Genomic DNA, 55,516 nt, shown 5'->3' with positions numbered 1-55,516 from the left:
CTGTCCATGGACGCAGACCCTATAGACGTGCCCGTCAGTCGCGCGGGCCCTTCGTCCCCGTGGCGCCGGCGGGCTCCGCCTCGACCCAGTACAGCTGCTTGTGGCCGCGCGCCTCGAACGCGGCCGCGAGCCGCTCCGCCGCCTCCCGCCCGACGCCCCCGACGACCAGGAAGCGGTTGCCGTTGTCGTCCTGGCGCATCACCCGGTAGGTGTCCATGGCGCCCAGGGTAGGGGCGGGGCGCTCAGACCCGTACCGCGCTGGCCTGCTCGCCCGTCGACAGCCCCAGCTCGCGCCGGATGTCCACCGCGAGCTTGCTGCTCTTGACGGACAGCGCCTGCGCCTTGCCGACCTCGCGGGCGAGCGTGTCCGGGTCCGTGGACTTGGCGGCGGCGTCCCAGGCGTTGGCCGCGTCCAGCTTGATCGCACCCAGCTCGATGAGCTTGGCCTTGGCCCCGGCGGGCCAGTCGACCCCGTTGACCGAGAGGTCCGCGACCTCCTTGCGGGAGGCGGTGGCCATCGTCCTGGCCCAGGTGCGGTACTCCGCGGGCTCCTCGTCGACGTCGGCCTCCGGCTCGGCGCCGAGCGCGCCGTTGTAGGCGAGCACGGCGTCCAGGTAGGTGCGCTGGGCCTGGGTCAGCTTGGTCCGGTCGGTGCGGACGCTGCCCGCGTGCATCTTCGTCTCGTCCTGGAAGGTGCAGGTCACCCGGCGGTCGCCGGAGGCCCAGCCGGAGATGCTCGGGTAGTAGTAGGACCCGCCCATGCCGTCGGGGACGAGCCAGGAGTCGAGGGCGTAGTCGTCGCGCACCGGGCCGCAGAGCTGCGCGGCCTTGGCGCTGATCTCGCTCTGGCCGGGGTAGGAGCCGCCGCGGCCCGCGAGGTTGGTGAAGCCGGCCACCTCGCCGTGGTGCGGCGCGGTGCAGGGCACCACGTGCACCCAGTAGATGCTCGCGGACTCGGCGTCCTGACCGGGGCTGAACGGCGGCTGGTTGAAGCAGTCGCCGGTCACCAGGTCCTCGATGCTCACCGAGCCCTGCGGGCCCCGGCGGGCGTCCGCGTAGCGCTCCTCCTCGAAGCCGAGTGCGGCGAGGCCGATGAACGCGATCAGGGTGACGATCGCCCCGAGCACACCGGTCACCAGACCGGTGACCGCCAGGCCGCGGCCCTTCTCGTTGCGCTTGGGCATCTGGACCAGCGCGACGATCGCGAAGGCGAGCGCCAGCGGCCACAGGCAGAGCAGGCCGGTGACCAGTGCGGCGATCGCGAAGCCGTTGGTGGACGTCGGGGCGGGGAGGTAGGCGAAACCGGGCTGGAAGCCGGAGTGGGCGCCGGGGGTGACGGCGGCCCAGCCGGTGGCGTGCGGCTGCTCGGCGCCGGGGGGCGGCGGCGGCAGCAGGCCGACGGGGGTGGCCCACGGGTCGGCCGCGGGCGGCGCCGCGGGGGCGGTGCCGGCGGCCGCTCCGGGGGTGGGCGCGGCCCACGGGTCGGGCGCGGGCGGCGCCGCGGGGGCCGGCTCCGGGGCCGCCTCGGAAGCGGGGGCGGGGCCGGGCTCGGGCTCCGAAGCGGGGGCGGGCGCGGCCTCGGGGGCCGTCACCTCGGCCGCCGCCTCGGCCGCCGTCTCGGCCACCGTCTCCGCGGCGGGCTCGGGCCGGGGTCCGGGCTCGGCCACCGGCTTGGTCAGCGCGACCCGCTCGACCGGCTCGGGCACGGCGGCGTCGGACTCGGGCTTGGACACGTGCGATCTCCCCCGGCCCGCAGGAGGCGGGCGACAGCTCGGCAGGACGACGACCCGCGGATCCCGCGGGCGCATCGTCGCGGCGGGCCGTCAGGTACGGGAACAGGCGCGCGACTCTACCGGATCCGGTGGAACACCCGCTCGCCCTTTCGCTGCCCCACGAACCACCCCCTTCCCGCAAGGCCGGGCCCCGGCTCAGCGCCCGGCCAGCACCTCCCCGTGCAGCATCGCGAACCAGCCGTCCCCGGCGGCCGCCCACTCCCGCCACCCGGCCGCGATCCGGGCCAGTTCGGCCTCGTCGGCGAACCCCTCGGCCACCGCCGTCCGCGCGATGGCGGTGTCCGTGATCCGGTCGGCCCACAGCCCGCCCCACCACGCGCGCTGCTCGGGCGTCGCGTACGTCCAGGTGCTCGACGTGGCGGTGACGTCGGTGAAGCCGGCCGCCCTCGCCCAGGACAGCAGCCGCCGCCCGGCGTCCGGCTCGCCGCCGTTGTGCCGGGCGATCCTCCGGTACAGCTCCAGCCAGCGGTCCAGTTCGGGCACCTGCGGGTACCAGGCCATGGTCGCGAAGTCGACGTCCCGGACGGCGACCACGCCGCCCTCGGCGGTGACCCGGCGCAGCTCGCGCAGCGCGCCGACCGGGTCGGCCACGTGCTGCAGCACCTGGTGGGCGTGCACCACGTCGAACTCCCCGTCCGCGTACGGCAGCCGGTGCACGTCGGCGGTCTCGAACACCACGTTGGCCAGGCCCCGTCCGGCGATGTACCCGGCGGCCGCGGCCAGCACCTCGGCCGAGGTGTCGGCGGCCACCACCCGGCCCGCCGGGCCGACCAGTTCGGCCAGGTCGGCGGTGATCGTGCCGGGGCCGCAGCCGATGTCCAGCACGGACTGCCCGGGCCGCAGCCGGTCCCGCAGGTACGCGGCGGAGTTCTCGACCGTCCGGGAGCGGTGCGAACGCAGCACGGACTCCTGGTGGCCATGGGTGTAGGCGGCGGGCTTCGGTGCGGTCATGGTGACGTCCCCCTCGGGATCGGCGGTCTCCTCGACGCCTCCGACGCTACTCCCCGTCCCGCATTTTAAGAAGATTCGTCTCACATGGCGGCCACCGCCCGGGCCGCCCGAGCCCGGCCGCCCCGCCGGGAAGAGCGACGGCCCCCGCTCGGACGACGTGTCGTCCGCGCGGGGGCCGTCCGGCCTGCGGCGGTTACGGGGTGACGGTGAACCAGGTGGTGCGGGACTTCTTGAACTCCGGCTGGGTGAGGTCCTTCGCCGCGATGCCGTCGTTGTACAGCACGGCCGAGCCGTCGTCGGTGATCAGCTGCACCCGGGCGCCGGGGGCGGTGAGGTCCGGGACGTCCGGCACCGCCTCCCAGCCGCCCGCGTCGGCGGTCGGCAGGTCGAGCAGCTTGACCGGCTGCGAGCCCGGCTGACCGTCCCAGCGGTAGAGCGCGTACGGGTCGGAGTTGTCGTCCGCCGCCCAGGAGCCGGCCACGATCAGGTACTGGCCGAGCGCGTTGCGCCGCAGGTCGCGCACCGAGAGCCCGCCGAGGTCCAGCTCGATCGGCTCGCCGAAGGTGGCGTGCGAACCGCTGAACAGCGACGGGAAGTTCGTGACCGGCACGATCAGCGCCCGGCCGCCGGTGACGGCCGGCGTGAGCGGCGCGCGGAAGCCGACGTAGGCGGTGGTGGTGCTGCCCGGCGCGAACTCCAGGCCCTCGACGTTGAAGCCGTCGATCTGCTTGGGCACCTGCCCGGCCGCCGCACCGGCCGCGAAGCCGTAGCGGTCGCCGTGCGCGCGGTCCCAGGCGATCAGGTCGTCGCGCAGGACGCTGGAGGAACCGGCCAGGGAGAGCTGGGTGGTGGCGCCCGAGCCGGTCACGGTGGTGGCGAACACGATGTGCCGCGGCGTCTTGATCTCGCCGTCCTTGTTGTTGCCCAGCGAGCCCGTCCAGTAGACGGTGTTGCCGACCCGGGTGGCGCCCTCGATGTCGATCTCCTTGGTGACGCCGAGCGCCGAGGAGAAGTCCCAGGTGCGCACGGGCGCGCCGGAGGCGTTGCGGTCGTACAGCCGCAGCACGTTGGACTCGTCGTCGGCCACCACGATGTACCCGCCGCCCGCGTCCACCGCCGCCGAGGCGTCGCTGGAGCCCGTCAGGTAGCGGCTGTCCGCCGAGAACTGCACCGCCGCCGAGGCCGCGTAGTGCAGCGTCCTCGACGCGGTCTTGCCACCGAGCCCGGTGACCTTGACGGTGAGGTCGGTGTAGCCGACGCCCTGCGCGGCGACCGCGAGGGTGCGCGCGGAGCCGGTGCCGACGACCGTCACGTCGCCGGTCCGGGCCACCGCGGTCCGGGTGCTGGCGGTGGCGGCCACGGTGAGCGAGGAGACCGGGGCGCCGCTCTGGGCGACGGTGACGGTGACCGTCGGGTCGCCGGTGGCGCCGACCGCGCCGGACAGGTAGGCGGTGGAGAACGTGATCGTCGGGGTGCCGTAGCTCACGGCGGCGGCGGGACCGGCCGGCAGCGCCAGCAGCGGGAGGGCGGCGGTGGCGACCGCCAGCGACAGCAGGCGGCGGGAGGGACGGGACACGGTGACTGCCCTTCGACGTGGTGGGCGGTGCGAGGTCCGGACCAGGGTGGGGCCCGTCGGCGAACGCCGCCCCGACGGCAGCGGGCCGTCCGGCGAACACCAGCCCTCGCCCGCCCCCCTCCGCGGCCCGCGCCGTACCGTGGACGGGCAGCCGCCTCACAGAACGGTCCCACCATGCCCGCGCCGCGCCCCTTCGTCCTGCTGAGCGCCGCGATGTCGCTCGACGGGCACCTCGACGACGCCTCCCCCGAGCGGCTGCTGCTCTCCGGCCCGGACGACTTCGACCGGGTCGACGCCGAGCGGGCCGCCTGCGACGCGATCCTGGTCGGCGGCAACACCCTGCGCGCGGACAATCCCCGGCTGCTGGTCAACGACCCCGGACGGCGGGCCGCCCGGCGCGCGGCGGGCCGTCCGGAGCACCCGCTGAAGGTGACGCTCAGCGCGAGCGGGCGGCTGGACCGCTCGCTGCGGTTCTGGCACACCGGCGGCGAGCGGCTCGTCTACACCACGGACAGCGGGGCCGCCGTGCTGCGCCCGGCCCTGGACGGGCTGGCCGAGGTGGTGGCGCTCGGCGCGGCGGTGGAGCTGGGCGCGGTGCTGGACGACCTCGGCGCGCGCGGGGTGCGGCGGCTGATGGTCGAGGGCGGCAGCGGGGTGCACACCCAGTTCCTCGCCCAGGGGCTGGCGGACGAACTCCAGCTGGCGGTGGCGCCGCTGCTGGTCGGCCAGGCGCGGGCGCCGCGGTTCGTCGGCCCGGCGGACTTCCCCGGCGGCCCGGCCCGCCGGATGCGGCTGCTGGAGGCCCGTACGGTGGGCGATGTCGTCCTGCTCAGGTACGCCCCGAAGGAGCCCGCCCCGTGACCGACCCCCGCCCCTCGACCGGCCCCCGCCCCGCCGATCTGCCCTTCCTGCGCCGGGCCGTCGAGCTCTCCCGCCGCTGCCCGCCCTCGCGGACCGCGTTCTCGGTCGGCGCCGTGGTCGTGGCCGCCGACGGCACGGTGCTGGCCGAGGGGTTCAGCCGCGAGACGGACGGCCACGAGCACGCCGAGGAGGCGGCGCTCGGCAAGCTCCCGGCCGACGACCCGCGACTGCGCGGCGCGACCGTCTACAGCTCGCTGGAGCCCTGCGGGCAGCGCGCCTCGCGTCCGGTGCCGTGCGCCGAGCTGCTGATCGCGGCCGGCGTCCCCCGGGTGGTGGTGGCCTGGCGCGAGCCGTCCACCTTCGTCGCCGAGACCCGGGGCGCCGCACGGCTGGAGGCGGCGGGCGTCGAGCTGGTGGAGCTGCCCGAGCTGGCCGGGGAGGCCCGGGCGGTCAACGCGCACCTGCTGGGCTGAAGGGACTCGAAGCGGAGGGGGATCTTTTGTATCCTGATTAAACAATCCCTTCGCATTCCGCCCCGCACCCCTGGAGACGCCCGCATGCCCGCGACGACCTTCACCCCCCGCGCCGTGCTCCTCGACATGGACGGCACCCTGGTCAACTCCGACGCCGTGGTCGAACGCTGCTGGCTCCGCTGGGCCGAGGAGCACGGCCTCGACCCGGCCGAGGTGCTGCGCGTCGCCCACGGGCGCCAGGGCCAGGCCGCCATGGCCGCCCTGCTGCCCGACCGCCCGATGGACGTCAACCTCGCCGAGAACGACCTGATGCTCGCCCAGGAGAAGGCCGACACCGAGGGCGTCGTCCCGATCCCCGGCGCCCCCGCCTTCCTCGCCGCCCTGGCCGGCCTCCCGCACGCCCTGGTCACCTCCGCCGACGCCCCGCTCGCCCGGGTCCGGATGGCCGCCGCCGGCCTCCCCCTGCCGCCGGTCCTGGTCACCGCCGAGTCCGTCGGCGCCAGCAAGCCCGACCCCGAGGGCTTCCTCAAGGGCGCCGCCGCCCTCGGCTTCGCCCCCGCCGACTGCCTCGCCTTCGAGGACTCCGAGGCCGGCATCGCCGCCGCCCGCGCCGCCGGCGTCCCGGTCGTCGGCATCGGCCCCCGCGCCGCCGCCCACCGCCCCACCGCCCACGCGGCCACCCTCGAATCCCTCACCGTCGCCCCGGGCCCCGACGGCACCCTCACCGTCACCGTCGCCTGACCCCGCCCCACCGGGCCCGCCCGCGCGCTGCGCCCCCCGGCGACCTGTGCTTCTCTGGAAACAAGCCCCCAGGAAGCCCCGTCCGCCCGTCCGGGTGCGATCGCAAAGGAATTCCGATGGCGACAGAAACCCCTCCCACCCAACGCTGCAACTTCACGACCGCCCGGCCGACCCTCAAGCAGGGCTCGTCGGGAGACGCCGTCAAACAGGCGCAGTGCTACCTCAATTCCTCCCTGACCGGGGAACCACTCGTCGTGGACGGCCAGTTCGGCCCCGTCACGGACGCCGCGACCAGACGCTTCCAGGTGTGCGCCGACATCACCGTGGACGGCGTCATCGGCGCCCAGACCTGGTCGTTCCTGACGTTCTTCTCCAACTCCCCGGGGTTCGCCTGCTGAACACCCGGCCCCCTTCCCCGGAGACCCCCGGAAACGCCAGGAGGCCGCCCGACCGCGCTCCCGCGCGCGCCGGACGGCCTCCTGCCAGGACCGTCACACGTTGAAGCGGTACTGCCACAACACCGCTGCGACCCGCGGTAACGCGAACCCGCAGCTGATGATCAGTAGTGGTAGCGGGCAGCCAGGACGATGATCTCCCGGTCCGTGACCAGGTAGACGAGGCGGTGCTCGTCGTCGATCCGCCGCGACCAGGCCCCGGGCAAGTGGTACTTCAGCGGCTCGGGCTTGCCGATGCCGGTGAACGGGTCACGCAGGACGTCCTCGATGAGCCTGTTGATCCGGGCGAGCATCTTGCGGTCGTTCTTGAGCCAGGAGGTGTAGTCCTCCCAGCCGGCCTCCTCGAAGACGAGCCTCACGCGGCACCCTTCTCGCCATCCGCCGCGTCGGGGTCGATGAGCTCCCGCTCGGAAAGCCCAATGCCACCAAGGGCGTTCTCGTACGCCTTGAGCAAGCGGCGGGCGTTCACCGGCGAGCGCAACAGGTAGGAGCCTTCACGCAGGGCGGCGTAGTCCTCGGCCGAGACGAGTACGGCGTTCCCGTGCTTGGAGACGATCTCAATGGCCTCGTGATCGTCGTTGACCTTCTTGATCAACGGGAAGAGAGCCTTGCGCGCCTCGCTGGCAGTGATCGACATCGACTGAACTCCCTCCACAGCTGGTACCACATAACGTACCACTCAAGTGGATGCGACGAGCCGGAGAAGTCAGCACCAAGTCAGCACGGAGAAGGGATCGGGGCCCGCCTCAGGGGAGGCGGGCCCCGTCCGACCTGCGCATGTGACAGATCGATCTACCTCGAAGCAGTGAAACGGTCACACGTTGAAGCGGAACTCCACGACGTCGCCGTCCTGCATGACGTACTCCTTGCCCTCGATGCGGGCCTTGCCCTTGGAGCGGGCCTCGGGGAGGGAGCCGGTCTCGACGAGGTCGGTGAAGGAGATGACCTCCGCCTTGATGAAGCCCTTCTGGAAGTCGGTGTGGATCACACCGGCGGCCTCGGGGGCGGTGGCGCCCTTCTTGATGGTCCAGGCGCGGGCTTCCTTGGGGCCGGCGGTGAGGTAGGTCTGCAGGCCGAGGGTGTCGAAGCCGACGCGGGCGAGGGTGGCGAGGCCGGGCTCGTCCTGGCCCATCGACTGGAGGAGCTCCAGGGCCTCGGCGTCGTCCAGCTCGATCAGCTCGGACTCGATCTTGGCGTTGAGGAAGATCGCCTCGGCCGGGGCGACCAGCTCGCGCTGGGCCTCCTTGAAGGCCTCGTCGCCCAGCTCGTCCTCGTCCACGTTGAAGACGTAGAGGAAGGGCTTGGCGGTCAGCAGGTGCAGCTCGCGGATCGGGGCGGTGTCGAAGCCGGCCTCGAAGAGGGTCTTGCCGGTCTCCAGGATCGCCTGGGCGGCCTCGGCGGCGGCCAGGACGGGGGCGGTGTCCTTCTTGAGGCGCGCCTCCTTCTGGAGCCGGGGCAGGACCTTCTCGATGGTCTGGAGGTCGGCCAGGATCAGCTCGGTGTGGATGGTCTCGATGTCGTCCTTCGGGGACACCTTGCCGTCCACGTGGACCACGTCGGGGTCGGTGAAGGCGCGCACGACCTGGCAGATGGCGTCCGACTCGCGGATGTTCGCGAGGAACTTGTTGCCCAGGCCCTCGCCCTCGCTGGCGCCGCGCACGATGCCCGCGATGTCGACGAAGTCGACGGTGGCCGGGAGGATGCGCTGCGAGCCGAAGATCTCGGCGAGCTTGTTCAGCCGCTCGTCCGGGACGCCGACGACGCCGACGTTGGGCTCGATGGTGGCGAACGGGTAGTTGGCCGCCAGCACGTCGTTCTTGGTCAGGGCGTTGAACAGGGTCGACTTGCCGACGTTCGGCAGGCCGACGATTCCGATCGTGAGCGACATGAAGCGCAGTCCCGTGGGCTTGGAGGAGTTGGGCGGCCCGTCCACCGGACCGATCCCCCAGTCTACGGGCAGCCGCTCGGACGTCCGCCGCCCCCGGCGAGCGCGTCCGGGCCGTCGGGGCCGCCCACCGGGAAACCCGGACGGCCCCGGCGGGAGGCCGGCCCGGCGCGGCGGGGGCGTTCGAACGAGAAGCCGCTGGTCATCCCTTCCCTCCGGGCAGTTGAGCGACGGTCACACCAATACGCCGTCCGGGGACACGGACCAAGCCCCGACGGCCCATTACACAGTGTGGCGATGATCGGACCGTACGTTGGGTGGGTGGAGCAGAGCATCCGTACCCAGCCGCCAGGGCCCAGACGCCGACCGCCGAACGGCGCGGCCGGGGCCGCCGTCCCCGGGCCGGGCCGGGCCCGCGAGAGCGCGGGGGAACCGGCCGCCCCGGCCGGGAAGGCCCGGGGGAAGACCGCCGGGAAGGCCCCGGGACGGGGCGCCGGCCCCGGGTCCCGGCTACGCCCCGTGTCCGGGCCCCCGGACCGGCCCCGGATCGCCGGGCGGCTCTACGGGCGGCGGCGCACCGGCCGGCCCGCCCGGCTGACCGCGGTCGGCACCGGCGTGGCCGCCCTGGTGGCGACACTGGCGGTGGCGGGCCTGGACCGGCTGGCCTTCGGCGGGATCGGGATCCTGTTCGGCGTCGGCTACCTGCTGGTCTGCTTCCAGCTGGCGGTCCGGGTCCGGTACGCGGACCTGCTGGCCGCGCCGATCAGCGGGCCGATCGCCTTCGCCGCCGCGCTGCTGCTGTTCGGGCCGGTCACCTCCACCGGGGTGACGGCGCAGCTGGTGGCGCTGGCGACCAACCTGGCCACCCGTTCCGGCTGGCTGTTCACGGGCACCGGTCTTGCCGCCGCGATCGTGCTGGCCCGGTTCGTCGCCCAGCGCCGGATCCACCGCGCGCGCTGATCCTCCGCTCGCGCGGTGGATCCGGCGCGCGGCGGTGGGTCCGGCGCGCGCGGCGGACCGGGCGACCGGTTCAGCCGCCGGCGCGGGCCGCCGCCATGGCCGCGCCGACGATGCCGGCGTCGTTGCGCAGTTCCGCCGGGACGACCCGCGCCCCGCGCTCGCGCAGCAGCGGCAGGAACTTCTCGTGCTTGCGGCTCACCCCGCCGCCGATCACGATCAGCTGCGGCGAGAACAGCTTCTCCACCAGGTCCAGGTACTCGTCCACCCGTTCGGCCCACTGCGGCCAGCTCAGCCCGTGCCGCTCCCTGGCCGCCGAGGAGGCCCGCCGTTCGGCGTCCTTGCCGCGCAGCTCCAGGTGGCCCAGTTCGGTGTTGGGCACCAGCACGCCGTCCACGAACAGGGCGCTGCCGATGCCGGTGCCGAAGGTCAGGACCAGGACCACGCCCGCCTGACCGCTCCCGGCGCCGTGGGCGGTCTCGGCGAGGCCGGCCGCGTCGGCGTCGTTGAGCACCACGGCCGGCAGGTCCAGCGCCTCGCGGAACAGGCCGGCGGCGTCCAGGCCGACCCAGCCCTTGTCGACGTTGGCGGCGGTCGTGGTGCGCCCGTCGACGACCACGCCGGGGAAGGTCAGGCCCACCGGGCCCCGGTGGCCGAAGTGGCGGACCACCTCGCGGACGGCGGCGACCACCGCCTCCGGGGCGGAGGGCTGCGGGGTGAGGACCTTGTGCCGCTCCTGGGCGAGCACGCCCCGGGCGAGGTCGACGGGGGCCCCCTTGATGCCCGACCCGCCGATGTCCACACCGAATACCGCCGTCATGACGACCGCCCTCCGCCGAAGTTGTCCACAGGCCTGTGCACAGGACCTGCCCCTGGGTCGAACCTACGAGAACCGGCCCGGCCGCGCACAGCGGAGGACCCGGCGACCCCGAGGGGCCGCCGGGTCCGGGGCCGAACGCCCGCCGGGCGTTCCTACAGCTTGCCCGCGGCCTCGGCGCGCAGGTCGCGGCGGAGCTCCTTGGGCAGCGAGAAGGTCAGGTGCTCCTCGGCCGTCTTGACGACCGAGACCTCGTCGTAGCCGCGCGCGGCCAGCCACTCCAGCACGCCCTCGACCAGGATCTCCGGCACCGAGGCGCCGCTGGTCAGGCCGACCGTGGTCACGCCCTCCAGCCACTCCTCCCGGATCTCCTCGGCGAAGTCCACCAGGTGGGCGGCCTTGGCGCCGTACTCCAGGCCGACCTCGACCAGGCGCACGGAGTTGGAGGAGTTCTTCGAGCCGACCACGATCAGCAGGTCGGTCTCCGGGGCCATCTGCTTGACGGCGACCTGGCGGTTCTGGGTCGCGTAGCAGATGTCGTCGCTGGGCGGGCTGACCAGCAGCGGGAAGCGCTTCTTCAGCTCGCCGACGGTGGCCATGGTCTCGTCCACCGAGAGCGTGGTCTGGGAGAGCCAGACGACCTTGGACTCGTCCCGGACCTGCACGTTGGCGACGTCCTCGGCACCGTCCACCAGGTGGATCCGGTCCGGGGCCTCGCCCATCGTGCCGATGACCTCCTCGTGGCCCTCGTGGCCCACCAGCAGGATGTCGAAGCCCTCGTCGGCGAAGCGCACGGCCTCCTTGTGCACCTTGGTCACCAGCGGGCAGGTGGCGTCGACGGTGGCGAGCTTGCCGGCCCGGGCCTCGTCGTGCACCGAGGGCGCGACGCCGTGGGCCGAGAAGACCACGATCGAGCCCTCCGGCACCTCCTCCGTCTCGTCGACGAAGATCGCGCCCTTCTTCTCCAGGGTCTGCACCACGTACTTGTTGTGGACGATCTGCTTGCGGACGTAGATGGGGGCCCCGTACTGCTCCAGGGCCTTCTCCACGGCGATCACGGCGCGGTCGACGCCCGCGCAGTAGCCCCGGGGGGCGGCGAGCAGGACACGGCGCTGCGCGGTGTTGGAGGACATGGCTCCATCGTACGGGCGCGGCGCGGCCGCGCCGACGGGAGCCGCGTTCCGGCCGGAAGCGGTCACGGGTGCTCAAATGTGGAAGCTATGAGCGAGCGAGTCGAGCCGGGCGGCCGGGACCGGCGGGGTGGGCTGCGGCGCAGCCTGGGCGTGCGCGACCTGATGGTGTACGGGCTGCTGTTCATCGCCCCGATGGCCCCGGTGGGGGTGTTCGGGGTGCTCGACGCCAAGAGCCACGGGGCGGTCGCCGCGGTCTACCTGGTGGCCACCGTGGCGATGGGGTTCACCGCCGTCTCGTACGCCCGGATGGTGCGGGCGGTGCCGCAGACCGGTTCGGTGTACGCCTACGCCCGGGCCGGGCTGGGCGACGCGGCCGGGTTCGTCGCCGGCTGGATGGCGATGCTCGACTACCTGCTGATCCCGGCGGTCGCCTACCTGTTCTCCGGCATCGCGCTGAACTCGCTGGTGCCGGACGTCTCGCGCTGGGTGTGGACGGCGCTCGCGGTGGTGCTGACCACCGCGCTGAACCTGGCCGGGGTGCGGACGGCGGCCGTGGTGGGCTTCGCGGTGCTGGCGATGGAGCTCGCGGTGCTGGCGGTGTTCGTGGTCGCGGCCGTGGTGGTGCTGGCGCAGGGTGACGCGCGGCGGGACTGGGCGAGCCCGTTCACCGCGGTCGGCGGCTTCTCGACGACCGCGGTGCTCTCGGCGGTCTCCGTGGCCGTGCTGTCCTACCTGGGCTTCGACGCGATCGCGGGCTTCGTGGAGGAGGCGGTCGGCGCGTCGGCGGCGGTGGCCCGGGCGGTGCTGTGGTGCCTGGCGCTGTCCGGCGTGCTGTTCGTGGCGCAGACGTACCTGGCGGCGCTGCTGGAACCGCTCACCCCGCAGCAGCTGGCGGCGGACCCGGCGGCGCAGGGCTCGGCGTTCTACGACACGGTGGAGGCCTCGGTCGGGCACTGGCTGCACCTGCTGGTCGCGGCGAGCAAGGCGATCGGCGCGGCGTTCGCGGCGCTGGCCGGGCAGGCGGCGGCCGGGCGGCTGCTGTTCGCGATGGGCCGGGACGGGCGGCTGCCGCGCTTTCTGGGCGCGGTCGACCCGGGCTCGGCGGTGCCCCGGCGGGCGCTGCTGGTGTCGGCGGCGGTCACCCTGGCGGCGGCGGTCTGGGCGGCGAACCGGGACGACGGTCTCGACCGGCTGACCTCGGTGGTGAACATCGGCGCGCTCACCGCGTTCACCCTGCTGCACGCCTCGGTGGTGGGCTGGTACGCGGTGAAGCACCGCTCCCGCAACCGGGTGGCGGACGTGCTGGTGCCGGTGCTGGGCGTGGCGGTGATCGGCGCGGTGGTGGCCGAGGCCTCGGGCACCGCGCAGGTGGTGGGCCTGGTCTGGCTGGCGGTGGGGCTGCTGGTGCTGCTCGGGCGGCGGGCTTCCGCTGTCGGCGGACGCCGATAGCCTCGTACGCATGGCCAACCCCAGCTCTCCCGAAGCGCCGCTCCCGGTCGGCAAGGTCTCCGCGCTGATCGGGGGCTGGGTCGACCGGCTCGGCGCGGTCTGGGTGGAGGGGCAGATCACCCAGCTCAGCCGGCGTCCGGGGGCGGGCGTGGTGTTCCTGACGCTGCGCGACCCGCAGGCCGACGTCTCGCTGACCGTGACGTGCTTCCGCTCCGTCTTCGACCAGGTCGCGGACGCGGTGCAGGAGGGCTCGCGGGTGATCGTGCACGCCAAGCCGGAGTGGTACGCGGCGCGCGGCCAGCTCTCGCTGCGGGCCGCCGAGATCCGGCTGGTCGGGCTGGGCGAGCTGCTGGCCCGGCTGGAGCAGCTGAAGCGGCGGCTGGCCGGCGAGGGCCTGTTCGCCGCGGACCGCAAGAAGCCGCTGCCGTTCCTGCCGCAGTGCGTGGGCCTGGTCACCGGCCGGGGCTCGGCGGCCGAGCGGGACGTCCTGGAGAACGCCCGGCGGCGCTGGCCGGCCGTCCGCTTCGAGATCCGCAACGTGCCGGTGCAGGGCGTCAGCGCGGTGGAGCGGGTGAGCGCGGCCGTCCGGGAGCTGGACGAGCACCCCGAGGTGGACGTGATCGTGGTGGCCCGGGGCGGCGGCAGCGTCGAGGACCTCCTGCCGTTCTCGGACGAGGGCCTGGTGCGGCTGGTCGCGGCCGCCCGGACGCCGGTGGTGAGCGCGATCGGCCACGAGCCGGACCAGCCGCTGCTGGACTTCGTCGCCGACCTGCGCGCCTCCACCCCGACCGACGCCGCCAAACGGGTGGTCCCGGACGTCGGCGAGGAGCTGGCCAAGGTCCGCCAGCTGCGCGACCGGGCCCGGCGGCACGTGCTGGCCCGGGTGGAGCGCGAGCAGCACGGCCTGGACGGGGTGCGCAGCCGCCCGGTGCTGGCCGCGCCGCAGCGGATGCTGGACGGGCGCGGACAGGAGGTGGACGGGCTGCTGGAGCGGGCCCGGCGCACCCTGCGCCACCGGCTGGACCACGCGCAGAGCGATCTCGGGCACACCCTGGCCCGGGTGGTGGCGCTCTCCCCGGCGGCCACCCTGGAGCGCGGCTACGCGGTGCTGCAGCGGGGCGACGGCACGGTGGTGACCGATCCGGCGCAGGCCGCGCCGGGCGAGGCGCTGCACGCCCGGGTGGCGGGCGGCGGCTTCGACGTCACGGTGGCGGGCGGCTGAGCGGCGGGCGGCCGGGCGGCGGCGCGCCGGGTCGCCGGTCCGCGCTGTCGGTCCGGCCCCCTACGCTGGCTGGCATGGCAGATCAGGAGCAGGACGCGGCGGCCGCCGCCGTGCGGACCCCGACCGCGGACGACGCGCTGGGCTACGAGCACGCCCGGGACGCGCTGCTGGAGGTGGTCCGGCAGCTGGAGAACGGCGGCACCTCGCTGGAGGAGTCGCTGGCGCTGTGGGAGCGCGGCGAGCAGCTGGCGAAGGTCTGCCAGCGCTGGCTGGACGGCGCGCGGGAGCGGCTGGACGCCGCGCTGGCCGCCGAGGAGGCAGCCCCGCCGCAGGGCTGACCCGGGAGCGGGGCCGCGGCCCCGAGAGTGTGACGCAGGTCACATCCGGAAGGGGGAACAGTTGAAGGTTCATCCATGTTGGGATCTGGTGACCGGCCCCGGCCGGTCGTACCGACAAACGGACCCCACCGTTCTCCTTCCTCCTTGAGGTGCAAAGACATGACCACCGACGCCCTGGTTCTCGACGCCGCCGCCCAGGACCTGCTGTTCCGCGAGGCCCGCACCGCCAACACCTTCACCGACGAGCCGGTCTCCGACGAGCAGGTCCAGGCGATCTACGAGCTGGTGAAGTTCGGCCCGACCGCCATGAACCAGCAGCCGCTGCGCGTCGTCCTGGTCCGTTCGGCCGAGGCCCGCGAGCGCCTGGTCCAGCACCTCGGCGAGGGCAACAAGGCCAAGACCTCCGCCGCCCCGCTGACCGCCATCCTGGCCGTGGACAACGAGTTCCACGAGGAGCTGCCGACCGTCTTCCCGCACTTCCCCGGCGCCAAGGACTTCTTCGCCGAGCGTCCGGCCCGCGAGTCCTCGGCCGCGATGAACGGCGCCCTGCAGGCCGGCTACTTCATCATCGGCGTGCGCGCCGCCGGCCTGGCCGCCGGCCCGATGACCGGCTACGACGCCGAGGGCATCAACAAGGAGTTCTTCGGTGACGGCGAGCACTCCGTGCTGGCCGTGGTGAACATCGGCAAGCCGGGCGAGAACGCCTGGTACCCGCGCTCCCCGCGCCTGGCCTACGACGAGGTCGTCACCACCGTCTGATCCCGGTCCGGACGGACAGCGCGAGGGCCCCGCACACGAGGTGTGCGGGGCCCTTCCGCGTTCGCCCTCCACGGGGTGCCCCGGGAGCGGAGGTCTCCGCTCCCGGGGCGGAAACCGGCCTACTTCAGCGCCTGCGCCAGCTCGGCCAGCTCCTCGTAGGAGGCGGTGCCGGTCAGCACGGTCGTCGCGCCGCCGGACTGCACGGTGAGCGCCCGCGCCTTGGGGCCCTGCACCCGCTCCCAGGTCTGCCCGGCGACCTCCGCGGTGCCGTCCGGCTTGCCGCCGGCCACGGCCGCCTTGAGCATGTCCTCGGGCGCGGCGTCGCTCTGCTCCACGGCCGCGTACTGGCCGGAGGGGGTGACGAAGCCCAGGTGCCAGGCGTTGCCCTTGCCGCCGCTCATCGACGCCGGGTTGTAGGTCACCGAGGTGGCCCGCCACTGCGCCGGCAGGCCCTCCGGGGAGAGCAGCGGATACGGCGCGGCCCGCTTCGCCGAGGCCGCGGCGACCGAGTACTCCACCGTGCGGACCCCGTCGCCGTCCGCGTCGTGCGGCAGGAACAGGTACCCGACCCAGACCACGACGCCGACGGCCAGCATCGACAGGATCATGTCCCGTACGGTCTGCCGGCCCCTCATGCCCTTGCTCTCTCCAGCCACCCCCACATGGTGACTCATGGCGGCGCGCACCCCCGCACCCGGGGTGTCCGCGTCCGGGTGAACGGGGGCGGAACCGGCCCCCGCCGCCCCCGCGGGGGGACCGCGCCACAGACACCCCTGCCGGGGGCAGATACGATCGCAACACCCTCACCACGGCGTTCGACCAGGCAGTAGTCGGGCGCTCACTGGCCGTCGCGTACAGAGAGGTAACGACGATGACCACGCAGTACCCGCACCACCTGCCCAGCGCCCTGGAGGTCGCGCCGGAGGCTCCCGACCGGAACCTCGCGCTCGAACTCGTCCGGGTCACCGAGGCCGCGGCGCTCGCGGCCGGCCGCTGGGTCGGCCGCGGCGACAAGAACGGCGCCGACGGCGCGGCCGTCCGGGCCATGCGCACCCTCGTCTCCACCGTCTCGATGAACGGCGTCGTCGTCATCGGCGAGGGCGAGAAGGACGAGGCCCCGATGCTCTACAACGGCGAGCGGGTCGGCGACGGCACCGGCGCCGAGTGCGACGTCGCGGTGGACCCGGTCGACGGCACCACCCTCACCGCCAAGGGCATGAACAACGCGGTCGCCGTCCTGGCCGTCGCCGACCGCGGCACCATGTTCGACCCGAGCGCCGTGTTCTACATGGACAAGTTGGTCGCCGGCCCGGAGGCCGCCGACTTCGTCGACATCACCGCGCCGCCGGCCGTCAACATCCGCCGGGTCGCCAAGGCCAAGGGCATCGCCGTCGAGGACGTCACCGTGGTCGTCCTCGACCGCCCGCGCCACCAGGGCCTGATCCAGGAGATCCGCGAGGCGGGCGCCCGGATCAAGTACATCTCCGACGGCGACGTCGCCGGCGCCATCATGGCCGCCCGCGAGGGCACCGGCGTCGACCTGCTGATGGGCGTCGGCGGCACCCCCGAGGGCATCATCGCCGCCTGCGCGATGAAGTGCATGGGCGGCGTGATCCAGGGCCGGCTGTGGCCCAAGGACGACGCCGAGCGCCAGAAGGCGCTGGACGCCGGGCACGACCTCGACCGGGTGCTCTCCACCGACGACCTGGTCAGCGGCGAGAACGTGTTCTTCGTCGCCACCGGCATCACCGACGGCGAGCTGCTGCGCGGCGTGCACTACCGCCAGGAGACCGCCACCACCAGCTCGCTGGTGATGCGTTCCAAGAGCGGCACCATCCGGGAGATCCACTCCACCCACAAGCTGTCCAAGCTGCGGGCCTACAGCGCGATCGACTTCGACCGCGCCAACTGACGCACCACACGGTCCGCGGTCCCGGCGAAATCCCCCTTCGCCGGGACCGCGGTGCGTCTTCCGCCGGGACGTCTTCCGCCGGGACGTCCCCCGTCGGCGCGTCCTCCTCGGGGACGTCCTCCGCCGGGCGGCCCCGGCGTCACCCGGCGATCAGTCCGCGCGCCCCCGGCACCCGGGCCGCCTCGCGCAGCTCGACGTCGCGGCGGCGGCGCCGCGCCAGCACCACCCGGCGCTCGGCCGCCGTCAGCCCGCCCCAGACCCCGTACGGCTCCGGCTGCGCCAGCGCGTGCTCCCGGCAGTCCAGCAGCACCGGGCACCGGGCGCACACCTGCTTCGCCTGTTCCTCGCGCGACAGCCGGGCCGCGGTCGGCTCCTTGGACGGCGCGAAGAACAGGCCCACCTCGTCCCGCCGACAGGCCGCGGCGGTGTGCCACGGGTTGTCCTCGCCCGCCGACTGCGGGGCCGGGCGCCGCTCCATCAGCTGGGCCGCGAGCACCGGCGAGGCCGCGGTGGACGGCCGCGCGACCGGCGACGGGGCAGCCGGCGCGGTGGCGGCGGACGAGGTGGTGCGGGACTCGATCGGATGCAGCACGGCCGTACTCCTGACGAGGCTCTCGGACACGGGGAAGGCTCGCTCCCATGCCCAGCTGCGGGCCCCCGTTCACACCCCCGGGCCGGCCTCAGGCCGCCTCCGGTACGCAGCCGTACAAGAAGCGATGTGCCAGAGGAACTACCCCGCGCCCGCGGGATTCATGCACACTGCACGCAAACGACTACAGCCTGCACCCGCCGCAACGACAAGTGCCCGGCCGGGAGTTGCCTCCGACCGGGCACCGGGCCCGTCCCGCACGCGCGACTCAGTCGGCGCCGAGCTGCTTGCGCACCCACTCCTTGAGCTTCTTGCCCCGGCGCGGCTTGGCCTCGCACCCGCCGAACACGGCGGTGCCCTTCACCCGCACCACCGGCGCGTACGGGTCCGCCGCGGTCTGCTCCTTGACGTCGAATCCGCCGAAGATGCCGACGCCGCCGCCGTGCAGGCTGACGTTCTCCGGCACCTTGACCTCCACCCCGCCGAAGATCGCCACCACGTCGATCACCACCTCGGGCGACTCGAAGACGGCGTCGGTCAGGTCGATCTCCACCCCGCCGAAGATCGCCACGGCCCGCAGGTGGGAACCCACCCGCCACCGCCCCTTGCGGGAGGAGCCGCCGAAGACCGCCAGCATGGTCGGCGCCTCGTTGCGGGCCGGCAGCCGCACCGGGCCCTCCGGCCGCGGGCCGGCCGCCTGCTCCGGGCCGCCCAGCGGCGGCTTCTCGAAGGAGACCTCGCGGTGCACCGGGAGGTCCCGGGTCAGCGGCACGAGGTCGCCCAGGGTCTTGGCCGCGTAGGCCGCCTCGATCCGCTCGGCGTGCTCCTCGACGTCCAGCCGCCCCTCGGCGTAGGCGTCGCGCAGCAGCTCCGCCACCCGTTCGCGGTCGGCGTCCGAGGCCCGCATCTCGGCCTCCGCCACCGGGGCGTGCGCGGCCCGCGCGGGCGGCGCCGCCGCGGGCTTGGTCATCGGTACGGGCCCCTGCCCCTGATCGTCCATCTGCTGGTCCTGCGGGTCCTTCGACGGCGAGTTGTCCACGGGGGCAAGCCTAGTCAACGGGGCAACCCCCGTACCGCCCCCGGGTGACCCTGGTCACGCAGGCGGACCTTCCCGCGTGCGGGATATCGGCGGGTCCTACCCTTGAGGGTGCTTTCGCCCCTCCAGGGTGCTTCGCCGACGCAGCCGGAACACCGGCAACACTGGACACCTAAGGACCGCCCCCATGGCTCCCACGCCGGACTTCGAGTACAGCGACCTGCTCCCCCTGGGCGCTGACCCGACCCCCTACCGCAAGCTCACCTCCGAAGGCGTCTCCACCTTCGAGGCCGGCGGACGCACCTTCCTCCAGGTGGAGCCCGAGGCCCTGCGGCTGCTCACCGCCGAGGCGATGCACGACATCTCGCACTACCTGCGCCCCGCCCACCTCGCCCAGCTGCGCCGCATCCTGGACGACCCGGAGGCCAGCCCGAACGACCGCTTCGTCGCGCTGGACCTGCTGAAGAACGTCAACATCTCGGCCGGCGGCATCCTGCCGATGTGCCAGGACACCGGCACCGCGATCGTCATGGGCAAGCGCGGCCAGAACGTGCTCACCGCGGGCGGCGACGAGGCCGCCGTCGCGCGCGGCGTCTACGACGCGTACACCAAGCTGAACCTGCGGTACTCCCAGATGGCCCCGGTGACCATGTGGGACGAGAAGAACACCGGCAACAACCTGCCGGCGCAGATCGAGCTGTACGCGACCGACGGCGACGCCTACAAGTTCCTCTTCATGGCCAAGGGCGGCGGCTCCGCCAACAAGTCGTACCTCTACCAGGAGACCAAGGCGATCCTGAACGAGGCCAGCATGCTCGCGTTCCTGGAGCAGAAGATCCGCTCGCTGGGCACCGCGGCCTGCCCGCCGTACCACCTGGCGATCGTGATCGGCGGCACCAGCGCCGAGTTCGCGCTGAAGACCGCCAAGTACGCCTCCGCGCACTACCTGGACAACCTGCCGACCTCCGGCGACGCGAAGACCGGCCACGGCTTCCGCGACCTGGAGCTGGAGGCCAAGGTCACCGAGCTGACCCAGAAGATCGGCATCGGCGCCCAGTTCGGCGGCAAGTACTTCTGCCACGACGTGCGCGTCGTCCGCCTCCCGCGCCACGGTGCCTCGCTGCCCGTCGCGATGGCCGTCTCCTGCTCGGCCGACCGCCAGGCGCTCGGCAAGATCACCGCCGAGGGCGTCTTCCTGGAGCAGCTGGAGACCGACCCGGCGAAGTACCTGCCGGACACCACCGACGAGGCCCTGCTGGTCAGCGGCTCCGCCGGGGGCGACGACGGCGTGGTGCGCATCGACCTCGACCAGCCGATGTCCGCGATCCGCGCCGAGCTCTCCAAGTACCCGGTGAAGACCCGCCTCTCGCTCACCGGCACCCTGGTCGTCGCCCGCGACATCGCCCACGCCAAGATCAAGGAGCGTCTGGACGCCGGCGAGGGCATGCCCAAGTACCTCCAGGACCACCCGGTCTACTACGCCGGCCCGGCCAAGACCCCCGAGGGCTACGCCTCCGGCTCCTTCGGCCCCACCACGGCCGGCCGGATGGACTCCTACGTCGACCAGTTCCAGGCGGCCGGCGGCTCGATGGTCATGCTCGCCAAGGGCAACCGCTCCAAGCAGGTCACCGACGCCTGCGCCCAGCACGGCGGCTTCTACCTCGGCTCCATCGGCGGCCCCGCCGCCCGCCTCGCCCAGGACTGCATCAAGAAGGTCGAGGTCCTGGAGTACGCCGAGCTCGGCATGGAGGCCGTCTGGCGCATCGAGGTCGAGGACTTCCCGGCCTTCATCGTGGTCGACGACAAGGGCAACGACTTCTTCCGCGAGACCACCGAGGGCCCGCTGATCACCAACCTCCGCGTCCGCTCCAAGGAGTAGCCCTCCCCCGCACACCGCCCCCGCCCCGGCCGCCCCCCGCGCCCGGGGCGGGCCCGTTCCCGCCCGGATTCGGCCTCGCACCCCGTACCGGAAACTCGTACCATTGTGGTACGGGATCAGCCGTCCGAGGAGGGCACACCGATGACGATCAGCGCCAGCGACGCACGCACGCAGCTCTTTCCCCTGATCAAGAAGGTCAACGACGACCACGTCCCGATAAGGATCACCTCCAGGGGCGGTGACGCCGTCCTGATGTCCGCCGAGGACTACGACTCCTGGCAGGAGACGATCTACCTGCTGCGCTCCCCCGCGAACGCCCAGCGCCTCATGGCGGCCGTCGCCCGCGACAGGGCGGGCGATCCGGGCGTCACCCGGACCATGGAGGAGTTGGAAGCCCTGGCGGGTGAGGTGTGAGGAGCGTCCACTTCGATCCGGACGCCTGGGAGGACTTCCTGTTCTGGCTGGGCTCGAACCGGAGGACCGCGCAGCGGATCGCCCGCCTGATCGGCGAGATCCAGCGCGACCCGTTCAGCGGGATCGGCAAACCGGAGCCCTTGAAGGGCGACCTCGCGGGCTACTGGTCGCGCAGGATCGATGACGAGCACCGCCTCGTCTACCGGGCGGACGAGAAGGAAGTGAAGATCCTCAAGGCCAGCTACCACTACCGGTGACGGTCGTGCGCCGTCAGGCGTCGAAGTCGTACTCAAGGACGTAGGAGGCGGCGTCCAGGGTCATCTCGTTCAGCTCGACGACCTGGCCCTCGTCGGCGAAGGCGGTGCGGCAGATGAGGATGACCGGGGTGCCGGCGGAGAGGTCGAGGCGGGCGGACTCGTCGGCGCTGGGCATCCGGGAGCGGACCTCCTCGCGGAAGTGGACGGGCTTGGCGCCGATCTCGGCCAGCCGGGCGTAGGTGCCGCCGGGGCCGGTGTCCTCACGGGTGATGGCGGTGCCCGCGACCAGGCCGGCCGGCAGGTAGGAGGTCGACAGCAGGACCGGCTTGCCGTCCAGGACGAAGCGCCGGTGCCGGACGCACATCGGCTCGCCCGGGTCCACGCCGAGCACCCGGGCCACGTGTTCGGGCGCGCCCCGCTCGCTCACCGAGACCTGGTCGACGACGAGGCTGCGGCGGTCGATGTCGGCCGACCATATCGAGCGGCCCGAGCCCCACTGGCCCTGGGCGAGCCGCTGGATGCCGCGCCGGCGCAGCGGCCGGAAGTCCCGGACGAAGACGCCCGCCCCGCGGCGGGCCTCGGCGATGCCCTCGCTCTGCAGCACGCCGAGCGCCTGGCGGGCGGTCATCCGGGCGACGTCGTAGGTGTCCATCAGGTCGTTCTCGCCGGGGAGCCGGTCGCCCGCGCGGTACTCGCCGGCGTCGATGGCCGCCTTCAGGCTGTCGGCGATCCGTTGGTACTTGGGCTGCTTCTCGCCACTGCTGCTGCCGACCATCGCCGTCTCCCTCGTCCCTCGCCGGAAATCGTAGGCGCGCCTTCGGTCTGCGGTAAGCCGATAGGACCGGTTCGACCGTTGACATCTCTAGAGATATTAGCTTCTCTAGAGATGCTGGGTAGTCGCCGAGCAGTGCCGAACCAAGCCAAGCCACGACAGCGACCAGGGCCGGCCGCCACCCGTCGCCGCGCCCGCACCGGAGCAGCAAGGAGCAGCGCGGTGAGCATCCGAAAGCGCGCCGCCGCGGCCTACCGGCCGCGCGTGGGGGAATCCGTCCTCGACACCAGGACCGGACGCACCGGCATCTACATGGACACCATCGGCGGTGAGCACTACCTCCGCCCGCCCGAGGGCGGCCGCGAGTGGACCGCCCGCCCCGAGCACGTCACCCCTGCGGCCCCGGTCGGCGGAACGGCCTTCGAGGGCGCCGCCGGGGCCGAGTCCGCGGGACGGACCGGACCGGCACGCCGGGCCGGCCCCTCGCCCCTCCCCGCCACCTGAGGCCGCCTCCGCGGAAACCCGCACCGGTCAATTCCGGCCACCGGACGCACGGCGGGCCGCCCACCGCGTCGGTGGACGGCCCGGGTCCGCGCCCGTGGTGCCCCGTCAGGGGCAGTTGCCGACGGTTCCGGCGAAGGCGCCGGCGGCGGTGGCCACGTAGGCCGCCGAGACGACCGCCGTCGACACGGCGACCACGGCAAGACGACGAAGCGTGCTCATGGGTGGATCCCCCTCGGGTGCGCGGGCCGCCCCCTGGCGGCCCGGGTCAGGTGAAGTGCCGCTCCACGGCGTGCGCCCCGCACCACCGGGACGGCGGGGTGCGGGGCGCACGGGTGCGGTGTGTGTGGGCTACGGGTGACCGCTGATGACTCCGGCCGAAGCGCCGGTGGCGGTCACGAGGTAGCCGGTGGTCACCACGATCGTCGAGACGGCGACGACCGCGAGGCGACGAAGCGTGTTCAAGCGTTCCCCCCTGGAACCGCTGACGGGACGGTCCTACGGGTGGCTGGAGATGACGCCCTGCGGCTCGCGCTCGGTGGTCGCCCCGTCGCCGGCCGGCTCCACGACGTACTGGCCCTCGTCACCGAAGAGGTCGTCCTCCAGGTCGGCCTTGCGGTCCGCGGTGGGCTCGGCGTACTCGGCCTGCTCCGAGGTCGCGGCGACCGCGCCCTCGACCGCCTGGCCGGCCTCGGCCGCGGCCTGCTCGGCCGGCGCGGCCGCCACGGGGGTCTCGCTCTGCTCGTTGGCCATGCTGGGGCCGCCTTTCGGTCATCACATGTCTTCCGCCCCACCGGGTCGGCGCGGGCGCGGAGTCAGTATCGTAGGGTTGATTAAATGACCGATAAACATCGTGCGGCTGACCGTGCCGTCCGGCAGAGTCGGCCCCCCGCCTAAGCTGAGGCCACCACAACGGCGGAACCGCCGAGCGCCCTACCGGGACATCAACACCAGGCCATCGGGGGACTACATGGAGTTTCGGGAGACGCCGCCTGCACCGGCGCTGCGCTTCCAGGTACTCGGTCCGGTCCAGGCCTGGCTCGACGGCAGGCAGCTCGCCCTCGGTTCCCCGCAGCAGCAGGCCGTTCTGACGATGCTTCTGCTGCACGCCGGACGCCCCGTCACCACCCAGGACCTCGTCGACGGCCTCTGGGGCGACCGCCCGCCCGCCCAGGCCGTCGCGGCGCTGCGCACCTACGTCTCCCGGCTGCGCACGGTCATCGAGCCCCGGCGCGAGGTGCGCCGGCCCGCCGAGTTCCTCGTCTCCGTCGCCGACGGCTACGCCCTGCACATCCCGGGCGAGGCCCTCGACATGACCGTGTTCGAGCACCTCGCCGCCGAGGCCGCGACCGCCCGCGGCGCCGGGGACCTCGACAACGCCCACCGGCTGCTGGTCCGTTCGCTCGGCCTGTTCGCCGGCCGTCCGCTCACCGGCGTCCCCGGTCCGTACGCGGACGCCCAGCGGCTGCGGCTGGCCGAGCGGCAGGTGTCCGTCGCCGAGGACCGGTGCGCGCTCGCCCTCGACATCGGCCTGCACGCCGAGGTGGTCGGCGAGCTGAACTCGCTCACCGCCGAGCACCCCCTGCGCGAGCGGCTGCGCGAACTGCTGATGCTCGCGCTGTACCGCTGCGGCCGGCAGGCCGAGGCGCTCGGCGTCTACACCGACACCCGCAAGCTGCTGATCGACGAACTGGGCGTCGAACCGGGCGCCGGGCTGTCCACCATGCATGCCCGGATCCTGGCCGCGGACCCGGCGCTGACCCTGCCGGCCGCCCCCGTCCCGGCGGCCGCCGCCACCCGCGAGGAGGGGCCGGCCGCCCCGCCGCCTCCGGCCCAACTCCCGGCCGACGTCTCGGACTTCAGTGGCCGCACCGAGATGGTGTCCGATCTCTCGGCGGTCCTGATGAACGCCACCGGCCAGGCCGTGGTGGTCACCTCGCTGGCCGGCATCGGCGGCGTCGGCAAGACCACGCTCGCCGTGCACGTCGCCCACCGGGTGCGCACCGAGTTCCCGGACGGGCAGCTGTACGTCGACCTCCGCGGCGCGGGCGCCTCGCCCGCCGACCCGGCCGTGGTGCTCGGTGACTTCCTGCACGCCCTCGGCGTCACCGAGAACCCGGACTCGCTGGAGCAGCGCGCCGCCCTCTACCGCTCGCTGCTCGCCAGCCGGCGGATGCTGATCCTGCTCGACAACGCCCAGGACGCCGAGCAGATCCGGCCGCTGATCCCCGGGGTGTCCAGCTGTGCGGTGCTCGCCACCAGCCGCTCCCGGCTGGCCGGCATCCCCGGCGCGCACCTGGTGGACGTCGAGGAGCTGACGCCGGAGGAGGCGCTCGCGCTGTTCTCCGCGATCGTCGGCGAGCAGCGCGTCGCCGCCGAACCGGAGGCGGCCATGGCAGTGGTGACCGCCTGCGGATTCCTGCCGCTCGCCGTCCGGATCGCCGCGGCCCGGCTCGCCAGCCGTCCCCGCTGGAGCGTCTCGGACCTCGCCCGCCGCTTAGCCGATCAGCGCCGGCGCCTGGACGAGCTCCAGCTCGGCAACCTCGCCGTGGAGACCACCATCGGGCTCGGCTACGGGCAGCTCTCCCCCGCCGAGGCCCGCGCCTTCCGCCTGCTCTCGGTCGTGGACTCCCCGGACCTGCCGCTGGCGGCGGTGTCCGCGCTGCTCGGTGTCGACGAGGACGAGGCCGAGGACCTCGCCGAGGCGCTCGTCGAGGCGAACATGCTGGAGACCTTCGCCCCCGGCCGCTACCGGTACCACGATCTTCTCCGGCTCTACGCGCAGCGGCAGAACGAGCGCTCCGGGGACGTGGCGGAGCAGCGGTCCGCCGTGCTCCGGCTGCTCGACCTCCTGCTCGCCACGGTCCGCAACGCGGCGCGGGCCATCGAACCCGACGACCAGCTGCCCGAGCCGCTCAACGTGCCCGGCTCCGGCGGCATCGCGCTGATCACCAACGCGTTCGCCCGGGAGTGGCTGCGGACCGAGACCGCGCTGCTCCTCAGCTCGGTCGAGGCCGCGGTCCAGGGCCCGGGCCTGCTGCTGCGGCCCGCCGTCGACCTGCTGATCATCCTCGGCAGCCTGGTGGAGGACCCGACCCACGGGGCGCGCGTGCGCCGGATGCTGGAGGCGGCGGAGCACAACGCCGGACGGTACGGGGACGCGGCGGCGCTCGCCCGGGTCCACTTCGCCTTCGGCACGCTGCAGTCGATCACCAACGACTTCCAGGGCGCCGAGCAGTCGCTGCGCAAGAGCCTCGGTTTGCAGGACGCGGACGACATGACCGTCCTGCAGTCCATGGCGGCCAACGACCTCGGCATCGTCCTCAGCCTCGCCAACCGCCCGGCCGAGGCGCTGCCGTTCTTCGAGCAGGCCCTCGCGATCAGCCGGGTGGTGGGCGCGCCGATCGGCGAGGCGCGGCTGCTCGGCAACATGGCCCGGGCCCAGCTCGGCCTGGGCATGGTCGAGACGGCCGTCAGCTCGGTCACCGAGGCGGTCGCCACCGCGCGCGCCTCGAAGAACGGCCCCTGCCTGGCCGACACCCTGTACCAACTCGGCGTGGTCCTCTCCTCCGCCGACGATCCCGCGACCGCCGCCGATCACCTGCGCGAGTCCCACCGGCTCTACCAGTCCCAGCAGAACCGGCTGCGCGAGGGCTACACCCTGGCCCGGCTCTCCTCCGCGCTGCTCGCCGCCGGCCAGCAGGCCGAGGCGGCCGAGGCCGCCGAGGAGTCGCTGGCGATCGGGCTGGAGATGGACTCCGCCTACTGCCAGGGCCTGGCCAACGCCGCACTGGGCGAGGCTCTGCTCGGCCTCGCCCAGCCCGCACGCGGCCTGGCGTGTCTGCGCGAAGCCCACGCCATCTTCACGCGGCTCGGTGTGCCGGAGGCCTCCCCCGTGGCGGACCTCATCTCCCAGCAGCACACCGAGCCCCTCTTTCCCCCCGCGCCGTAGGCCTCCGTTCCCCCGTGTTCCCCCCTGGAGGCCTTCCCCCGAGAGCGTCCGGTGTTCCCGCAGCCCCCCGGCTGCGGGAACACCGTCAACGCTTCCCCGGCGCTGGACTCCACTGTGCACCGACCGGATTGACGTTCAATAAACGCCCGATTGTCAGTCTGCGGACCGACGGATCCGCAGGTCAGCACGGGTGCGGACGCCGACCGTACGGCGTGCGGCCCCGATCGCACCACCCCGGGCCGCGCCCTGCGCTTCCGGGCAGGGGGCGGTGTCGGCCAACCGCCGCGAGTTGGCCGGAAACGGACCCCACGGCGCAGTGATCACGCATATTCTCGGAGGCCAGTACACACACGAGTGCACTTCCCCGGTGGACCAATCCGGAAAAGGCAGCGCGGCGGCGCTCCCGCAGTGCAGAGTGTCTCTGTGCAAAGAGTCTGTGCAAAGTGTCAGCGTGCAGTCAGCATGGCAATGCAGTCATTGTGACGCGGGGAGCGTGACGTACCGCCACCGGCAGCGGGCCGGCGGGGAAGCACGGACGCCGGGAGGAGACGGCGGCCCGGCCCCGCGCCTCGTCCGGCCGACCGGAGGCCCGGCCGAAAGGTGCCTCTCAATCGTGACGACCGGACAGATATCGGATCCGTTCCCCGTCGACGAGGACGCGGGTGGCGACGACGGGTCCGACGTCCTGCGCCGCCGGGCCGAGCGCGCCCTTCAGGCGGTCGCCTTCGACACCATCGGCACCGGCTACGCCGAGGCGTTCCCCTCCAAGGACGGACAGCTGGCCTGCGGCCACCGGCTGCTGGCCGCGCTGGAGCCGGGCGCCGCCGTGCTGGACGTCGGCTGCGGCAACGGCGAGCCGACCGTCCGCCAGCTGACCGCCGCCGGGATGCGGGTCACCGGGGTCGACCTCTCGGACGTCATGCTGACCCTGGCCCGGGAGGCCCGCCACCCCGGCCCCCACCCGCCCCTCCTGCACCGCATGGACATGTACGACCTCGCCACCGAGCGCGCCCGCTCCGCCTGGAACCTGCCGCGGCTCGGCCCCGCCGGGCGGGGCACCTTCGACGCGGTCACCGCCTTCTTCTCGCTGATCCTGCTCCCCCAGGACGAGATCCCCACCGTGCTCGGCCGGCTGCGCGAGCTGCTGCGGCCCGGCGGGCTGCTGGCGCTCGGTATGGTCGAGGCGGATCTCGATCACGTTCCCCTGCCGTTCCTCGGCCGGGAGCTGCGGATCAGCGGATATCTGCGGGAGGATCTCGAACGGGTCCTGCTGGCGGCCGGGTTCACGGTCGAGGAGCGGGAGGGCCGTCCGTACGCGCCCGCCAGCACCTCGCTGCCGCCGGAGGAGCAGCTCTTCCTCCGCTGCCGGCGGACCGGCTGACGACGCCGGACCGCGGCACCCCGGCAGCACCCAGGCACACCCCGGCAGTCCCCGACAGACCACAGACCGTACCGATCCCCAGGACAGGCACCCGTGCGCGACCAGCTCAATCCCGAGGCCGGAGAGCCGCCTGCCCTGCCGACCCCGCGCCGCCCGTCGTCACCCCCGGAGCGCGTCCCCGAGCGCCTCGCCTACCTCGACTCCGCGACCCGGCGGATCAACAGCGCCCTCGACCTGGCCGCCACCCTGCGCAACGTCGGCCGGGTGCTCGTCCCCGCCCTCGCCGACGCCGCCGTCGTCCACCTGCGCGACCCGCTGCCCAACGTCGAGCGCGAACCCGGCTTCCCCGAGCATCTGCGGATCCACCACAGCCAGGGCACCCGGCTGGGCCGGCGCGGCCGCCCGGCCGGCGACGACCGCCGCGACCGCTACGGCAGCCGGTACGGCGCCCGCTCCACCGCCGACCCCGGCCCGGCCACCCCGGTCACCCGCGGCGGCGCGCTCGCCCACACCCTGCTCAGCCGCCGCCCCGCCGAACCGGTCGTGCTCGGCGCGGACGGGAACAGCGGCAGCGCCCGCACCACCGAGCTGCTGCGCGAGCTGTACGGCGCCCGCGGCCTGGCCCGGCTCAGCCCGGGGACCTCGGTGCTCGCCCTGCCGCTGCGCGGGCGCAAGACCGTGCTGGGGCTGCTGGTGCTGATCCGGCGCCCGCGCGCCAAGAGCGGCCGGCCTGGCTTCGACGCCACCGACACCGCCACCGCCGCCCACCTCGCCACCCAGGCCGGGCTGGCCGTCGACACCGCGCTGCGGTACGCCCGCGAGTGGGAGATAGCCAACGAGCTCCAGCGCAGCATGCTGCCGCTGCGCCTGCCCCAGCCGCACGGCGTCCGGCTCGCCCAGCGCTACCTGCCCGGCGAGCGCGGCGCCCAGGTCGGCGGCGACTGGTACGACGCCGTACCGCTGCCCGGCAACCGGGTGGCGCTGATCGTCGGCGACGTGATGGGCCACTCGCTCACCTCGGCCGCCATCATGGGCCAGCTGCGCACCAGCGCCCAGACCCTGGCCGCGCTCGACCTGCCGCCGCACGAGGTGCTCTACCACCTGGACGAACAGGCCCAGCGGCTCGGCCGCGAGCAGCACCTGGCGACCTGCGTCTACGCCGTCTACGACCCGATCGCCAACCGGGTGGTGCTCGCCAACGCCGGGCACGTGCCGCCGGTGCTCGTCCAGCCGGACGGCACCGCCGAGCTGCTCGACCTGGAGGCGGGCGCCCCGATCGGCGTCGGCGGGGTCGACTTCTCCTCCGTCGAGCTGCCCGCCCCGCCCGGCTCCGCCCTGCTGCTGTTCACCGACGGCCTGGTGGAGACCCGCAACCGGCCGCTCAGCGACGGCCTCGAACTGCTCCGCGCCCGGCTCGCGGGCGCCCAGCGGCACGCGCCCGAGCACCTCTGCCAGGAGGCGCTGCGGATCCTGCCGCCCGGTGACCGGGGCGACGACATCGCGCTGCTGGCCGCCTGCTTCGACGGCATCCCGGCCGGGGACGTCGCCCACTGGTACCTCCAGCCGCGCAACGAGACGCCGGGGCGGGCGCGCCGGCTGGCCGCGCACACGCTGCGCCGCTGGGGTCTGGAGGAGCTGACCGAGGCGACCGAACTGATGGTCAGCGAGCTGGTCACCAACGCCGTCCAGCACGCCACCCGCCCGGTGACGCTGAGCCTGGTCCGCACCACCCGGCTGCGCTGCGAGGTCGGCGACGACAGCCCGCTGCTGCCCCGGCCGCGCCGGACCGGGCCGGAGGACGAGCGCGGGCGGGGCCTGCAGATCGTGGCCCGGTGCGCCGAGCGCTGGGGCGCGACCCGGCTGGGCACCGGCAAGGTGGTCTGGTTCGAGCAGCGCCTGCCGTGACGTGCGACGGGGCCGCCCCGGCGCACTGTGCCGGGGCGGCCCCCCGCCGGGCCGTCAGACCTGTTCGGGCACCTTGGGCGCCCCGGGCGCCCCGGGCTCCGGGTCGGCGCCGCTCCCGGCGGGCTCCAGCCGGGCCATCAGCTGCTCGCCCTCCATGTCCACCCGGGGCACCACCCTGTCCAGGCTCTTCGGGAACCACCAGGCGGCCCGCCCGAACAGCGCCATCGCGGCCGGCACCAGGGCCATCCGCACCACGAAGGCGTCCACCAGCACGCCCACCGCGAGCGCGAACCCGATCGGCTGGACGATCGGGTCGTGGCCGAAGACGAACGAGCCGAAGACCGCGATCATGATCAGCGCCGCCGCGGTCACCACCCGGGCCCCGTTCCGCACCCCGGCCACCACGGCGTCGCGCGCCGTCATGCCGTGCACGTGGTGCTCCTTCATGCCGGAGACCAGGAACAGCTCGTAGTCCATCGCCAGCCCGAACAGCACGCCGATCAGCAGGATCGGCACGAAGCTGACCACCGGGCCGACCTTCGGCACGTCGATCAGGCCGTCCAGCCAGCCCCACTGGTAGACCGCGACGACGGCGCCGAGCGAGGCCGTGATGGAGAGCAGGAAGCCCGCCACCGCCTTCAGCGGCACCAGGACCGACCGGAAGGCCAGCGCCAGCAGCACCAGGGCGATGCCCACGATCACCGCGACGAACGGCGGCAGCGCGTCGGCGAGCTTGGCGGAGACGTCGATGTTGGCGGCGGTGGTGCCGGTGACGTCGATCCGCGCGCCGGTCCCGGCCCGGAGCTCCTCGCGCTGCTCGCGGATGTCGGTGACCAGCTGCCGGGTGTCGGCGTGGTCCGGGCCGGTCTTCGGGATGACCGGCAGCAGGGCGGTCCGGCTCGGCGCGTCGAGCTGCGGCGGGAGCAGGGTCTGCACGCCGGGCAGCGCGGCGAGCCGGTCGGCCACGCCCTGCACCGCCTGCTCCGGTTCGGAGGCCCCGGCGGCGTCGACCACGACGACCAGCGGGGCGTTGAAGCCGGGGCCGAAGCCGCGGTCGACCAGGTCGTAGGCGGTGCGGGCGTCGGTGCCCTTCGCCTGCGAGCCGCCGCCGGGCAGGCCGAGGGTGAGGCTCGCGGCGGGCACGGCGAGCGCGACCAGCGCGGTGAGACCGGCCAGCAGGACGGCCAGCGGGCGGCGCACCACGAAGCCCGCCCAGCGCTCGCCGAGCGTCGTGCGGCCCGTGGTCCGCGGCGCGCGCCGCCGGACCGGCAGCCGGTCGATGCCGCGGCCGGCGAAGCCGAGCAGGGCGGGCAGCAGGGTGATCGCGACGAGCACCGCGACGACGACGGCGCCGGAGGCGGCCAGGCCCATCACGGTCAGGAACGGCACGCCGGCGACCGCGAGACCGGCCAGGGCGGCGACCACGGTGAGGCCGGCGAAGACCACCGCGCTGCCGGCGGTCGCGTTGGCGCGGGCGGCGGCCTCCTGGGGCTCCAGACCCTCGGCCAGGTGGCGGCGGTGCCGGGAGACGATGAACAGGGCGTAGTCGATGCCGACCGCCAGTCCGACCATCAGCGCCAGCACCGGCGCGGTGGAGATGATCTCGAACGAGCCCGCCACGGTGAACACGGCGGCCATCGCGACACCGACCCCGATCAGGGCGGTGACCAGCGGGAGCCCGGCCGCGGCCAGCGAGCCCAGGGTGACCACCAGGACCACCCCGGCCACGATCAGGCCGATCACCTCGCCGCCGTCCACCTGGGCCATCTGGTTGTAGGCGTCGCCGCCGAAGGCGACCGTGACCCCGGCCGCGCGGGCCGGGTCCGCCGCCGCCCGGACGGCGTCGCGCTGCTGGTCGGTGATGTCGCCGAGCTCGCTGTCGAAGGAGACCAGGCCCAGCGCGAGCGTGCCGTCGGGGGAGAGCGCGCCGGTGGTGTACGGGTCGGGGACGCCCGCGACGCCCGGGACGGCGGCGATCCGGGTGACCGCCTCGCCGACCGCCCGCGCGGTTCCGGGGTCGGTGATGCCGCCGGGCGCGTCGACGGCGAAGACCACCTGGGCCGAGCCGTGGCCCTGCTCGGGGAAGGTGCCCTTGATCCGGTCCAGGGTGGCCTGGGCCTCGGTGCCGGGGACCTTGAACTCCTCGGAGGTCGCGCCGCCGAAGGCCGCCGCCGCGCCGCCGAGGGCGATCAGCAGGGCCAGCCAGACGGCGAGCACGGTTCGCCTGCGGCGGAAGCAGAGGCGGCCCAGGCGGTACAGGTACGTGGCCATGCGTACACCTTCGGTGGGGTCGTTTCCGGCTGGTCGTCCAGTCGTCCGCACCACCGTACGCGGAACTTGTTCACGTGACAAAGTCGAATGACGGGAACGTGTGACGCAATCGTTCGATCCAGTTGTGTGAACATGGCGATACCCTGGCCCAATGGCTCATGTCCCGGCGGCCGAACGGCGCCCCCAACTCATCCAGGCCGCCATCGACCTGATGGCCCGCGAGGGCGTGGCCGCCGGCAGCACCCGCGCCATCGCGGCCGAGCTGGGCGTGGCACAGGCGACGGTGCACTACACCTTCGGCACCAAGAAGGACCTCTACCGGGCCGTCGTCGAGGAGCTGACCGCCGACTTCATCGGCCAGGTGCGGGCGTCCGCGCCGGACGACGGCCCGTTCGGCGAGCAGATCCGCACGATGGTCTACGCCCTGTGGGACAGCGCCGTCGGTGAGCGCGGGAAGTGCGCGCTGATCACCGAGTTCTCCGCGATGTCGCTGCGCGACCCGGACCTCCAGGAGATCATGCGGGCGCTCCAGCACGAGATCGAGGCCACCGCCGCCGAACTCCTCACCGGGCTCGCCGCCGCCCACGGGCACCCGCCGGCGCTGCCCGCGCAGGAGATCGCGGTGTACTTCCTGGCCGGCTTCAACGGGCTGACCGACCGCTACCTGGTGCTCAAGGCCGCCGGCGAGGATCCCGAGGAGGAGTCCCGCCGGGCGCTCGACCTGCTGGTCGCCACCACGGTCGGGCTCTGTCTCGGCACGCCCGCCGCGGGCTGACGGCCGGGACCGGGGCCGGGGCTACGGCTGCGACTGCGACTATGGCTGCGGCTGCGGCTGCGGCTCGACGATCCGGACCGGCAGCTCCGCCAGCACCTCGCGCAGGGTGACGGCGAAGCGGTCGTACTCGGCGCTGCGGGCCGAGCCCGGCCGGGTGGCGAGGCCGATCCGGCGGCCCGGCGCGGGTGCGGCGAAGCGGACGGCGGCCAGCCGGTCGGTGCGGCCCGCCTCCACGTCCAGCGCGGTGGCGGGCAGCAGGGTCACCCCGAGACCGCCGGCCACCAGCTGCACCAGGGTGGAGAGTCCGGCCGCCCGGGTGGTGGAGCCGGCCGGGTCGGCGCCGACCTCGCGGCAGATGTCGAGGGCCTGGTCGCGCAGGCAGTGGCCCTCCTCCAGCAGCAGCACGTCCAGGTCGAGCAGCACGTCGCGCGGCACGTCGACCCGGCCGGCCAGCTCGTGGTCGGGCGGGGCGACCAGCACGAAGTCCTCGTCGAACAGCGGGATGTCCCGGGTCGGCGCGCCGCCGCCGGCCGGCAGCGCCAGCAGCAGCACGTCCAGCCGCCCGGCGGCCAGCCCCTCCAGCAGCGAGGGCGTCCGCTCCTCGTGGACGTGCAGCTCCAGCTCCGGGTAGCGGTCGCGGACCAGCCGCAGCACGGTCGGCAGCAGGTACGGCGCGACGGTCGGGATGACGCCCAGGTGCAGCGGTCCGGTGAACGGCCGGCGGGCGGCCTCCACCTCCTCGGTGAGCGCCTGCAGGGAGGAGAGCACCCGGCGCGAGTGCTCCAGTACGCGCTCCCCCAGGGGGGTGATCATCACCCGGCGCGTCGTACGCTCGACGAGCTGCGCGCCCAGCGACTCCTCCAGCGCCGCGACCGCTCCGGAGAGCGCCGGCTGGCTCGTCCCGGTGGCCGCCGCGGCCTCCCGGAAGTGCCGGTGCTCGGCCACCGCCACGAAGGCCTTGAGCTGGGCGACCGTGGGTGTCCGGGGGCTGCGCGGGGTGGCGTTCGCCACAGTCGCCTCGGGTTTGCGGGCGGGACCCCTGCGACGGGCGGGGCGGGCGGGGGGCACGGGGCTGTTGATAACTCTCTCCGATCAGACACATCGAGTGTAGCTATTTCCCTGATCAGTCCACGATGTGGAATGGTGGAACCCGTTCCGCAAACCGGACAAACTCCCCACCCCTCTCAGGAGAAGCGAACGTGCTGACGATCGGCGACCAGTTCCCGGCCTACAACCTCAAGGGCGTGGAAGGCCCGTCCGCTGACAAGCTGGAGTTCAAGGACTACACCTCGGAGGACCAGAACGGCTGGAAGGTCGTCTTCTTCTGGCCGATGGACTTCACCTTCGTCTGTCCGACCGAGATCGCCGCGTTCGGCAAGCTGAACGAGGAGTTCGCCGACCGTGACGCCAAGATCTTCGGCGTCTCCGGCGACTCGGAGTTCGTGCACCACGCCTGGCGCAAGGACCACAAGGACCTCAACGACCTGCCGTTCCCGATGCTGGCCGACATCAAGCACGACCTGATGCGTGCCTGCGGCGTCGAGAACGCGGACGGCACCGCCCAGCGCGCCGTCTTCATCGTCGACCCGAACAACGAGATCCAGTTCGCCATGGTGACCGCGGGCTCCGTCGGCCGCAACCCCAAGGAGGTCCTGCGGGTGCTGGACGCCCTGCAGACCGACGAGCTGTGCCCGTGCAACTGGAACAAGGGCGAGGACACCCTCGACGCCCAGGCCCTGCTGGCGGGCTGACCCATGGCCCTCGACGACCTGAAGTCCGCCCTCCCGGACTACGCCAAGGACCTCAAGCTCAACCTGGGCTCGGTCATCGGCAACTCGGACCTCCCCGCCCAGCAGCTGTGGGGCACCGTCCTCTCCTGCGCGATGGCCACCCGCAGCCCCGCCGTCCTGCGCGAGCTGGAGCCCGAGGCCAAGGCCAACCTCTCCCCGGAGGCGTACAACGCCGCCAAGGGCGCGGCCGCGATCATGGGGATGAACAACGTCTACTACCGGACGCTGCACCTGCTCTCCGACAAGGAGTACAGCAGCATGCGGGCCGGTCTGCGGATGAACATCATCGGCACCCCGGGCGTCGAGAAGGTCGACTTCGAGCTCTGGTGCTTCGCGGTCTCCGCGATCAACGGCTGCGGCCAGTGCCTCGACTCCCACGAGGCCGTCCTGCGCAAGGCCGGCGTCGACCGCGAGGTCGTCCAGGCCTCGATGAAGATCGCCGCCGTCCTCCAGGCCGTCGCCGGCGTCCTCGACTCCGAGGCCGCCCTCGCGACCGCCACCGCCTGACCCGCACCACCCCGAACGGGCCCCTCCCCCGGACTCCCCCCGAGTCCCGGCGAGGGGCCCGTCCGTGTGTGTCGGGGGGCGGGGGGTCAGGCGGTCGGGGGGCGGGTGGCGGCTTCGCGGGCGGCTTCGAGGGCGGTGAAGACGGCCTGGCCGGCCTCGTTGCGGCGGCGGAGGTGGGTGACCACGGTGTTGGTGACGGCGATCAGGGGGACGGCGACGATGGCGCCGCCGATGCCGCCGATGATGGAGCCGGCGGCCACGCCGAGGACCACGCCGAGGGGGTGGACGCGGACGGCGCGGCCGAGGATCAGCGGCTGGAGCACGTGGCCCTCGATCTGCTGGACGGCGATCAGCACGACCAGCACCATCAGCGCCGTCCAGGGCGTCGTGGTGACCAGCGCGATCAGCACCGCGACCGTCCCGGTGACCAGCGCGCCGACCAGCGGGACGAAGGCGCCCAGGAAGATGATCACGGCGAGCGGCAGGGCCATCGGCACGCCGAGCAGCTGGATGCCGATGCCGATGCAGACCGCGTCGATGAAGGCCACGCAGACGGTGCCGCGGACGTAGGCGGTGAGCGTGGCCCAGGCCTTCGGGCCGGCGCCGGCCATCGCGTAGCGGGAGTGCCGGGGCAGACCGCGCAGCGCCCAGTTCCAGATCCGCTCGCCGTCGTAGAGCAGGAAGAAGGTGGTGAAGAAGGCGAGCAGGACGGCGGTGAGCACCTCGACGGCGATCTGCGCGCCGGTGATGCTCGCCGAGGTGATCTGCTCGGTGTTGGTGCTGATCGCCTTGGTGATCTGGTTGGCGAAGTCGGTGATCTGCTGCTCGGTGAGGTGCAGCGGCCCGGTGATCAGCCAGTCCCGCAGCTGGTCGACACCGGCCTTGACCTTGCTGGTGACGGTCTCCAGGTTGGTCGTCACCTGCCAGACCACGAACCAGCCGACCAGCCCGATGCCGGCCAGTCCGCTCATGAACACCCCGCCGGCCGCCAGCGAGCGCGGGACGCCGTGGCGGCGCAGCCAGGAGACGGTGGGCTCCAGCAGCGCGGAGATCAGCAGCGAGGCGAGCACCGCGAAGGCGACCAGCCGCAGCATGTCGACGATGTAGAAGACGACGTACAGCGCGGCGCCGAGGAGCAGCAGCCGCCAGGTGGACTCGGCGGCGACCCGCAGGCCCCACGGCACCGCCTCGGCGGGGGTGGCGGGCCGGCCGAAGTGCCCGTGCGAGGCGGGGACGGCGGGCGACGGCGGCGCGGGTGCAATGGTGGGAGCGGTGGGAGCGGCGGGCGCGGGGACGGGCGCCGGAACGGTAACGGGAACGGAAGCAGGAGCCGGCGCGGGGACCGCGGACGGCGGGGTGGCCCCGGAGCGCGGGCCCGGCAGCGGGTCGGCCGGCAGCGGGGGCAGCCCGGACAGCGGCGGTTCGTGGAAGTCGGCCGCCATCGCGGCCCGCCGACGCCGTTCGATCACGGCGGCCGCGCTCGCCACCACGGCCATGCCCTTGGCCACGGCCTTGAAGGCCTTTCCGCCCCGCGCCATGCTCGTTACCACTTCTCCCCGCCGGAGCCGCCCGGTGCGGCGGCACGCCGTGGGTCCCGCCACGGCCGTCAGGAAGACGCTACCCGGCCGGGAGGCGGTGAGTCCGCTCCGAGGGCACGTTCCGCGCGGGTTCTTCGGGGCCGATTCCGGGGCAAACCAGCACGTCCCCGGTGGTTTCAGGCGCCGGGCAGCGGGGAGGAGTCGGTCGGGAACACGGAGCCACCTGTCGGCGGACCGGCCGGCGCGGGGAGCTACCAGGACCCCTCCCCGTCCCCGCGTCCGCACCCAGGACCGCACCGCCCGCCGGCGCACTGGTCAGCGCGGCCCGGGCGGCGCGGCCCGCTCCCCGGGCGGAGTGCGCCGTCACGGACGGCGCGTCGAGACGAACACCGCGGCCCCCGGTCACGACGAGTGCGTGACCGGGGGCCGCGGTGGTGTTCCTAGTACCAGTGGTGCGACTGCCAGAACGACCAGGCGCCGCAGGGGCTGCCGTAGCGGCTGTTCATGTAGTTCAGGCCCCACTTGATCTGGGTGGCCGGGTTGGTGCGCCAGTCGGCGCCGGCCGAGGCCATCTTGGAGCCGGGCAGCGCCTGGACCAGGCCGTACGCGCCGGAGCTCTTGTTGGTGGCGGTGTAGTTCCAGCCGCTCTCGCGCTTCACGATCTGGCTGAAGCACTGGAACTGGGCGTCGTTGCCGACGATCTGCTGGGCCAGCTCCTGCACCGAACCGGGGCTGACCGAGACCGCGGGGGCGGACGCGGTGCTGTCGGTGGCGGCCATCGCCGAGCGTGCCTTGGAGCGGTTCGCGGCGGCCTCGTCGGCCTTGCGCTTCTCCTCGGCGGCCTTCGCGGCCTTCTCCGCCTCGGCCTTGGCGGCCGCCTCGGCGGCCTCCTTGGCAGCGGCGTCGGCCTTGGCCTGGGCCTCGGCGGCGGCCTGCTGGCGGGCGGCCTCTTCGGCGGCCTTCTGCTCGGCGGCCGCCTTGGCGGCGGCGTCGGCGGCGGCCTGCTGGGCGGTTGCCTGCGTACCGATGTTGTCGCTGATGGTCTGCGCCTGGGCGCCGGAGGGGACTTCGGCAAGCAGGGTCGCGCCGGCGACGTCGACCGTCTGCGTCGTCTTGCCCTCGCTGCCCGAGGCCATGCCGACGACGGCACCGACAGCGGTGACGGCGGTGGCGGAGGCGACAGCAACTCCCCGGACCGAGATCCGAGTCACATGGATTCCTTCCAGCATCGCCCACGCGTGACCGTACGGGCGCAACATGCCCCTTGGCGCTGTCCTCCGTACGGTGCTGGTCACGGGAGGTACTGACCCGGCGTCCGGCCGAGGTGAGGCGACCGGGCGTTGTGATCGGGCGGCGTACGGCTCTCGGTTTTCAATTGTGCGTCCACCGACCGGAGTTGGTGGACCGTCCGGGCCGGACTCCCGGTCTTCCGGAAGCCCTGCCATGCCGTACGCGGGGCCTGACAGAACCCTCACCATGCCGCACGGGGACCTGTCGACGCAATTCCCCGTTGCGTGGCGGATCTCACATTCACCGAACCGGCGTTCGCCGGACGCAAAGCACTCGATGTGATGAAAAGGACGGGGCCCGCTCCGTCAGGAACGGGCCCCGTGCCGGGGATTGGTGCTTTTGTCCGCGAATGTCCGGATGGTCAGGATGAGCCCCGGATGTCAGCGGCTCACGGGTTGACGTCCTCCAGCATCTCCGTCACCAGCGCCGCGATCGGCGAACGCTCCGAGCGGGTCAGCGTGATGTGCGCGAAGAGCGGATGCCCCTTCAGCTTCTCCACCACCGCCACCACGCCGTCGTAGCGGCCGACCCGGAGGTTGTCCCGCTGCGCCACGTCGTGGGTGAGCACCACCCGCGAGCCCTGGCCGATCCGGGACAGCACCGTCAGCAGGACGTTGCGCTCCAGGGACTGCGCCTCGTCCACGATCACGAAGGCGTCGTGCAGGGAACGCCCGCGGATGTGGGTCAGCGGCAGGACCTCCAACATGCCCCGGGAGATGACCTCCTCGATCACGTCCGGGCTGGTGACCGCCGAGAGGGTGTCGAAGACCGCCTGGGACCAGGGGCTCATCTTCTCCGTCTCGGTGCCCGGGAGGTAGCCGAGCTCCTGGCCGCCGACCGCGTACAGCGGCCGGAAGACCATCACCTTGCGGTGCTGCTGCCGCTCCAGGACCGCCTCCAGGCCGGCGCACAGCGCCAGCGCGGACTTGCCGGTACCGGCCCGGCCGCCCAGCGAGACGATCCCGACCTCCGGGTCGAGCAGGAGGTCCAGCGCCACCCGCTGCTCGGCACTGCGCCCGCGCAGGCCGAACGCCTCGCGCTCCCCGCGCACCAGCCGGACCCGCCCGTCGCCGGTGACCCGGCCGAGCGCCTTGCCCCGCTCGGAGGTGAGCACGAGTCCGGTGTGCACCGGCAGCTCGGCGGTGCCGTCGACGTCCACCCCCGCCTCGTGGCCGGCCGCGAACAGCGCGTCCACGTCGTCGGCCGGGACGTGCAGCTCGGCCATGCCCGTCCAGCCGGAGGTGATCGCCAGCTCGGCCCGGTACTCCTCGGCGAGCAGGCCGACCGAGGACGCCTTGATCCGCAGCGGCAGGTCCTTGGAGACGACGGTGACGTCGTACCCCTCGGCCTGCAGGTTGCGGGCCACCGCCAGGATCCGGGTGTCGGCCTCGCCGCCACCGGCCCGGTAGCCGGCCGGCAGTATCGACGGGTCGGAGTGGTTGAGCTCCACCCGGATGGTGCCGCCGAGCTCGCCGACCGGGATGGGCTCGTCGAGGCGGCCGTACCGGATCCGGTAGTCGTCGAGCAGTCGCAGCGCCTGGCGGGCGAAATACCCCAGCTCCGGGTGGTGCCGCTTGGCCTCCAGCTCGGTGACCACGACCACCGGGAGGACGACCTCGTGCTCCTCGAAGCGGGTCATGGCGAGCGGGTCCGCCAGGAGCACACTGGTGTCGAGAACGTACGTGCGCCGGTCTGGTGTCCGGCGGCTCTTGGAACTGACCACTAGGCCTCCAGGGCGGATGACCCTGCGTCATCCGCGGCAAGCCGGCCCCCGCTGCCCCGGTGGCCTCGGGGCCGGTCTGATCGGAGTATTCCCAGGCGGGGGGCGGTGCATTCGCGCCGTCGGAGAACTGACGGATCATTGCGGGTGAACGTTTGGCCTCGCCCGGCAGCCGGGTAGGCCAGCCCCTACGGTGGTCAATCCCGCCCGCCCGGGGCGCCGGCCCCGCCCGCCCGGGACGTTCCGGCCCCCGTCAGAGACCCATCCGCCGGTTGCGCTGCTCGAAGGCGCGCAGCGCCCGCAGGAAGTCGACCTTGCGGAAGGCCGGCCAGTACGCCTCGCAGAAGTAGAACTCGCTGTGCGCGCTCTGCCAGAGCAGGAAGCCGGAGAGCCGCTGCTCGCCCGAGGTGCGGATGACCAGGTCGGGGTCGGGCTGGCCCTTGGTGTAGAGGTGCTCGGCGATGTGCTCGACGTCCAGGATCTCGGCCAGTTCCTCGATCGAGGTGCCCCGGCCGGCGTGCTCCTGGAGCAGCGAGCGGACGGCGTCGGCGATCTCGTGCCGGCCGCCGTAGCCGACGGCCACGTTGACGGTGATGCCCTCGATGCCCGCGGTCTCCTCGGCCGCCCGCTTCAGGACGTCCGCGGTGTGCTGCGGCAGCAGGTCCAGCGCGCCGACCGGGTTGATCCGCCAGCGGCGGGCGGCGGCGAGGTTGGTGACGGCGTCCTCGATGATCCCGAGCAGCGGGACCAGCTCGTCGGCCGGGCGGTCGAGGTTGTCGGTGGAGAGCATCCACAGGGTGACGACCTTGACGTGGGTCTCGTCGCACCAGCCGAGGAACTCGCTGATCTTGTCGGCGCCGCGCTGGTGGCCGTAGGCGGTGGAGCCGCCGGTCGCACGGGCCCAGCGGCGGTTGCCGTCGAGGATCACGCCGATGTGGTGCGGGGTGCGGGCGAGGTGCACCTCGACCCGGCGCCCGTAGAGGCCGTACATCCCGTCCAGCAGGACGCGCAGACCCGGCGTGCGTTCGACGACATCGCGCAGACCCATGGTTTTCGGCCCCTCCGTGCTCACTTCACCGGGTGCTTCAGAACCCCCGGCGCAGCCTACTCCCGCGCTGTGGCGGCAGGGAAAGCCGCAGGTCGCGGGAGGGTCACGGTCCTGTACGAAGTCTGTCCCGGCGGGCGCGTCCGCGTTGGCCTGAACGCGCCGGAACGGCGCTCCGGGGACGCTCCGGGGAACGCCCGGCGGCCGGATACGGAACGGTCTCCGATTCCTTAAGGAATCCGTAAGCCGACGGTTCAATGCTTGACGACCCCCAATGGTCTAGTCCAGCTTTTGTTCCCAGGGCGGAACAGAACACCGGACCCGCCCTCGTCAAGGCAGTACTTCGGACGCAATGCCCTCCCCCACACGCGGCCGCCGCGCCCCCCACCGCGGCGGCCGCTCCTCCCCCACAGGAGCGCACCTCCATGGCCCGTACGCTGAACCGGCCCGTGTCGCACAAGCGCCGCCGCGGCCCCGTCCCGGCCCTCGCCGCGGGCGCCACCGCTCTCGCCCTGGCCGGCACCGGCCTCGCCCTCTTCGCCGGCGGCGCCAACGCGGCCGCCGGGAACCTGGTCGCCAACGGCGGCTTCGACGGCTCGCTGAGCGGCTGGGTCTGCGCCGGCGCGGCGAGCGCCGTCTCCACGCCGGTCCACTCCGGCTCGGGCGCGCTGCAGGCCACGCCGAGCGCCGGGGACACCGCCGAGTGCACCCAGACCATCAGCGTGCTGCCCAACACCAGCTACACCCTGAGTGCCTGGGTCCAGGGCCCGTACGCCTACCTCGGTGCCCGCGGCACCGGCGGCACCGACCCGAGCGTCTGGTCCAACCAGAACAGCTGGAACCAGCTCTCCACCACCTTCACCACCGGTGCGAGCGCCAAGAGCATCACCGTCTACCTGCACGGCTGGTACGGCCAGAGCGCCTTCCTCGCCGACGACGTCGTGCTGAGCGGCCCGGGCGGGCCCGTCACCCCGAGCCCGACCGCGACGGTCACCCCCACCCCGACCGTCACCCCCACGGTGACGCCGACCGTCACGCCGACCCAGACCGTCACCCCGACCCCCACCCAGACGGTCACCCCCACCCCGACCCAGACGGTCACCCCGACGCCGACCGCGACGTCCACCGGCAACCCGAACACCGGGGTGCCGAAGCACGCCATCACCGGCTACTGGCACAACTTCGACAACAAGGGCAACAACCTCCAGAAGCTGAGCGACGTCCCGGCCGCGTACGACATCATCGCGGTCTCGTTCGCCGACGCCGTCGCCAACCGCGCCGGTGCCATCACCTTCAAGCTGGACCCGGAGCTCTCGGCCGGCCTCGGCGGCTACACCGACGCCCAGTTCCGTGCCGACGTGAAGGCCAAGCAGGCGGCCGGCAAGAAGGTCATCATCTCGGTCGGCGGCCAGAACGGCGCCATCTCGGTCAACGACGCCACCGCGGCCCAGACCTTCGTCGACACCGCCTACGCCGTCATCAAGGACTACGGCTTCGACGGCATCGACATCGACCTGGAGAACGGCGTCAACGCGACGCACATGGCCAACGCCCTGCACAGCCTCCAGGCCAAGATCGGCTCCAGCTTCGTCCTGACGATGGCCCCGGAGACCATCGGGATGTACTCCACCGCCGGCGCCTACTTCCAGCTGGCGCTGAACACCAAGGACATCCTGACCGTCGTCAACACCCAGTTCTACAACTCGGGCGGCATGAACGGCTGCGACGGCAAGGTCTACACCCAGGGCACCATCGACTTCATCACCTCGCAGATCTGCACCCACATCCAGGGCGGTCTGCGGCCCGACCAGGTCGGCATCGGCGTCCCCGCCTCCAGCAAGGCGGCCGGTGGCGGCTACGTCGCGCCGAGCGTCGTCAACAACGCGCTGGACTGCCTGGCCGCCGGCAAGAACTGCGGAAGCTTCGTCCCGCCGGCCAAGTGGCCGACCATCCGGGGCGCGATGACCTGGTCCACCAACTGGGACTCCGTGAACGGGAACGCCTTCGCCAACACGGTCGGCTCGTTCGTCCACCAGATGCCGTAACTCCCCCCGGCGCGCCGCTCCTTGAGGGTGGGGCCTGCGCGTCGGCGGCGGGCCCGTCGTACCTGACCGGTACGGCGGGCCCGTTCGCGTTCCGGGGCGGAGGGCGCCTCCCGCCCCGGCGGGCTCAGGAGTGGCCGCCCCGGCGGGCTCAGGAGTGGCCCAGCACCGCCAGCAGGGTGCCGAGCAGCAGGAACGGCCCCAGCGGCACCTCCCGGCCGCGCACCGGACGGCGGCGCACCAGGGCGGTCAGCAGCACACCGACCGACCAGAGCCCCGCCAGCAGCACGAAGGCGGCCAGGCCCGCGAAGGCGGCGGACCAGCCGTACCGGCCGAGCAGCGCGCCGAGGCCGAGCGCCAGCACGGTGTCCCCCGCGCCCACCAGCCCCAGCTGGACCGGCACCTCGAACAGCACCCCGGCGGCCAGCGCCACCAGCAGGCAGCGCAGCAGCACCCCCGGGGCGTCCTGCGCCAGCTGCACGCCCGTCAGCAGCACCGCGAGGCCCGCCGCCAGCGTCCAGGTGAGCGGGTAGGGCAGCCGGTGCACCCGGGCGTCGGTGAAGCCGAGCACCACACCGGGCCCGGCCAGCCAGAGCAGCAGCAGCGCGTCCGCCGGGTGCGCGGCGGCCAGCGCGGCGGCGGCCGCGGCCGCGGTGACCGCCTCCACCCGCCAGGGGCCGGGGCCGAGCCCGGTCCGGCAGCCCGGGCACCGCCCGGTGGGCGGCAGTCCGCGCAGCTCACGCCCGCAGGACGGGCAGGCCAGGCACCACGGTTCGTCCTGCGGCACGGCGTAGCGCACCACCAGTCCGCGCAGCGCCGGTGCCACCAGCAGTCCGGCCAGTACCGCTCCCAGCGCGCTCGCGATCACGGCCCGCCCCCTCCGTCCCCTGACGCGGCCGCCGACGGCCGGCGGCGCCCGCACCAGTGTGCCGTCCGTCTCGTTCCGGACGGCACCCCTCCGCGGCTCCTCGTCTTCGGCGCCGTTCCGGGCGCCCGGCCGCCGATCCACAAGGCGGCCCGAGGGCTGCGCCTCCTGATCGAAGGCGGAGCGGAACGGCGGGCTCCGGGGGTCCCGCGCGGGTGCGGCGACACGCGCCGAAGTGCCCGTTCGTACCCCTAAAGTAGGCAGGCATGCAGGTCATCCAGTCCAGCAAGCTCGCCAATGTCTGCTACGACATCCGCGGTCCGGTGCTCGACGAGGCGATGCGGCTGGAGGAACAGGGCCACCGCATCCTGAAGCTCAACACCGGCAATCCCGCGCTGTTCGGCTTCGACGCGCCCCCGGAGATCCTCCAGGACATCCTGCGCAACCTCTCCACCGCGCACGGCTACGGCGACTCCAAGGGTCTGCTCTCCGCGCGCCGCGCCGTGGTGATGCACTACGAGGAGCGCGGCCTGGACGGCCTGACCGTCGAGGACGTCTTCCTCGGCAACGGCGTCTCCGAACTGATCCAGCTGGCGATGACCGCGCTGCTGGACGACGGCGACGAGGTGCTCGTCCCGGCCCCGGACTACCCGCTGTGGACGGCGTCCGTCTCGCTGGCCGGCGGCACCGCCGTGCACTACCGCTGCGACGAGCAGTCCGAGTGGTACCCGGACCTCGCGGACATCGAGTCCAAGGTCACCGACCGGACCAGGGCGCTGGTGGTGATCAACCCCAACAACCCGACCGGCGCCGTCTACCCGCGCGAGGTGCTGGAGGGGCTGGCCGCGATCGCCCGGCGGCACCGGCTGGTGATCTACGCGGACGAGATCTACGACAAGATCCTCTACGACGACGCCGAGCACGTCCCGCTCGCCAGCCTCGCGCCGGACCTCTTCTGCGTCACCTTCAACGGCCTGTCCAAGTCCTACCGGGTGGCGGGCTTCCGCTCCGGCTGGATGGTGCTCTCCGGCGAGCGCACCCACGCCCGCAGCTACGTCGAGGGCCTGAACGTGCTCGCCTCGATGCGGCTGTGTGCCAACATGCCGGCCCAGCACGCGGTGGCCGCGGCGCTCGGCGGACGCCAGTCGATCAAGGACCTGGTCCTGCCCGGCGGCCGGCTGCTGGAGTCCCGGGACGCCGCGTACCGGCTGCTCAACGAGATCCCCGGGGTCAGCTGCGTGAAGCCGAAGGGCGCGCTGTACGCCTTCCCCCGGCTGGACCCCAAGGTCTTCAAGATCAAAGACGACGCCAGGATGGTGCTCGACCTGCTGCGGGCCGAACGGATCCTGCTGGTCCAGGGCACCGGCTTCAACTGGCCCGAGCCGGACCACTTCCGGCTGGTCACCCTGCCGCGCGCGGAGGAGATCACCGACGCGGTCACCCGGATCGGCGTCTTCCTCGGCGGCTACACCCAGCCGTAGGGCGGGCGGCCCGGGGGCCCCGGACGAGCCTCGGCCGGGCGGGCCGGGCGGGCCGGGCAGGCCGGGCAGGCCGGGAAAGAGCTACGGCCGGGCGGGCCGGAAAAGAGCTACGGCCGGAGTCCCGGTCCGGGCGATCTCCTTGGTCGGGGAAAGATCGTCCACCGGGGCTCCGGCCGTCCTGTCGCCGGCCGGCGCGCGGTTCGTGCAGCGCGCCGACCTCTCTACCGCTCCTGCTGAGGCTCAGGCTCAGCCGAGGCGGGCGACCAGGTCCCGGTACTCGTCCCACAGCGCGGTGGGCGTGTGCTCACCGAACATCTCCAGGTGGGCCGGGACGAGCGCGGCCTCCTGACGCCAGATGTCGGCGTCGACGGTGAAGAGCAGGTCGAGGTCCTCCTTCGACAGCTCCAGGCCGTCCAGGTCGAAGCCCTCGACGGTCGGCAGCACGCCGATCGGGGTCTCGACGCCCGCGCCGGTGCCCTCCAGCCGCTCGACGACCCACTTCAGCACCCGGCTGTTCTCGCCGTAGCCCGGCCAGACGAACTTGCCGTCGGCGTTCTTGCGGAACCAGTTGACGTAGTAGATCTTCGGCAGCTTGGCGGCGTCCGCCAGGGCGCCGACCTTCAGCCAGTGGGCGAAGTAGTCGCCCATGTTGTAGCCGCAGAACGGCAGCATCGCGAACGGGTCGCGGCGCAGCTCGCCGACGGTGCCCTCGGCGGCGGCGGTCTTCTCGGAGGCGATGTTGGCGCCGAGGAAGACGCCGTGCTGCCAGTTGAAGGACTCCGTCACCAGCGGGACGGCGGTGGCACGGCGGCCGCCGAACAGGATGGCCGAGATCGGCACACCCGCCGGGTCCTCCCACTCGGGGGCGATGGTCGGGCACTGCGCGGCCGGGACGGCGAAGCGGGCGTTCGGGTGGGCGGCCGGGGTGCCGGACTCCGGCGTCCAGTCGTCGCCGCGCCAGTCGGTCAGGTGGGCGGGCTTCTCGTCGGTGAGGCCCTCCCACCAGACGTCGCCGTCGTCGGTCAGCGCGACGTTGGTGAAGACGGTGTTGCCCCAGAGGGTGTCGATCGCGTTGGCGTTGGTGTCGACACCGGTGCCGGGGGCGACGCCGAAGAAGCCCGCCTCCGGGTTGATGGCGTACAGCCGGCCGTCGGCGCCGAAGCGCATCCAGGCGATGTCGTCGCCGATCGTCTCGACCTTCCAGCCCGGGATGGTGGGCTGGAGCATCGCCAGGTTGGTCTTGCCGCAGGCGGACGGGAAGGCGGCGGCGACGTACTTGGGCTCGGCCTCGCCCGCGGGGCCCGCCGGCGGGGTGAGCTTCAGAATGAGCATGTGCTCGGCCAGCCAGCCCTCGTCGCGGGCCATGGTCGAGGCGATGCGCAGCGCGTAGCACTTCTTGCCGAGCAGGGCGTTGCCGCCGTAGCCGGAGCCGAAGGACCAGATCTCGCGGGTCTCCGGGAAGTGCGAGATGTACTTGGTGCTGCTGCACGGCCACGGCACGTCCGCCTGGCCCTCGGCGAGCGGGGCGCCGACGGTGTGCACGGCCTTGACGAAGTCGCCGTCCTCGCCGAGCTGGTCGAGCACGGCCCGGCCCATGCGGGTCATCACCCGCATCGACACGGCGACGTAGGCGGAGTCGGTGATCTCGACGCCGTAGGCGGCCAGGGGGGAGCCGACCGGGCCCATCGAGAACGGCACGACGTACATGGTGCGGCCCTTCATGGCGCCGCGGAACAGGCCCTGCTCGCCCTGGAAGATCTCGCGCATCTCGGCGGGAGCCTTCCAGTGGTTGGTCGGGCCGGCGTCCTTCTCCTGCTCGGAGCAGATGAAGGTGCGGTCCTCCACGCGCGCCACGTCCGAGGGGTCCGAGGCGGCGTAGTAGGAGTTGGGTCGCTTCTCCTCGTTGAGCTTCTTGAAAGTGCCCTGGGCGACGAGCAGGTCCGCGAGGCGCTGGTACTCCTCCTCGGAACCGTCGCACCACTCGACGCGGTCCGGCTGGGTGAGCTCCGCGATCTCGTCCACCCACGCCAGCAGACGCTGGTGGCGGGTGGGCGCGGCGCTGAGAGCAGCCGAGTTCTCGTTCGACACGATCGCTCCGTTTCACGCCATCCCGGCGGGGAGACGGCGTAGCGGGGGTTGAGGGTGCTTGCAGCGTAGCTCCGGACCCCCGGCCTCAACGCGGCAGATCGGCAGAGTTGACGCATCTTTTACTACAGTACGGATGATTACCGGCCAGTAGTGAGGCCTTCCCGACGCTCCCGAAGGCCCGCACCCCCTCGATCCAATACTCCAAAACGTCCAAGTCGTGATGAGCGCCACTTCCTACGACTCAGTAACCTACGGAGCCGTAGGTAGCGGGTAGCATGCCGCTCATGACTGCTGAGCTCCTGGAGAGCACGGAGCGTGTGGAGAGCAAGCCGAAGTGGCGCGGCTGGCTGCACGCCGGAATGTTCCCCGCCACGGTGGCCGCCGGGATCGTCCTGATCTGCCTGGCCGAACCGGGCCCCGCGAGGATCGCCTGCGCGATCTACTCCGTCAGCGCCTGGCTGCTCTTCGGGGTCAGCGCGGTCTACCACCGCTTCCACTGGGGCCCGCGCGGCGACGCGGTGCTGCGCCGGCTGGACCACGCGAACATCTTCCTGATCATCGCGGGGACCTACACCCCGTTCACCATCCTGCTGCTGGACGGCGCCGCCCGGCAGGTGCTGCTCTGGGCGGTCTGGGGCGGCGCGCTGGCCGGGATAGCCTTCCGGGTCTTCTGGGTCGGCGCGCCGCGCTGGCTCTACACGCCGGTGTACCTCGCGCTGGGCTGGGCCGCGGCGTTCTTCCTGCCGGACTTCCTGCGCGCCGGCGGTGTCGCCGTCCTGGTGCTGATGATCGTCGGCGGCGTGCTCTACAGCATCGGCGGCGTCGTGTACGGGCTCAAGCGGCCCGACCCGTCACCGCGCTGGTTCGGCTTCCACGAGGTGTTCCACGCCTTCACCCTCGGGGCCTTCATCACGCAGTACGTCGGAGTCTCACTGGTGGCCTACAGCGCGGCCGGCTGAGCCCGGCGCCCCGTGACGGGCGGTCGGCCGGTCGTGCGACCGGACGGCCGCCCGTTCCGCCGTCCACTCCCGGACCGGGCGCTCGTGGGCCCGGTCGTGCGGCGTCCGCTCGTACGGCGCCCGCTCGCGCGCCCCGTCGCGCCGGCGCTCGCGCGGCCGGTCGTGGCGCTCGTGCACGTACGGGGCGCGGACCGGCCGCCCGGCCTGGCGCGCGTCGATGGCCTCCCGGGCCCGGCGGCAGCGCTCGCAGTGCGCGGCGTCCACCGTGCCGCCGGCCGTCCGGTGCGCACGCGGGGCCGACCGGCGCTGCGGATCCGGGGCCTGGTGGAGCAGCCTCCAGCGCCGGCCCACGTAGACCATCAGCAGCAGCACCTCGATCCCGGCGACCACCAGCACCAGCGCGGCGCCGTGGATCAGATAGGCCGCGACCACGGCCAGCGCCGATCCCACCACCACCGCGGCGCCCCAGATCTGGGCACCCGACTCCCGAACGGCCATTTCGGCTTCCCCTTCCTGCGCCGGGCTCGTGGTCGGCCCCTGCCGCCCCACCCCTTCTCCGCTCTCGGCACGCATCGGCCCGCACTGACCGACGGCCACATCGTATCTACCGTCAGTCACCCGCAACCGCCCGAAAGCAGCGAACGACAGATCAACGTTGCGTCAATTCCCCGTGCGGAACGCGCACTTCCAGGACACATCACGGAGCGTGACGAGCCTCCGGCGGCCGCCCCGCATTGACGGCCGCCATCTTTTGGGAGTTACTGTCATTTGACAGCGACTTCTTTCCAGGTTTCCGGAGGTCCCCCGTGCCCACTCCGCCCGCCGACGGCCAGGCGGCCCCGCCCGGCCCGGACCCACGGCGCTGGCTCGCGCTCGTCGCGGTCGCGCTGAGCGTCCTGGTGATCAGCCTCGACATGACGGTCCTGAACGTGGCCCTGCCCACCCTGGCCTCGCAGCTCCGGGCCACCACCGGCCAGCAGCAGTGGATCGTCGACTCCTACACGGTGGTCTTCGCCGCCGTGATGCTCCCCGCCGGACTGATCGGCGACCGCTTCGGCCGCCGCTTCACCCTCACCCTGGGCCTGGCCCTGTTCGGCCTCGCCTCCGCGGTCGGCATGCTCGCCGACAGCCCGGACACGCTGATCGCCGCCCGCGCCGCGATGGGCCTGGCCGGCGCGCTGGTGATGCCGATGTCCATGGCGGTGATCCCCGGGCTCTTCCCGCCCGGCGAGCAGCGGCGCGCCACCGCGATTCTGGCCGCGGCGCTGGCCGTCGGCACCCCGCTCGGCCCGCTGATCGGCGGCTTCGTCCTCCAGCACTACTGGTGGGGCGCGGTCTTCGCGATCAACCTGCCGCTGGTGGCGATCGGCATCACCGCCTGCGCCGTCCTGCTGCCGGAGACCCGCAACCCCGCCGCTCCCCCGATCGACGTGCCCGCCACCCTGCTCGGCGCCGGCGGGCTGGCCGCGCTCACCTACGGCATCATCGAGAGCCCCGAGCGCGGCTGGGCCGACCCGCTGGTGCTCGGCACCGTCGGCGGCGCGCTGCTCGCGCTCACCCTGCTGGTGCTGCGCAGCCGGCGCCGCAGCGCCCCGATGCTCGACCTGTCGCTGCTCGCCGACGCCGCCTTCCGCTGGTCGACGGTGGCCGCGACGCTGGTGTCGCTGGTCCTGTTCGGCGCGTTCTTCGTGCTCCCGTTGTACTTCCAGAGCGTCCTCGGCGCGGACGCCTTCGGCACCGGCCTGCGGCTGATGCCGATGATGCTCGGCCTGATGGTGGCCGCCCGGCTCAGCGACAAGCTGGTCGCCCGCAGCAGCCCCCGGACGGTGATCGTCCTGGGGCTGGCCCTGCTGGCCGGCGCCCTGCTGATCGGCAGCCGGACGGAGGTCTCCGACGGCTACGGCCTCGCCGCCCTCTGGCTCACCCTGCTCGGGACCGGCATGGGCCTGTCCCTCATCACCGCGCAGGCCACCGCCCTGCTCACGCTGCCGCCCGCCCGGGCCGGCGTCGGCTCCGGACTGCTGCAGACCTTCCGCCAGGTCGGCGGGGCGATCGGGGTGGCCGTCTTCGGCAGCCTGCTCGCCGGCGCCTACCGGGACGCGCTGGACACCGGCGGGCTGGCGGCGGGCGCGGCCGAGCAGGCCGGGCGGTCGGTGGTCGCCGCCGACGCGGTCGCCGCCGCGGCCGGCGACCCCGCGCTGGCCGCCTCCGCGCACGGCGCCTACGTGCACGGGATGACGGTGGTGCTGCTGGTCTCCGGGGTGATCGCGGTGCTGTCGGCGGTGCTGGTCGCGCTGCGGATGCCCGCCGTGGAACCGGCCGGGCCGCCCGCCGGAGCCGCCGCGGTGCCCGTGGCCGATCGCGGATAATCGAAGACATGAACGCGACGCAGCCGGCAGCGGCACCTCCGACGGGACCGGGCAATCCGATCCAGGCGATGCTGGAGGCGCCGCTGTCGCTGCGCGAGCGGAAGAAGCTGAAGACCCGCCAGGCCATCCGCCGCGAGGCGTACCGGCTGATCGCCGAGCTGGGCTACGAGAACACCACGGTGGACCGGATCGCGGCCGCCGCCGAGGTTTCCCCGTCCACCTTCTTCCGGTACTTCGCCACCAAGGAGGACCTCGTCCTCACCGACGAGTACGACCCGGCGATGATCGAGGCCCTGCTCGCCCGCCCCTCCGACGAACCGTTTCTGCGCTCCTGCCGGGAGGCCGTCATCGGCTTGATCCGGCACCTGATGGACCACGAGCGCGAGGAGATGCTCGTCCGGATGCGGCTGGTCAGGGAGGTCCCGGCGCTGCGCGCCCGGGTGCTGGACAACGCCAACGACCCGCGGCAGCTCTACCTCACCGTGCTGACCCGGCGCTCCGGCCTCCCGGAGCCGACCTTCGGGATGCGGGTCGCCGCCACCGCGCTCGCCGCGGTCACCACCGAGGCGGTGCTGCGGTGGGCCGAGTCCGAGGGCGCCGAGGACATCGCCGAGCTGGTCGACCGCGCCTTCGCGGTCCTGGAGGACGGCTTCGTCGGTCTGTAGCGCACGCGCCCGGTGGCGGGGGCCCGGCCGGGGACCGCGCCCCCCCCCCGGCACCCCCCCGTCCGCCCCCCCGCCCGCGCACCGGCCCCCCCCCGCCCGGCCACGCCCGCGCCCGCGAGCGCGGTGGCGCCCAGGGCCGCGGCCGCCGTCACGGCGGGCAGCGCCGTGCCGCCGGCCGGCTGCGGGGCGGCGGGCTCGTAGCCACCGCCCCGGCCCGCCCGGTCGTACGCCGAGCCGGGCAGCTTGTCGCCGTAGCGCTGCCGGACCAGCCCCTGGTAGGCGGCCAGGCTCACCCCGGACTCGCCGACCGAGCGGCGCGCCTCGTCGTCCAGCGGCAGCACCCGGCCGTCCCGCAGCACGTACCAGGCGTTGATCTGCGGCTCGCGGAACGCCGTCCCGCCACCGCCGTCGGCCGCCCGCGCCGCGTAGTCGCCCTCGTCACCGCCGGTGGCGATGTTGACCACCCGCCAGCCGCCGTCCTGCTTCACCGTCCAGACCGAGGCGACCTGGCCGTCGGCCGCCACCACCCGGCTCGCGGCGAACTCGGCGCGGGCCACCGGTGCGCCCGGCGTGCCGGAGACGAAGGCGGCGTCCAGCGTGTACACCGGCACGGTGTCCCCGGCCAGCCGGGGCGCGGTGGCGGCGGCCGCCGCCTCCCCGGCCGCGCCGGGAGCGAGCCGCCCGGCGGGCGGGGCGTCCTTGCGGGCGAAGAAGCGGCCCACCTGGTCGAGCACCGCCGGGCTCTGCACCGCGGTGCGGGCCCGGGCCAGCTCCGCGGCCGGCACCGGCTCGGGCACCCCGGTGACACCGGCCGGACCGGAGGAACCGGCCGGACCGGCCGGACCGGAGGCGGACGCGGCCGGCGCGAGCGCCAGCCCCAGGCCGGCGGCGAGCAGGACGGCCGCCGCGCCGCGGCGGACCGCGGCCTTGTGCATGCTGCTCATGTCGCCCCTCACGCGCCGATCCGGTACAGGGAGTGGGTCCAGGAGAACGTGCCGTTGGACACGTAGTAGTTGTAGTCCGCCCAGTTGTAGCGGTAGTTGGACGGCCACGGGTCGCCCCAGTAGACCCAGTTGCTGGTGGTGTCGTAGCCGTACAGGACGTGCATGTGGCCGCCGCCGGAGCTCCACTGGATCCGGGTCTCCACCGGCCGGTCGGCGTTCACCTCGCTCTGCACCGTGCTGTAGCGCAGGTACCCGCTGACGTACGAACCCGGGTTGATGCCGATCCAGCTCAGGGCGTTCTGGACGTCGCCCAGCGTGGCCTGGTTGTTGGGGCAGCCGGAGTTGGTGGAGCGGCCGAACGCCGCGTTGCAGAACTGGTTCTGGCTGTAGTTGTAGCCGTACCAGGTGGCGATGGTGTTGCCGCTCGCCGCCCAGCACCAGTTGCTCTGCTGTTGCTGCTGCATGGTGAGGTTGAGCTTCTTGGACGTGCCGGCCAGGTCGGCCGTGGTGCCCGCGGCGGCCGCGGGCCGCACCCGCTGCTGGGGGCCGGGGGCCGTGGGGGCGGCCTGGGCCGGGGTGACGGCCGCGACGCTGAGCGCCGGGCCGAGGACGCCGAGTGCGAGCACCGAGACGGCGCGGCGCAGGCGTATCCGAGTGACAGACATGGGGGATGGGCCTCCTTGCGGCAGGCAGAGGAGTCGAGAGGTGTGGGGGTGCGGTCCGGATCGCGCCACCGAGCATCGCGCCGTTGACATGGCCGGTCAACGGCCCCCGACGGCCCGTCCATCGGGTGTGAACGGGCCCGCCGCGCTGTGAACGGCGCCCCCGGAACCCCCGCCAGGAACGCCGGAACCGGTGACAAACCCCCCTCCACATGTGAATATTCACGACCGGCCGGGCCCTCCGCCCGGACCCTCGCCGGGCCGCCCCCGTCCCGCCACCCGAGGAGACCGCATGCAGCGGACCGACCAGCCCGACCTCGTCACCGCGCTGCGCACCGGCCCGTTCGACCTCGCCCTGCGCACCGCGATCGCCGCCCGCGGCCTCGCCCTGCACCGCATCCGCGACCACCTCGCGCAACGCGGCGTGCACATCGGGGTCACCAGCCTCAGCTACTGGCAGCAGGGCCACCGCCGCCCCGAGCGCCCCGAATCACTGCGCGCGGTCCGGGAGTTGGAACGCGTCCTGGACCTCCCCGCGCACTCCCTCACCCGGCTGCTCGGCCCCCGCCGGGCCGCCCCCGCCACCCCGGACGGCCCGCCGGTCCGCCCCTACCGCGACCTCATCACCCCGGCCACCGCCGTCGACGACCTGCTCGCCGAGCTGGCCGGACCGCGCGACAGCGGCCTGCACACCATCACCCACATCGAGCGGATCCGGATCGGCGCCGACCGCCGGCTGAGCCGCCGCGACTCCCAGCACGCCCTGCGCGCCCACCGCGACGGCATCGACCGCTACCTCGCCATCCACCAGGGCGACCCCGGCAGCGACATCGCCCTGGTCGGCGTGCGCGCCGAGGAGAACTGCCGGCCCGGCCGCATCCGCCGCGACCAGGCCCACGACCTGCTGATCGCCGAACTGCTGCTGGACCGCCGGCTGCGCGCGGGCGACACCCATCTGCTCGGCTACGGCTTCGACGACGCCCCGGCGCCCGAGCCGAGCTGCGAGTACGTCCGCGGCTTCCACACGGGTGCCGGGCAGTACGTCCTGCAGATCACCTTCCACCCGGCCGCGCTGCCGGTCCGCTGCCACCGCTTCGCCCGTCGCTCACCGGACGAGAAGCCGTACGAGAGCGAGGAGTTGACCCTCGACGGCCACCACTGCGTCCATCTGGTCGCGACCGCCGTCGGGCCCTGCCTGCTGGGCATCGGCTGGGACTGGGAGTGAGGCTCCCCCGGTCCGCCGGGTCCGCCGGGTCCGCCGGGTCTCACGGGCGCGCCGGGTCACGGATCCAGCCGTCCCGCCGGAGCAGCCGGCCGGCCGCGCCCACGGCCGAGTCGAGCAGTACGGCGACCGCCGTGAGCAGCCGCTCCCGGCCGTCGGGCGGCGCGGGCGGCGGGGTCACCCGCCGGTCGCCGAAGCGGCGGACCAGCAGGCCGCCGGCCGGCAGGGCCGGCGCGAACAGCGCGAGGTTCCCGGCCGGCACCCCTGCCGCCGCCTCCGGCGGGCTCAGCCGCCGTCACTCCCCGAAGGCCAGCTCCAGGCAGTCCTCCACCGGCCGGTAACCGATCTGCTGGTAGATCGAGTTGCTGGTCGGGTTGGAGAGGTCCGTGTACAGCAGCACCTCCGCCGCCCCGTCGGCCAGGGCCGCGGCCGAGGCGGCCGCCGTGACGGCGCTGGCGTAGCCGCGACCGCGGGCGTCGGCCGGGGTGTAGACCGGGCCGACGCGGGACATCCCGGCGACGACCGCGCTGGCCCCGGCCACCGCGACCGGCCGCCCGGTGTCCTCCCACAGGTGCAGCCGGCCGTCGGCGGTCCGGTCGTCCACCGCCCTCGCGACATCGGGGACGAGGACGTCCGCCTCGGCCGCGAACTCCTCGAACCAGCGGATCAGCAGCTCGCGGTCGGCCGCCCCGGCGAGCCGGGAGCGACCGGCCGGCGGGCGTGGCGGGCTTGTCAACTCACCGAGGCGGTAGAGGCGTTCACTGGTCCGGACGGTCCCGGTGACCCCGGTGGCCCCGGCCCAGGCCGCGCCGAACGCCCGCACCGCCGCCACCCCGCCGCCGACCCCGGTGATCGGCGCGGACCCGGCCCGGGCACCGACAGCGGCACCGGCTCCACCACCGGCACCCGCGAGTTCGACGGCCAGTTCGGCCGCCGCGCGCTCCGGCATCAGCCCCAGCCTCGGCACGAACGGCGGGGTCCACAGGAACACCCCTTCGACCTCCCCGCCCGGCTCCGGGCGCCACCAGCCGAACACCGGCACGCCGTCGCCGAAGGAGCGGGGGCCACGTGCCGCCAGCCGGTCCGTGACCGTGAGCAGCATGGTGTTCTCGGCCGGGTGCGCGGCGAGGAAGCCGCCGGCCCGGGTGCGGAAGTCGTCAAGGGCGGTGCTGAGGATCCAGGGCATGACCCATCCTCCCCCGGCCGCCCCGGCGCCGGCCACCGCATTATCCGGGCGTGGACACCCCCAGCCGCTCGGCGAGCTCCGCCGGGTCG

52 protein-coding genes and 1 pseudogene (2 of these 53 cut by a window edge) are annotated in these 55,516 nt (G+C 73.5%); 25 read left to right on the top strand and 28 right to left on the bottom strand.

The window, feature by feature from the left end; translation table 11 throughout:
* The 5 genes from ACFVVL_RS16030 to ACFVVL_RS16010 form a co-directional block, all read right to left on the bottom strand.
* Window positions 1-8: the 5' end (the start) of a (deoxy)nucleoside triphosphate pyrophosphohydrolase gene (locus ACFVVL_RS16030; protein ID WP_380287108.1), read on the bottom strand. 427 nt of this gene lie to the left of the window's left edge; only the first 8 of its 435 coding nucleotides appear in the window; the start codon lies at window positions 6-8; the stop codon falls past the left edge of the window.
* 26 nt (window positions 9-34) lie between these two features.
* Window positions 35-217, bottom strand: coding sequence for an SPOR domain-containing protein (locus ACFVVL_RS16025; protein WP_387675455.1), 183 nt, complete (start codon window positions 215-217; stop codon window positions 35-37).
* Window positions 218-242: 25 nt separating this feature from the next.
* Window positions 243-1,733 (bottom strand): DUF4190 domain-containing protein, encoded by a 1,491-nt coding sequence (locus ACFVVL_RS16020; RefSeq protein WP_387675453.1) that lies wholly within the window; start codon window positions 1,731-1,733, stop codon window positions 243-245.
* 195 nt (window positions 1,734-1,928) lie between these two features.
* Window positions 1,929-2,744 carry a methyltransferase domain-containing protein gene (locus tag ACFVVL_RS16015; protein WP_387675450.1) on the bottom strand — a complete coding sequence of 272 codons (816 nt, stop codon included), beginning with the start codon at window positions 2,742-2,744 and terminating at the stop codon, window positions 1,929-1,931.
* A gap of 193 nt (window positions 2,745-2,937) precedes the next feature.
* On the bottom strand, window positions 2,938-4,320 hold the full coding sequence (locus ACFVVL_RS16010; protein WP_387675447.1) for a hypothetical protein: 1,383 nt from the start codon (window positions 4,318-4,320) through the stop codon (window positions 2,938-2,940).
* A gap of 174 nt (window positions 4,321-4,494) precedes the next feature.
* Between ACFVVL_RS16010 and ACFVVL_RS16005 the strand changes: the two are divergent.
* The 3 genes and pseudogenes from ACFVVL_RS16005 to ACFVVL_RS15995 all read left to right on the top strand — a co-directional run bounded on the left by ACFVVL_RS16005 (window position 4,495) and on the right by ACFVVL_RS15995 (window position 6,793).
* A pseudogene (locus tag ACFVVL_RS16005) lies at window positions 4,495-5,654 on the top strand (dihydrofolate reductase family protein).
* A gap of 84 nt (window positions 5,655-5,738) precedes the next feature.
* Entirely contained in the window at window positions 5,739-6,395 is a 657-nt protein-coding gene (locus ACFVVL_RS16000; RefSeq protein ID WP_387675444.1) for an HAD-IA family hydrolase, read from the top strand.
* 116 nt (window positions 6,396-6,511) lie between these two features.
* Complete coding sequence (locus ACFVVL_RS15995) at window positions 6,512-6,793, top strand: peptidoglycan-binding protein (RefSeq protein ID WP_380287102.1); 282 nt, start codon at window positions 6,512-6,514, stop codon at window positions 6,791-6,793.
* A gap of 161 nt (window positions 6,794-6,954) precedes the next feature.
* Here the strand turns inward: ACFVVL_RS15995 and ACFVVL_RS15990 are convergent, their stop codons facing one another.
* The 3 genes from ACFVVL_RS15990 to ychF all read right to left on the bottom strand — a co-directional run bounded on the left by ACFVVL_RS15990 (window position 6,955) and on the right by ychF (window position 8,738).
* Window positions 6,955-7,209: a Txe/YoeB family addiction module toxin gene (locus ACFVVL_RS15990; protein WP_387675441.1), complete on the bottom strand. Its 255-nt coding sequence runs from the start codon at window positions 7,207-7,209 to the stop codon at window positions 6,955-6,957.
* Window positions 7,206-7,487, bottom strand: a complete 282-nt coding sequence (locus ACFVVL_RS15985) for a type II toxin-antitoxin system prevent-host-death family antitoxin (protein ID WP_344325967.1) — start codon at window positions 7,485-7,487, stop codon at window positions 7,206-7,208. The genes ACFVVL_RS15990 and ACFVVL_RS15985 overlap by 4 nt, the downstream gene beginning before the upstream one ends.
* Before the next feature lie 177 nt (window positions 7,488-7,664).
* Window positions 7,665-8,738, bottom strand: coding sequence for a redox-regulated ATPase YchF (gene ychF / locus ACFVVL_RS15980; protein WP_380287135.1), 1,074 nt, complete (start codon window positions 8,736-8,738; stop codon window positions 7,665-7,667).
* A 516-nt stretch (window positions 8,739-9,254) separates the two neighbouring features.
* Between ychF and ACFVVL_RS15975 the strand changes: the two genes are divergently transcribed.
* Entirely contained in the window at window positions 9,255-9,695 is a 441-nt protein-coding gene (locus tag ACFVVL_RS15975; RefSeq protein ID WP_387675438.1) for a DUF6542 domain-containing protein, read from the top strand.
* A gap of 70 nt (window positions 9,696-9,765) precedes the next feature.
* Here ACFVVL_RS15975 and ppgK read toward each other — a convergent pair whose 3' ends face one another.
* Together ppgK and ACFVVL_RS15965 are read right to left on the bottom strand one after the other, a co-directional pair.
* Window positions 9,766-10,512: a polyphosphate--glucose phosphotransferase gene (gene ppgK, locus ACFVVL_RS15970; protein WP_387675435.1), complete on the bottom strand. Its 747-nt coding sequence runs from the start codon at window positions 10,510-10,512 to the stop codon at window positions 9,766-9,768.
* Window positions 10,513-10,664: 152 nt separating this feature from the next.
* Window positions 10,665-11,642 (bottom strand): 4-hydroxy-3-methylbut-2-enyl diphosphate reductase, encoded by a 978-nt coding sequence (locus ACFVVL_RS15965; protein ID WP_380287013.1) that lies wholly within the window; start codon window positions 11,640-11,642, stop codon window positions 10,665-10,667.
* Between the two features lie 87 nt (window positions 11,643-11,729).
* On the opposite strand from ACFVVL_RS15965, the gene ACFVVL_RS15960 reads away from it, so the two are divergent.
* The 4 genes from ACFVVL_RS15960 to ACFVVL_RS15945 all read left to right on the top strand — a co-directional run bounded on the left by ACFVVL_RS15960 (window position 11,730) and on the right by ACFVVL_RS15945 (window position 15,410).
* Window positions 11,730-13,091, top strand: coding sequence for an APC family permease (locus tag ACFVVL_RS15960; RefSeq protein WP_380287012.1), 1,362 nt, complete (start codon window positions 11,730-11,732; stop codon window positions 13,089-13,091).
* A 10-nt stretch (window positions 13,092-13,101) separates the two neighbouring features.
* Window positions 13,102-14,313 carry an exodeoxyribonuclease VII large subunit gene (gene xseA / locus ACFVVL_RS15955; protein ID WP_380287011.1) on the top strand — a complete coding sequence of 404 codons (1,212 nt, stop codon included), beginning with the start codon at window positions 13,102-13,104 and terminating at the stop codon, window positions 14,311-14,313.
* Between the two features lie 74 nt (window positions 14,314-14,387).
* Entirely contained in the window at window positions 14,388-14,651 is a 264-nt protein-coding gene (locus ACFVVL_RS15950; RefSeq protein ID WP_380287010.1) for an exodeoxyribonuclease VII small subunit, read from the top strand.
* Window positions 14,652-14,810: 159 nt separating this feature from the next.
* Window positions 14,811-15,410 carry a malonic semialdehyde reductase gene (locus tag ACFVVL_RS15945; RefSeq protein ID WP_380287009.1) on the top strand — a complete coding sequence of 200 codons (600 nt, stop codon included), beginning with the start codon at window positions 14,811-14,813 and terminating at the stop codon, window positions 15,408-15,410.
* Between the two features lie 119 nt (window positions 15,411-15,529).
* Here the strand turns inward: ACFVVL_RS15945 and ACFVVL_RS15940 are convergent, their stop codons facing one another.
* Window positions 15,530-16,066, bottom strand: a complete 537-nt coding sequence (locus ACFVVL_RS15940) for a DUF4245 domain-containing protein (RefSeq protein WP_380287008.1) — start codon at window positions 16,064-16,066, stop codon at window positions 15,530-15,532.
* A gap of 215 nt (window positions 16,067-16,281) precedes the next feature.
* On the opposite strand from ACFVVL_RS15940, the gene glpX reads away from it, so the two are divergent.
* The gene (glpX, locus tag ACFVVL_RS15935) at window positions 16,282-17,322 is read left to right on the top strand and encodes a class II fructose-bisphosphatase (protein WP_380287006.1); all 1,041 of its coding nucleotides are present in this window, start codon (window positions 16,282-16,284) and stop codon (window positions 17,320-17,322) included.
* Between the two features lie 139 nt (window positions 17,323-17,461).
* Here the strand turns inward: glpX and ACFVVL_RS15930 are convergent, their stop codons facing one another.
* Window positions 17,462-17,800, bottom strand: a complete 339-nt coding sequence (locus ACFVVL_RS15930; protein WP_380287134.1) for a WhiB family transcriptional regulator — start codon at window positions 17,798-17,800, stop codon at window positions 17,462-17,464.
* Between the two features lie 379 nt (window positions 17,801-18,179).
* Entirely contained in the window at window positions 18,180-18,911 is a 732-nt protein-coding gene (locus tag ACFVVL_RS15925; RefSeq protein WP_380287133.1) for a DUF1707 domain-containing protein, read from the bottom strand.
* Window positions 18,912-19,134: 223 nt separating this feature from the next.
* On the opposite strand from ACFVVL_RS15925, the gene ACFVVL_RS15920 reads away from it, so the two are divergent.
* The 3 genes from ACFVVL_RS15920 (at window position 19,135) to ACFVVL_RS15910 (ending at window position 21,497) form a co-directional block, all read left to right on the top strand.
* Window positions 19,135-20,826, top strand: coding sequence for a fumarate hydratase (locus tag ACFVVL_RS15920; protein ID WP_380287004.1), 1,692 nt, complete (start codon window positions 19,135-19,137; stop codon window positions 20,824-20,826).
* 141 nt (window positions 20,827-20,967) lie between these two features.
* Window positions 20,968-21,240: a type II toxin-antitoxin system Phd/YefM family antitoxin gene (locus ACFVVL_RS15915; RefSeq protein WP_380287002.1), complete on the top strand. Its 273-nt coding sequence runs from the start codon at window positions 20,968-20,970 to the stop codon at window positions 21,238-21,240.
* Window positions 21,237-21,497, top strand: a complete 261-nt coding sequence (locus tag ACFVVL_RS15910; protein ID WP_387675426.1) for a Txe/YoeB family addiction module toxin — start codon at window positions 21,237-21,239, stop codon at window positions 21,495-21,497. Before ACFVVL_RS15915 ends, ACFVVL_RS15910 begins: the two co-directional genes overlap by 4 nt.
* 13 nt (window positions 21,498-21,510) lie before the next feature.
* Here the strand turns inward: ACFVVL_RS15910 and ACFVVL_RS15905 are convergent, their stop codons facing one another.
* The gene (locus ACFVVL_RS15905) at window positions 21,511-22,272 is read right to left on the bottom strand and encodes a GntR family transcriptional regulator (protein WP_380286999.1); all 762 of its coding nucleotides are present in this window, start codon (window positions 22,270-22,272) and stop codon (window positions 21,511-21,513) included.
* Window positions 22,273-22,491: 219 nt separating this feature from the next.
* Here ACFVVL_RS15905 and ACFVVL_RS15900 point away from each other — a divergent pair, with 219 nt between their 5' ends.
* The gene (locus ACFVVL_RS15900) at window positions 22,492-22,773 is read left to right on the top strand and encodes a hypothetical protein (protein WP_380286997.1); all 282 of its coding nucleotides are present in this window, start codon (window positions 22,492-22,494) and stop codon (window positions 22,771-22,773) included.
* 495 nt (window positions 22,774-23,268) lie between these two features.
* On the opposite strand, the gene ACFVVL_RS15895 is transcribed toward ACFVVL_RS15900, so the two are convergent.
* On the bottom strand, window positions 23,269-23,523 hold the full coding sequence (locus ACFVVL_RS15895) for a hypothetical protein (protein ID WP_380294351.1): 255 nt from the start codon (window positions 23,521-23,523) through the stop codon (window positions 23,269-23,271).
* A 217-nt stretch (window positions 23,524-23,740) separates the two neighbouring features.
* Between ACFVVL_RS15895 and ACFVVL_RS15890 the strand changes: the two genes are divergently transcribed.
* The 3 genes from ACFVVL_RS15890 (at window position 23,741) to ACFVVL_RS15880 (ending at window position 30,008) form a co-directional block, all read left to right on the top strand.
* Complete coding sequence (locus ACFVVL_RS15890) at window positions 23,741-26,722, top strand: BTAD domain-containing putative transcriptional regulator (RefSeq protein WP_380294350.1); 2,982 nt, start codon at window positions 23,741-23,743, stop codon at window positions 26,720-26,722.
* Between the two features lie 685 nt (window positions 26,723-27,407).
* Window positions 27,408-28,103 (top strand): class I SAM-dependent methyltransferase, encoded by a 696-nt coding sequence (locus tag ACFVVL_RS15885; RefSeq protein ID WP_380294353.1) that lies wholly within the window; start codon window positions 27,408-27,410, stop codon window positions 28,101-28,103.
* A 93-nt stretch (window positions 28,104-28,196) separates the two neighbouring features.
* On the top strand, window positions 28,197-30,008 hold the full coding sequence (locus ACFVVL_RS15880; RefSeq protein WP_380294349.1) for a SpoIIE family protein phosphatase: 1,812 nt from the start codon (window positions 28,197-28,199) through the stop codon (window positions 30,006-30,008).
* 54 nt (window positions 30,009-30,062) lie between these two features.
* Here the strand turns inward: ACFVVL_RS15880 and ACFVVL_RS15875 are convergent, their stop codons facing one another.
* Window positions 30,063-32,279 carry an MMPL family transporter gene (locus ACFVVL_RS15875; protein WP_387675419.1) on the bottom strand — a complete coding sequence of 739 codons (2,217 nt, stop codon included), beginning with the start codon at window positions 32,277-32,279 and terminating at the stop codon, window positions 30,063-30,065.
* 151 nt (window positions 32,280-32,430) lie between these two features.
* Here ACFVVL_RS15875 and ACFVVL_RS15870 point away from each other — a divergent pair, with 151 nt between their 5' ends.
* The gene (locus ACFVVL_RS15870; protein ID WP_380294347.1) at window positions 32,431-33,054 is read left to right on the top strand and encodes a TetR/AcrR family transcriptional regulator; all 624 of its coding nucleotides are present in this window, start codon (window positions 32,431-32,433) and stop codon (window positions 33,052-33,054) included.
* A 39-nt stretch (window positions 33,055-33,093) separates the two neighbouring features.
* Here the strand turns inward: ACFVVL_RS15870 and ACFVVL_RS15865 are convergent, their stop codons facing one another.
* Window positions 33,094-34,065: a LysR substrate-binding domain-containing protein gene (locus tag ACFVVL_RS15865; protein WP_387675416.1), complete on the bottom strand. Its 972-nt coding sequence runs from the start codon at window positions 34,063-34,065 to the stop codon at window positions 33,094-33,096.
* A 188-nt stretch (window positions 34,066-34,253) separates the two neighbouring features.
* On the opposite strand from ACFVVL_RS15865, the gene ACFVVL_RS15860 reads away from it, so the two are divergent.
* Window positions 34,254-34,805, top strand: a complete 552-nt coding sequence (locus tag ACFVVL_RS15860; RefSeq protein WP_380294345.1) for a peroxiredoxin — start codon at window positions 34,254-34,256, stop codon at window positions 34,803-34,805.
* Between the two features lie 3 nt (window positions 34,806-34,808).
* Window positions 34,809-35,351: an alkyl hydroperoxide reductase gene (locus ACFVVL_RS15855; protein WP_387675412.1), complete on the top strand. Its 543-nt coding sequence runs from the start codon at window positions 34,809-34,811 to the stop codon at window positions 35,349-35,351.
* Window positions 35,352-35,437: 86 nt separating this feature from the next.
* Here the strand turns inward: ACFVVL_RS15855 and ACFVVL_RS15850 are convergent, their stop codons facing one another.
* From ACFVVL_RS15850 to ACFVVL_RS15835, 4 genes are all read right to left on the bottom strand, one after another.
* Window positions 35,438-36,889 carry an AI-2E family transporter gene (locus ACFVVL_RS15850; protein WP_387675409.1) on the bottom strand — a complete coding sequence of 484 codons (1,452 nt, stop codon included), beginning with the start codon at window positions 36,887-36,889 and terminating at the stop codon, window positions 35,438-35,440.
* 440 nt (window positions 36,890-37,329) lie between these two features.
* Window positions 37,330-38,100, bottom strand: a complete 771-nt coding sequence (locus ACFVVL_RS15845; protein WP_380294341.1) for a transglycosylase SLT domain-containing protein — start codon at window positions 38,098-38,100, stop codon at window positions 37,330-37,332.
* Window positions 38,101-38,567: 467 nt separating this feature from the next.
* Window positions 38,568-39,902, bottom strand: a complete 1,335-nt coding sequence (locus ACFVVL_RS15840; RefSeq protein WP_380294340.1) for a PhoH family protein — start codon at window positions 39,900-39,902, stop codon at window positions 38,568-38,570.
* 250 nt (window positions 39,903-40,152) lie between these two features.
* The gene (locus ACFVVL_RS15835; RefSeq protein ID WP_380294339.1) at window positions 40,153-40,947 is read right to left on the bottom strand and encodes an isoprenyl transferase; all 795 of its coding nucleotides are present in this window, start codon (window positions 40,945-40,947) and stop codon (window positions 40,153-40,155) included.
* 422 nt (window positions 40,948-41,369) lie between these two features.
* On the opposite strand from ACFVVL_RS15835, the gene ACFVVL_RS15830 reads away from it, so the two are divergent.
* On the top strand, window positions 41,370-42,989 hold the full coding sequence (locus ACFVVL_RS15830; protein WP_387675405.1) for a chitinase: 1,620 nt from the start codon (window positions 41,370-41,372) through the stop codon (window positions 42,987-42,989).
* A gap of 148 nt (window positions 42,990-43,137) precedes the next feature.
* Here the strand turns inward: ACFVVL_RS15830 and ACFVVL_RS15825 are convergent, their stop codons facing one another.
* Window positions 43,138-43,854: a prepilin peptidase gene (locus ACFVVL_RS15825; protein ID WP_380294337.1), complete on the bottom strand. Its 717-nt coding sequence runs from the start codon at window positions 43,852-43,854 to the stop codon at window positions 43,138-43,140.
* A gap of 263 nt (window positions 43,855-44,117) precedes the next feature.
* Between ACFVVL_RS15825 and ACFVVL_RS15820 the strand changes: the two genes are divergently transcribed.
* The gene (locus ACFVVL_RS15820; RefSeq protein ID WP_387675402.1) at window positions 44,118-45,332 is read left to right on the top strand and encodes a pyridoxal phosphate-dependent aminotransferase; all 1,215 of its coding nucleotides are present in this window, start codon (window positions 44,118-44,120) and stop codon (window positions 45,330-45,332) included.
* Between the two features lie 246 nt (window positions 45,333-45,578).
* On the opposite strand, the gene ACFVVL_RS15815 is transcribed toward ACFVVL_RS15820, so the two are convergent.
* The gene (locus tag ACFVVL_RS15815; RefSeq protein ID WP_380294335.1) at window positions 45,579-47,420 is read right to left on the bottom strand and encodes a phosphoenolpyruvate carboxykinase (GTP); all 1,842 of its coding nucleotides are present in this window, start codon (window positions 47,418-47,420) and stop codon (window positions 45,579-45,581) included.
* 284 nt (window positions 47,421-47,704) lie between these two features.
* On the opposite strand from ACFVVL_RS15815, the gene ACFVVL_RS15810 reads away from it, so the two are divergent.
* Window positions 47,705-48,379: a hemolysin III family protein gene (locus tag ACFVVL_RS15810; protein WP_387675399.1), complete on the top strand. Its 675-nt coding sequence runs from the start codon at window positions 47,705-47,707 to the stop codon at window positions 48,377-48,379.
* Here ACFVVL_RS15810 and ACFVVL_RS15805 read toward each other — a convergent pair.
* On the bottom strand, window positions 48,350-48,877 hold the full coding sequence (locus tag ACFVVL_RS15805; protein WP_387675396.1) for a hypothetical protein: 528 nt from the start codon (window positions 48,875-48,877) through the stop codon (window positions 48,350-48,352). The two genes, ACFVVL_RS15810 and ACFVVL_RS15805, sit on opposite strands and share 30 nt — an antisense overlap.
* A gap of 308 nt (window positions 48,878-49,185) precedes the next feature.
* On the opposite strand from ACFVVL_RS15805, the gene ACFVVL_RS15800 reads away from it, so the two are divergent.
* Together ACFVVL_RS15800 and ACFVVL_RS15795 are read left to right on the top strand one after the other, a co-directional pair.
* Complete coding sequence (locus ACFVVL_RS15800) at window positions 49,186-50,748, top strand: MFS transporter (protein ID WP_380294332.1); 1,563 nt, start codon at window positions 49,186-49,188, stop codon at window positions 50,746-50,748.
* Window positions 50,749-50,756: 8 nt separating this feature from the next.
* Window positions 50,757-51,413: a TetR family transcriptional regulator gene (locus tag ACFVVL_RS15795; RefSeq protein WP_387675393.1), complete on the top strand. Its 657-nt coding sequence runs from the start codon at window positions 50,757-50,759 to the stop codon at window positions 51,411-51,413.
* A gap of 952 nt (window positions 51,414-52,365) precedes the next feature.
* Here the strand turns inward: ACFVVL_RS15795 and ACFVVL_RS15790 are convergent.
* Complete coding sequence (locus ACFVVL_RS15790) at window positions 52,366-53,022, bottom strand: papain-like cysteine protease family protein (protein ID WP_380296631.1); 657 nt, start codon at window positions 53,020-53,022, stop codon at window positions 52,366-52,368.
* Window positions 53,023-53,311: 289 nt separating this feature from the next.
* Here ACFVVL_RS15790 and ACFVVL_RS15785 point away from each other — a divergent pair, with 289 nt between their 5' ends.
* The gene (locus tag ACFVVL_RS15785) at window positions 53,312-54,244 is read left to right on the top strand and encodes a hypothetical protein (protein ID WP_387675390.1); all 933 of its coding nucleotides are present in this window, start codon (window positions 53,312-53,314) and stop codon (window positions 54,242-54,244) included.
* A gap of 40 nt (window positions 54,245-54,284) precedes the next feature.
* On the opposite strand, the gene ACFVVL_RS15780 is transcribed toward ACFVVL_RS15785, so the two are convergent.
* The 3 genes in view from ACFVVL_RS15780 to ACFVVL_RS15770 are tightly spaced (at most 40 nt apart) and all read right to left on the bottom strand, a layout consistent with a single transcriptional unit that may run on beyond the window.
* Complete coding sequence (locus ACFVVL_RS15780) at window positions 54,285-54,503, bottom strand: hypothetical protein (protein ID WP_387675387.1); 219 nt, start codon at window positions 54,501-54,503, stop codon at window positions 54,285-54,287.
* Window positions 54,504-54,536: 33 nt separating this feature from the next.
* A complete protein-coding gene (locus tag ACFVVL_RS15775; RefSeq protein ID WP_387675384.1) occupies window positions 54,537-55,427 on the bottom strand; it encodes a GNAT family N-acetyltransferase in 891 nt (296 codons plus the stop codon).
* 40 nt (window positions 55,428-55,467) lie between these two features.
* Window positions 55,468-55,516 carry the final stretch of a thioredoxin domain-containing protein gene (locus tag ACFVVL_RS15770; protein WP_387675381.1) on the bottom strand. 2,009 nt of this gene lie beyond the right edge of the window, so only the last 49 of its 2,058 coding nucleotides appear in the window; its start codon lies beyond the right edge, outside the window — the gene reads right to left on this strand; it ends in the stop codon at window positions 55,468-55,470.

The sequence above is a fragment of the Kitasatospora sp. NPDC058115 genome, from assembly GCF_042884635.1.
Taxonomy (GTDB): domain Bacteria; phylum Actinomycetota; class Actinomycetes; order Streptomycetales; family Streptomycetaceae; genus Kitasatospora.
This window is presented reverse-complemented; position numbering and strand designations above follow the sequence as displayed.

Excerpts from the sequence above, each read along its gene's own strand:
- ACFVVL_RS16025 (WP_387675455.1), bottom strand. The coding sequence starts at position 217 with ATGGACACCTACCGGGTGATGCGCCAGGACGACAACGGCAACCGCTTC.
- ACFVVL_RS16015 (WP_387675450.1), bottom strand. The coding sequence starts at position 2,744 with ATGACCGCACCGAAGCCCGCCGCCTACACCCATGGCCACCAGGAGTCC.
- ACFVVL_RS16000 (WP_387675444.1), top strand. The coding sequence starts at position 5,739 with ATGCCCGCGACGACCTTCACCCCCCGCGCCGTGCTCCTCGACATGGAC.
- ACFVVL_RS15995 (WP_380287102.1), top strand. The coding sequence starts at position 6,512 with ATGGCGACAGAAACCCCTCCCACCCAACGCTGCAACTTCACGACCGCC.
- ACFVVL_RS15985 (WP_344325967.1), bottom strand. The coding sequence starts at position 7,487 with ATGTCGATCACTGCCAGCGAGGCGCGCAAGGCTCTCTTCCCGTTGATC.
- ychF (WP_380287135.1), bottom strand. The coding sequence starts at position 8,738 with ATGTCGCTCACGATCGGAATCGTCGGCCTGCCGAACGTCGGCAAGTCG.
- ppgK (WP_387675435.1), bottom strand. The coding sequence starts at position 10,512 with ATGACGGCGGTATTCGGTGTGGACATCGGCGGGTCGGGCATCAAGGGG.
- ACFVVL_RS15965 (WP_380287013.1), bottom strand. The coding sequence starts at position 11,642 with ATGTCCTCCAACACCGCGCAGCGCCGTGTCCTGCTCGCCGCCCCCCGG.
- ACFVVL_RS15960 (WP_380287012.1), top strand. The coding sequence starts at position 11,730 with ATGAGCGAGCGAGTCGAGCCGGGCGGCCGGGACCGGCGGGGTGGGCTG.
- xseA (WP_380287011.1), top strand. The coding sequence starts at position 13,102 with ATGGCCAACCCCAGCTCTCCCGAAGCGCCGCTCCCGGTCGGCAAGGTC.
- ACFVVL_RS15950 (WP_380287010.1), top strand. The coding sequence starts at position 14,388 with ATGGCAGATCAGGAGCAGGACGCGGCGGCCGCCGCCGTGCGGACCCCG.
- ACFVVL_RS15945 (WP_380287009.1), top strand. The coding sequence starts at position 14,811 with ATGACCACCGACGCCCTGGTTCTCGACGCCGCCGCCCAGGACCTGCTG.
- glpX (WP_380287006.1), top strand. The coding sequence starts at position 16,282 with ATGACCACGCAGTACCCGCACCACCTGCCCAGCGCCCTGGAGGTCGCG.
- ACFVVL_RS15930 (WP_380287134.1), bottom strand. The coding sequence starts at position 17,800 with ATGGAGCGGCGCCCGGCCCCGCAGTCGGCGGGCGAGGACAACCCGTGG.
- ACFVVL_RS15925 (WP_380287133.1), bottom strand. The coding sequence starts at position 18,911 with ATGGACGATCAGGGGCAGGGGCCCGTACCGATGACCAAGCCCGCGGCG.
- ACFVVL_RS15920 (WP_380287004.1), top strand. The coding sequence starts at position 19,135 with ATGGCTCCCACGCCGGACTTCGAGTACAGCGACCTGCTCCCCCTGGGC.
- ACFVVL_RS15915 (WP_380287002.1), top strand. The coding sequence starts at position 20,968 with ATGACGATCAGCGCCAGCGACGCACGCACGCAGCTCTTTCCCCTGATC.
- ACFVVL_RS15905 (WP_380286999.1), bottom strand. The coding sequence starts at position 22,272 with ATGGTCGGCAGCAGCAGTGGCGAGAAGCAGCCCAAGTACCAACGGATC.
- ACFVVL_RS15895 (WP_380294351.1), bottom strand. The coding sequence starts at position 23,523 with ATGGCCAACGAGCAGAGCGAGACCCCCGTGGCGGCCGCGCCGGCCGAG.
- ACFVVL_RS15890 (WP_380294350.1), top strand. The coding sequence starts at position 23,741 with ATGGAGTTTCGGGAGACGCCGCCTGCACCGGCGCTGCGCTTCCAGGTA.
- ACFVVL_RS15875 (WP_387675419.1), bottom strand. The coding sequence starts at position 32,279 with ATGGCCACGTACCTGTACCGCCTGGGCCGCCTCTGCTTCCGCCGCAGG.
- ACFVVL_RS15870 (WP_380294347.1), top strand. The coding sequence starts at position 32,431 with ATGGCTCATGTCCCGGCGGCCGAACGGCGCCCCCAACTCATCCAGGCC.
- ACFVVL_RS15855 (WP_387675412.1), top strand. The coding sequence starts at position 34,809 with ATGGCCCTCGACGACCTGAAGTCCGCCCTCCCGGACTACGCCAAGGAC.
- ACFVVL_RS15850 (WP_387675409.1), bottom strand. The coding sequence starts at position 36,889 with ATGGCGCGGGGCGGAAAGGCCTTCAAGGCCGTGGCCAAGGGCATGGCC.
- ACFVVL_RS15835 (WP_380294339.1), bottom strand. The coding sequence starts at position 40,947 with ATGGGTCTGCGCGATGTCGTCGAACGCACGCCGGGTCTGCGCGTCCTG.
- ACFVVL_RS15830 (WP_387675405.1), top strand. The coding sequence starts at position 41,370 with ATGGCCCGTACGCTGAACCGGCCCGTGTCGCACAAGCGCCGCCGCGGC.
- ACFVVL_RS15820 (WP_387675402.1), top strand. The coding sequence starts at position 44,118 with ATGCAGGTCATCCAGTCCAGCAAGCTCGCCAATGTCTGCTACGACATC.
- ACFVVL_RS15810 (WP_387675399.1), top strand. The coding sequence starts at position 47,705 with ATGACTGCTGAGCTCCTGGAGAGCACGGAGCGTGTGGAGAGCAAGCCG.
- ACFVVL_RS15805 (WP_387675396.1), bottom strand. The coding sequence starts at position 48,877 with ATGGCCGTTCGGGAGTCGGGTGCCCAGATCTGGGGCGCCGCGGTGGTG.
- ACFVVL_RS15795 (WP_387675393.1), top strand. The coding sequence starts at position 50,757 with ATGAACGCGACGCAGCCGGCAGCGGCACCTCCGACGGGACCGGGCAAT.
- ACFVVL_RS15790 (WP_380296631.1), bottom strand. The coding sequence starts at position 53,022 with ATGTCTGTCACTCGGATACGCCTGCGCCGCGCCGTCTCGGTGCTCGCA.
- ACFVVL_RS15785 (WP_387675390.1), top strand. The coding sequence starts at position 53,312 with ATGCAGCGGACCGACCAGCCCGACCTCGTCACCGCGCTGCGCACCGGC.
- ACFVVL_RS15775 (WP_387675384.1), bottom strand. The coding sequence starts at position 55,427 with ATGCCCTGGATCCTCAGCACCGCCCTTGACGACTTCCGCACCCGGGCC.